Here is a 57,671-nt window from a genome sequence, read left to right as displayed (position 1 = left end):
CCTCTATTCGCCCATCACGCAGTTTCACTGCAAATGCCGGGTCCACCAATAAAGCCCGTCCAACCGCAACCAAATCAAATTCTTCTCGCTCTACTAGCTCTACAAGCTGTTCCAGTCTGGCCTGTACGTTACTGGATCTATCGTTCTGAGGGTGATTATGTTCCCTTTCACTCAGAAAAGCCTTCTCTAAGCCAACGGAGCCTACCGTAATAACCGGTTTGCCTGTCAGTTTTTTGGTCCAGGCCGCCAAATTCAGATCAGACTCCGCAAATTCCGGTTCCCAAAAGCGCCGGCTAGAGCAGTGAAATACATCAACCCCGGCCTTGACTAACGGAGCCAGAAACTGTTCAAGCTCCTCCGGTGTATGTGCCAATTTTTCATCATAGTGATACATTTTCCACTGGGAAAACCGCAGTACAATTGGGAAATCAGGCCCTACTGCACGACGGCAAGCCTCGATAACCTCCACCGCAAACCGGGTACGCTGGACCAAATCGCCCCCGTATTGGTCTGTACGTTGGTTCGTTTTGGCCCAGAAAAACTGATCAATTAAATAGCCATGTGCTCCATGAAGCTCAATGCCGTCAAAACCTACCCGCTTGGCATCAGCGGCGGCCTGTGCAAAGGCTGCGATAATATCAGCAATCTCGGGCTCGCTCAACGGCTCAACGACTTTTTCACCGGCTGGAGAGATCCCGGACGGACCAACAGGCAGCGCCTCAGGATTCGGCTGGTTCGCCGCGCCTATTTTGCGGGCAGTACCCACATGCCAGAGCTGGGGTATAATTTTACCGCCAGCCGCATGGACCTCTTCCACTACCTTGGCCCACCCTTTCAATCCATCACCGTAAAAGTTGGGAATACCTGTGGACTCCACAGCCGCAGGGTGATTAATTGCAGTTCCCTCCGTAATAATCAAGCCAACCGAGTTTTCCGCACGGCGACGATAATACTCGGCAACGTCAGGTCCCGGGATGCCCTGTGGTGAAAAATTCCGTGTCATGGGAGCCATTACGATCCGATTGGGCAGAGCCAGATTACCTGCTTGAAAAGAACTAAACAATAATTGGGTATTCATTGCTTTTATCCTCCAGTCTCAGTAGTATTATCGTTTTTACTCTTCTGTTATACAATTCCATTTTACACATATGCAAACTTGAGTTCAAGAAGCCACAGTTTTGTTTTCGAAATAGTTGCACAAAAAAAGGAATCGGCATTCAGCCGATTCCTCTCTTGCTACGGTGTTGCTCACACCATTTATTAATGTACTACCATGTTGTATTCCATAATCCATACAGAACCACCCACGACGGTCAGCAGGATGACGACACCGAAAATCAAAGTCATGACATTCCAGCGTGGACCATTGTTCTCACGGATGTGCATGAAGAAGAAAAGCTGAACCAGAAATTGCAGCACTGCCGTGGCCAAAATAACGACCAAGGTTGAAGTGCGGCTCAACATATGATTCATGACCACACCGAGCGGAATGATGGTCAGTACGATGGACAGAATAAACCCAATAACATAGGATTTCACTGAACCGTGAGAATCATCATGACCATGCGAACCTGTTCCTGACTGATGCTGTGCCATCTACATCACCCCCATCAAATAAACAACGGACAGCAAGAAAATCCAGACAGCATCCAAAAAGTGCCAGTACAAGCTCAAAGCGGCGATTTTACCCTTTGTTTCAGGAATAAGCCCACGCTTTTTCACCTGGAACATGAGTCCAATCATCCACACCAGACCCAAGGAAACGTGAAGTCCGTGTGTACCGACCAGTGTGAAGAATGCCGACAGGAACGCACTTGTTCCGTAATTGGCTCCTTCGTGTACCATTTCAACAAACTCGTAAACTTCAAAACCGATAAAACCAAGACCCAGGATCGCTGTCACGACTAACCAGCTGATTAATCCCTTCAGGCTTCCTTTGTTCATGGCCAACACGGCCAGACCACTTGTAAAGCTGCTTGTGAGCAGGAGGAATGTTTCAATAATAACGCCTGTCATGTTAAACAGCTCTGCGCCCCCCGGTCCTCCGGCCGTGTTATTCCGAAGGACAACGAAGGTAGCAAACAAGGTACTGAACAGGATCACGTCCGTTACAAGGAAGATCCAAAAACCAAGCATCTTCAATTCTTGCGGATCGTGATGCCCGTGGTCATGATCATGGCTGTGATGTGCTGCAGCTTGTGCCATTATACAGACCCCCTTATTGCGGCTTCCGTGCGTTTCACTTCATCTGCAGGAATATAGTAATCGGCATCATAGGAGAAGAACGAACGGCAAATCATACAAATTGCCACACCGATCAGCCCTGGAATATAGAAGAACGACCAACCGAATACGAACCCGAAACCTGCGATGAAAAAGAACACTGACATAATGAATGGAATCGCCGAATTTTTAGGCATATGAATTGCTTCAATTGGCGGTTGCTTTCTGAAAATACCTTTTGCGCGTTTATCTTTCTCTGCCCACCAGTCGTCACGTTCTTCTACTTGCGGGATAGTAGCAAAATTGTATTCCGGTGCAGGTGAAGGAATCGACCATTCAAGCGTATGCCCATTCCAAGGATCGCCTGTTGTATCCTTCAGCTTGCGGAAATTTTTGATACCGAGCAGAATTTGCAGAACCTGGAACAAGAAACCAATTCCCATCAGGAAGGCTCCAATGGTTGAAACAAAGTTAAGCGGCTGCCAGCCAGTATCCCAGCCATAAGTGCTCAGACGACGCGTCATCCCCATCAGACCGAGAGAATATTGCGGAATGAAACATACATAGAAACCGATGTTCCAGAACCAGAAAGCCCATTTGCCAGGCGTTTCTGGCAGCGTGAAACCGAACATTTTAGGCCACCAGTAGTACAGACCTGCCAGGTAACCGAACACTACACCGCCAATCAGAGCGGAGTGAAAGTGAGCGATCAGGAAGTAGCTGTTATGGAACTGGAAGTCTGCAGGCGCTACAGACAACATGACGCCCGTCAAACCTGCAATCAGGAAGTTCGGAATAAAAGCAATAGACCACATCATCGGGGTTTTAAATTCGATTTTACCCCGATACATCGTGAACAACCAGTTAAATACCTTAACCCCTGTCGGTATTGCGATAACCATCGTCGAAATGGCAAAGAATGCATTCACATCTGCGCCTGATCCCATCGTGAAGAAGTGATGCGCCCAGGTGAAGAAGGACAAAATTGCAATAATGAACATGGCGTAAACCATGGATTTGTAGCCAAACAATTTCTTTTTGGAGAATACGCTGATGACCTCGGAATAAATACCGAAGGCAGGCAATACTACGATGTATACCTCAGGGTGACCCCACATCCAGATCAGGTTGATATACATCATCGGGTTGCCGCCTAAGTCAAGGGTAAAGAAGTGCCCTCCTCCGAAGCGGTCAAGGAACAGCAGGGCCAATGTGATCGTCAGAATCGGGAACGCGAAAATGATAATAACACATGATGAAAATACGGACCACGTAAAGACAGGCATTTTCATCCAGGTCATACCAGGTGCGCGCATTTTAATAATGGTAACAATAAAGTTGATCCCTGTAGCCAATGAACCTATACCGGAAATCTGAATACCCCAGATATAGAAGTTCTCGCCAACGCCGGGACTAAATTGCAATTCGGAAAGCGGCGGGTAGCTCAACCAACCTGCATCCGGCGAACCGCCAATAACGAAGGACAGGTTGAACAGCATCGCTCCCATAAAGAAAAGCCAGAAGCTCAGTGCGTTCAGGAAAGGGAACGCTACGTCGCGCGCACCAATTTGAAGCGGTACCGCGATATTAAACAAACCAAACATCAAAGGCATCGCCATAAACAAGATCATGATCGTGCCATGTGTTGTAAAGATCTGGTTGTAATGCTCAGGATGCAGCAGTGTAACATTCGGTGAAGCAAGTTGAATACGCATCAATAATGCATCTACGCCTCCACGGAATAGCATCAAAATGGACGCGAGGATATACATGATACCGACTTTTTTATGGTCAACGGTCGTCAACCAGTTTTTCCAAAGCCAGCCCCATTTTTTGAAATAAGTGAGCACAAACACGATTCCGATCGTCGCAAGAGCGATGGAAACGTCCGCTCCATAAATCATCGGATCTCCAGTGACGAAGAAAGTGGATGCAAACTCTTTTATTTTGTCAAGCATTGGGGGCCTCCTTCCCTATATTCATTTAGTTGTGTCCACTCATATTCATATGGCTCATGTCCATTGCACCTTTATCTTCTGTGCCGGACTTGGAAGAACCTCTAGTCGGCGCTCCTTCACCATGTTCTGTATGCGGCTTGGAAACACCGTCTACTACGTACTTGGTTACGATTTCCTGAAATAATCCGTCCGGAAAAGAAGAATACTCATCAGGATGGGACAAACCTGGTTTTGCAAGCGCCAGATAGCCGTCCTTTGTCAGCGGTTTAGACTGCTTCTTGATGTCAGCGACCCAGTTTTTATACTCTTTATCCGATTGGACTTCTACATCAAATCGCATCTTGCCGAAATGCTCACCGCTAAAGTTGGCACCCGAGCCGAAGTAAGTTCCTTCTTGATCAGCCTGCAAGTACAATTTCATAGCCATGCCGGACATGTTGTAGATTTGCCCGCCCAGTTGCGGAATCCAGAACGAGTTCATCGGAGCATCGGCAGTCAGTTCAAAACGGACCGGAACCCCTTTAGGAATGTGAACTTGATTGACTGTCGCAATGCCTTCCTCCGGATACATAAAGAGCCATTTCCAATCGAGTGAAGTAACTTGAATGGTTACTGGCTTCTGCGTGCTTGCGATCGGCTTGGAAGGCTCCAGCAAATACGTATATCTTGCAGTAATCACCGCAATGATGCAAATAACGATGATTGGAATCGCCCACCATACGGTCTCCAGCTTTTTGCTGTCATCCCAATGGGGTTGATACTTCACTTTGTTAGTTGCTGTGTCACGATAGCGCCAAATGATGAAGAAAGTCAAAACCATGACCGGTACAATTATAAGCGCAGACAAAGCTGTCGTAATAATGATCAGCTCTTTTTGGGATTGCCCAATGGGTCCTTTCGGATCGAAAACAACGTATTTTCCGCCAGCATAAAAACACGTCCAAATGAGCAATGCTACCGTGAGCACGGTCAAAACCATCGCAATAATCGCTTTTGGTTTTTTGTTCATGTTGTTCCCCTCTCCTTAAATAGTAAATTACTCAATACTAACGAACTCCTGTAATGTTTCCCCTATATAAGATAGCAGAAAAGCAGCCATATTTTTTATTGTTAACAGAATTGTCGATTATTTGTCCGTTTTTTGTGAAAAACCTCTCTAAAAACAAATTTTCTCTTGCAAAATCAAAAACTCTTTATTACTACAAAGATGACATAAAAACAATAATTTTATATCGCAAAAAAGCCATATTAACGCAAAAAGAGGGGCTCCGTACAGTTATTTTGTTTCAACTGATCGAAGACCCACGATGTTGTTTTCATTGGAGAGTTTCTTTCATTTTTTTTTATTAACTGCGGCCGTTTTCCTGGTCTTCCTTCTTACGGGCAATGACAAATGCTTTTCCAGTGAGAAAAATAAAAATCCCGGCAACGACGCAGCCAATACCTGTCATTAAATATATATTGCGATCACTTAAATTTCCTATATCAAATAAAATAAGAATAATACCTGCAAGGCAGGCGATCCATGCAATTACAGATACCACGCGACTCATCTGGTTATCAGTTGATCCTGTTTTCCTAAAATCCGCAGCCATATCCTTCACTCCCCCCGGCCTAAAAAATGGTTTCAAACGCCTCATCAGGTTTTTGTCAGTATGCACATATCCTGTTTTAATTATTCAAACAAAAGGGAGTGAAGGCATGCCCGGCTCCACCATTTGCAAAGCCGTTTTTCTTAGCGTCTGGTCTCTAGCCAATTATTATTTACTACATTTTGATACCAATAGTAGCTCTCCTTGGGCGTACGGACCTGTGTGCGGAAATCGACATGAATCATGCCAAATCTCATATTGTACCCTTCTGCCCATTCAAAATTGTCCATCAGGGACCATGCCATATATCCTTTGACATGCAGCCCGTCATGAATAGCCCGATGGACCTGTACCAAGTGCTGCCGCATATACGAAATACGACGGTCATCCTGAACCTTGCCGTTTACGAGGTCATCGTTGATACATGCCCCATTCTCTGTAATGTAAATGTCGATGTTGCCGTATTTTTGCAAATAATGCAGCACCTCATATAGCCCTCGAGATTCCACCGGCCAGCCGATATCCGTGACAGGCAATCCCATATTTATTTCTTCCGATTGAAGGAATCCGGCTTCCGGATTGAAGCGATTCACGGACATACTGTAGTAATTGATGCCGATCATATCAATCGGTTCACGAATGATGTCCATATCTCCATCTTGAATCGGTACGCTGGCTCCCTGCTTCTCAAACCAGTCTACCAAAAACTGTGGATACGAGCCTTGATATATAGGCTGGAGAAACCAGTCGCTGTGCAGGGAAATAGTGCGCGCACAAGCCGCTTTGTCCTCCGCGGAGGTGCTGTAGGGCACAGCCCATGAAACATTGGGCGCGATGCCGATTTGGCCGCTGGTGCCCAATTCGCGGAAACGACGTACAGAAAGACCATGCGCAACCAGCAGATGGTGCCCCACATCGATAGCTGTCTGGAGATTCGTCAACCCAGGAGCGTGAATACCCAGCAAATTGGATAAAAAGGCGATGCACCACGGTTCATTAAATGTGAGCCAATAGTGTATTTTTCCGTCAAACTCACGGAACATCGTTTCTGCAAACTGGACAAATGCCTGAATCGTGCGGCGATTCTCCCAGCCTCCCGCATCCTGGAGCGCTTGCGGCAGATCCCAGTGATACAGTGTGCAAAACGGTTCAATCCCGTTTTCGTTCAGCAAATCAACGACGCGGTGATAATAGTCCAAGCCTTCCCGATTAACTTCACCGTCACCATTCGGAAATATTCGCGGCCATGATACCGAAAAACGGTATGTACGCACACCCAGCTCTTTCATGAGCCGGATATCTTCCTCATAGCGATGGTAGCTGTCACAGGCTACATTCCCGTTATCTCCGTTGAATACCTTTCCCGGTGTATGGGCAAAGGTATCCCAAATGGACAATCCTCTTCCATCCTCCTGATAAGCCCCCTCGATTTGATAAGCTGCCGTAGCCGTTCCCCACATAAAGTCGTACGGAAATTGAAAAATGGTCATATTCGATCTTCCTCTCCATAAATCATAATCATGGGCCTGTCCGTTAATTCCTGCTCTTTAGTGAAGATCCATGACAGAATGAATCCACCGTGCTCCGGATCAGGCTGGGCCTGCCGGGCGTCTGCGCTAAATGGATGTGCGCTGCGAATGATGCAGCTCCCCGCCGGAACAGAAGCGACAAGCTCCGCACAAACGAGCCGGGAGCCGGACCATTCCATGCTGACTGTCACCCCGCCGCGGGCCCGCAATCTGCTGACCCGTCCCTGCGGCCAGGCCGAAGGCAGGGCAGGCAGCAGCGTCAGCTCACCCGGACGGCTTTGCAGCAGCATTTCCGCGATCCCTGCCGTCGCACCGAAATTACCATCAATCTGAAAAGGCGGGTGCGCGTTGAATAAATTGGGATAGGTCGAGCGCGACAATAATGTGCGAACATACCGGTGCGCGGCCTCGCCATCCTCCAGCCTGGCGTACAGGTTAATCAGCCAGGCACAGCTCCAGCCGGTGTGGCCTCCACCATGGTCAAGCCGCCTGTGCAGCGATATACGGGCTGCCTCTGCCAGTTCCGGGGTATCGCGGATATGGATTAACCGGCCCGGGTACAATCCGTACAGATGTGAAACATGCCGATGCCCCGGCTCAGCTTCCTCAACATCGGCTAACCACTCCTGTAACTGTCCGTGGCGGCCAATTTGAAAAGGCAACAACCGTTGCCTCGTCTCTTCGCAGCGGTCGCGGAACTCTTCGTCCAATTCCAGCAGATTCGCTGCCTGAATGCAGTTGCCGAGCAGTTCCCGGATCAACGTCATGTCCATGGTAGACCCCATGGATATACTGCACTCTTCGCCGGACGGCGTTATAAATTTGTTTTCAGGTGATGTGGAAGGGGAGGTTACGAGCCAGCCATTCGGACCTTCCACAAGCCAATCCATACAAAAGGCCGCCGCCCCTTTCATCAGCGGATAAGCTCGCTCCGCCAAATAGGCTGTATCCTGGGTAAACAGATACCGCTCCCACACATGGGCGGTCAGCCATACGCCCCCTAGCGGCCAAAAGGCCCAACTGGCTTGGCCTCCCGATGGCCCGGTGTACCTCCACATGTCGACATTGTGATGAGCCGCCCACCCTTGAATGCCGTAATTGACGGCTGCTACTCTGCGTCCCGTACAGCTGATTTCTCCAACCATGTCCAGCAAGGGCTCATGGCACTCGGCCAAATTGCATACTTCAGCCGGCCAGTAGTTCATCTGCGTATTAATATTGGTCGTATAATTGCTGTGCCACGGCGGCTGCACCCGGTCATTCCAGATGCCCTGGAGATTGGCGGGCTGGCTGCCCGGACGTGAACTACCCATGAGCAGGTAGCGCCCATACTGAAATAACAGCACTTCCAGCCCCAGATCCGCTTCCCCTTGCTGATAGCGCTCCAAGCGCAGATCGGTCGGCAGGATCGGCTCTTCAGTGCAAGTGCCATCCCCAAGCTCCAATGCCACGCGCTCGAACAGCGCATGATGATCCTGCTCATGCCGTTGCCGCACCTGCTCACTCCCCAGCGCTATCGCTTTATCCACAGTGACCTGGCAGGCTTCGGCCGATTCCGCCGGATCGCTGTCGGGCATCGTGTGGAATCCCCGAAATCCGGTAGCTGCCGCCAAATATATCGTGAGTTGATCGGCGCCCAAGACGATCAATGTTCCGTCAGTCCCCCTCGCCAGGGTCCCACCCTCGGGAACAACCCTCACCTGTACTGCAAAAGCCGTCCCCAGGTTACTCTCGTACACGACCGACTGCGGATGGTCACCATGATAATTCGATTCCACATGACTGGGTGCTCGTCCAGTCAGCGTCATCACGTTCCTCATCGGCTTATCCGTCCGATCCTCATCCTCATCGCTATCCCATTTGGATGAATCACCAGAATACACATCCTCGCCAGCCTCGTCTTCACAAGGATGAGGAGTCGTTAGGCGTACAGTTGTATTAATCTGCCCAGCCGCATCCGCAGACAGCGATACCATAATGACCCCATCCGGCGCGCTGGCGATCACTTCCCGCGTATAGCGAATGCCCTCGCTATGAAAAGCAATGGCTGCCGTTCCAGCCGGTAAATTCAGTTCCCGCTCATAATGCGTGATTTCCCCCAGGCCCTCCTGCGTAATCCACAGATCTCCCAAAGGCTGATACGCTTCCGTATCCCGGCCCAGCATATGCGTATCGATCAGACGCTCCGCATCCTTGTATTTCCCGGCTGCGATCAGCTCTCTGACCGGCTTCAAATATCGCAATGCATCATATTGAACACCATCTCTCGGAAATCCGGACCAGAGCGTATCCTCATTTAATTGCAGACGCTCTTCCCTGATTCCGCCGAATACCATCGCCCCCAGTTTTCCATTGCCGACCGGCAATGCTTCCTCCCATACCTCAGCAGGTTGGCGATACCATAACCGCAGGGACTGCGGCTTTGCGCTTTTCGTCACGGCAAACCCTCCCCATGAGCTTAAACAGAGCGCCGACCCTAGGACAAGCGCTCTGTAATTTCGGCAATTCAAAGCCAGGTTAAGCTGCCCCGTTATTTCGGAGCCTTGCCGCTCCATAACTCTACCCGGTCCTTCACCAATTGCGTGTATTGCTGTTCCATTTGTACAGCACCGGCCGCATCCAGCTCTTTGATCATGTTGTCATACACGGTGTCAAAAATGGAGACAGGTGCCAAGATAGCCTCAGGTATGCGCTTGCGGATAATATCCGTCGTTTTTTTGAGCGTAACATTATAGTTGGATTCATTATCCGTCGTCAGATTATAGGCGGCGCCCCATGGCTTCACTTCAAATTCTTTCTCGCCCGGGAACAGCTCCTTCCACGTTTTGACGCCATACGCCTTGAGTGACTCCTTTTCCGGCTCCGAATAGCTTGCGATAATTTGTTCAGGGAATTTGGTCGTGTAATAGTTGCCCGTAGGGTCCTTTACACCATCACCATAGTGTCCGCTGATTAATGTATACAGGTCTACCCCGCTCTCCTTACTGAAGCTGGTAGCATTATTTGTTTTTTGTTCCAATATATCCGCTGGGATGATGCGTTTTCCATCTTTGATCTCATAATGCTTGCCTTCGATTCCCCAGTTCACCAGCACCTGTCCTTCATCGGAGGCCAAATAATCAAGGAACTTGATGGCCCGCACTGGGTCCTTGCAGCTCTCGGTTATGCCGACACCGTAGCCGGACATAAAACCCACATCCTGAAAGGAATGATCCTTATATTGCTCCGAAAGCATTACTGGAAAATGGGCAAAGCTGGCATCGGCCTTGCCTGACGCTTTTAACGCATTTTCTGCATCCTGGTAACCCCATTCCTGGTCAATCAGACCAAGGACGCGACCGCTGGCAATTTTGGATTTGTACTGGTCGCTTTTTTGCACAAATGAGCTCTTATCCAGCAGCCCTTCATTGTACATGTGGTTCAACCAGCGGAAATATTCCTTTTCCTCCGGACGTTTATAATGAAGCTTCGCTTCAAACGTTTTGGGATCGATAAAATATTCACCATCGTCTGACGCTCCGGTCGTCTGGAAGGCAGGATTCGTGACCGTAATCATGATTCTCCAGTCGTCTGCATCCAGTGTGAGCGGAATTGTTTTTTGGCCATCAATGGTCGGATGCTTGGCTGCATAGGTCTTGAGTACGTTTTCAAAATCCTGTAGCGTTCTTACCTTCGGATACCCCAGCTCCTTAAGTACCCTATGCTGGATTTCGAATCCCCCCGTCGCATCAAAACTCTTCTGACCCACCCCTGCATACGTTGGGATGGCATAGATGCCCTGATCCTTGTTGCTGTATTTCAGCCGATCCATATAGGGACCGTACAGCTTTTTGAGATTCGGCGCATGCTCATTGATCAGATCGGTTAGATCAATCATGGCTCCGGCGTCCACCAGCTTGCTAATATTGGCTTTGGCAGACACCAGGTCCGGGTACTCTCCACTCGCTGCCATCAAAGCAATGCGATCATCACCGCCCCTGCCGCTGACATCAAATTCAGCATTCAGGGTTACTCCCGTTCGCTTTGTAATTTCCCTGCCTATTTCATCCTTCATACCGTTCCATTGCGGACTCGGATCGGCTCCAAAGAAAGTGAACGTAATCGGATCGGCTCCGCTGGATGAGCCTTCCTTTGCCGCGTTTTGGCTCCCGCCACAGCCTGCCAGCGCAGCAAGTGACACCGCAAGCAGGGGAATGAGTGCAAATCTGGACCAGTGTTTTTTCATGTTCCAGACCTCCTGTATTTTTAATGATCAACTAGCCTGCAAAATAGGTACTGCAATTACTGTTAGCGCCGGGAATCCGACTTTTATGATGGTCACTATTATGATTTCACAGCGCCCAGCGTCATGCCGCCTACAAAGTACTTTTGCAGGAACGGATATACGAACAGGATAGGAAGTGTAACTGTAATCGTGATTGCCATTTTGATGGATTCCGGCGAAATCTGTGCTATTTGCTTCGCCATATCATTGCTGTTTGTCATGCTCGAACCGCCTTGCTGTGTACTTTGCAGCACCTTCATCAGCTCGTATTGCAGTGTCGTCCATTGCGGGGCTGTTCCGTTGTATAAATACGTATCGAACCACGCGTTCCATTGATTCACCGCCAAAAAGAGAGCAATTGTCGCCAGCACAGGCTTGCACAGCGGCAAAATGATTCTCCAGTAAATTGTAAAATCACTCGCCCCGTCCAGCTTGGCAGACTCCTGCAGCGCATACGGCAAACCATCCATAAAAGAGCGAATGACGAACACGTTAAACGCGCTAATCAACGTCGGGAAAATATACACCCAGAACGTACCCAGCAAATGCAAATCACGCATCAAAATAAACACCGGTACCATCCCGCCGGAAAAATACATCGTTAAGGCCAGAAACGTGGAAATCAACTTGCGGGCGCGGAAATCGACCCGACTCAGTGTAAATGCAAGCATGGATGCACATATGAGTCCCAGCACCGTTCCGACCACTGTACGTAAAATCGATACCTGCATCCCTTGAAGGAGGCCATCGTATTGGAAAATCGTCTTGTAATTTTCGAGTGTAAATTGGCGGGGCCATATATAAATGCCGCCACGAACTGTGTCCGTCGAATTGTTCAAGGAAATCGCCAGTACGTTCAGAAAGGGATACAGCGTCACTACCACGATTAGAGCCATAAGGATATAGTTGAACAGATCAAATACCTTTTCTGACCGGGTTGCGTTAAAAGCCCTGGTTGTCATTTCGCCTCTCCCCCCTACATGATGCTTTCTTTGGTCAGTTTCTTGAATATGCCGTTTGCTGTAAATAGCAACAGAATGCTAACCAGCGAGTTGAAAATACCAATCGCCGTCCCGTAAGAGAAGCGGCCCAAATTAATCCCGTAATTCAGTGCATACAAATCCAGCACCTCGGAATAATCCGTTACCAGACTGTTGCCGAGCAAAAATTGCTTTTCAAAACCGTTGCTGACCAAATGTCCAATCGCCATAATAAATAGGACAGCAATCGTCGAGCGGATACCCGGCAATGTAATATGCCATATCTGTCTCCAGCGGCTCGCACCATCTACGCGCGAAGCTTCATACTGTTCCTGATCAATTCCGGTAATGGCGGCCAAATAAATAATGGTATTCCAGCCCGTCTCTTTCCATATGTCGGAAGCGGTTACAATGTACCAGAACCAGCTCCCTTTTGCCATGAATTGAATCGGCTCATCCACAATATGAAGCGCTATCAAAATATCGTTAACAATCCCCCCGTCAATGGACAGCAACTTGGTAACCAATCCGGCAACCACTACCCAGGATACAAAGTGCGGAAGGTAAGATACCGTCTGCACGAAGCGCTTGAACATCATTCCCCTCAGCTCATTTAACAAAATCGCAAAAAAAATCGGTACAACAAAGCCAAACACAATGCCCATCAGGCTCATCGCCAGCGTGTTGCGTAATACCAGATAAAATCGTTCATCCTGAAAAAGCTCAATAAAGTTGTCGAACCCTACCCATTTCTGTTCTAAAAGGGATTTGGCAGGCTTATAATTTTGAAAGGCCATCGTCCAGCCCCACAGCGGAAGATAACTGAAAATAAACACCCAGATGACGAAAGGGATGGACATAAAATAAAGATATTTTTGCTGCCTCACACTATCCCACAAGCCTTTTTGGCTGCGCCCGGGCTTTGTCCTGCGAGGCTTACGCGGTCTGCCCCGGATGGAACCGGGAATCGTAGCATTCGCATTATTGGAGGCGGTTTCAGGCGAAGATTCCATATCAAGCTCCTCCTTGTATGTAGTTACTATTATCATACTCTGCCGGATCAAAAGCCGATACCCGACGAATTAGGAGAAAAATCAGTTCAAAATTAGATATATTTGGGGGTGGATTAGAATTACATGGGTGCCGCTACGATGAGTCCCGCTACGCATGCGGATAGTACTTCCCACCACTGTTGCCCCCGGATTTCAGTTTTAAGCTAACGGTTTCCCGTTTTGCATGACTTTGCCATCCTCACTTGAAATCCGGCTTCCTTAAACCACTTGAGCGCTTCTTCGGCGCCGATCGTATGGCTTTCAACATAAAAAATAGCCTCCGGCACCAATGTGCTGGAAAGCTATTATTGATCTATTTTACCGTAATCGTGCCATAATACATATACATGCCGCAATTGTACTCATATGCCCCCGGTTTCAGGTCCTTGACGGTATAATAGTTGTTTTCGTGGTCCAAAAAAACGTCCATTCCTGTCTTCAACGACTGTACTTCATCTATGCAAGTAAAGGATGTCATTTTCTTAAAATTTATTTTTGTCGGGACGCCGGCCTTCACTTCAATATTTTTAGGATAAAAGCCGTCCCCTTGTACACCCACGGTAACAATCTCGTATTGATTTTTGTCAGGCTCTTCCTGAGCCCGCTGAGGTTGACTGGCCGGAAACGACGACACACTCCCCTGAAAATAAAACAAGACGCCCCCGCCAACGATCAGCGCGATAAAACCAATGAGCATCAAGTGCCAATATTTGGAGATCCATGTTTTCATTTCTTTCAGCTCCTTCCTGTTCATTGCCTGCATGTGACGTATCAACTCAAACAGTATATAAAAATGAATCCAAATTTAAAATAATCATGCAAGCTAAATTCTGAACATCGTGTAAAAAAATAAAAAGAATCAGGGCCATGCAAATCAGTGGTCTAGAGCGCTCCGAGTGTCCAGAAGCGGATGATCCAGCTCATACAGGTTACGGTATCGCGGCTGCTCCTGCCACAGCTGCTCATGACTGCCTCGCATGGAAATGACGCCTTTTTCCATAAAGATCACTTCGTCCATATGCTCCATTCCCGTCAGATGGTGGGTGATCCAGATCAGTGTTTTGCCCTTCAGCACATGAAATATAGTCTGCATGAGTTCATGCTCTGTCAGCGGGTCAAGCCCGACCGTGGGCTCATCCAATAAAATAATCGGGTGATTTTGAAGCAATATCCGTGCCAGTGCAATACGCTGCCTTTCTCCACCCGAAAAGCGAAGACCCGTTTCCTGCATTCGAGTATCGTAGCCCTCCGGCAAAGAATCAATCAGGGCTGCAAGCCCCACCTGCTCCGTTACCGCACGCACCTCCTCCAGCGAAGCATCCGGTCGTCCCAGCCGAATATTGTTAGCTACCGTCGTATCAAACAAGTACGGTTGCTGGTTCAACACCGCAAACAAGCTGGAATATGCTCCACCGGTATAGACGGGTGTACCTGCGACGGTGACGCTTCCTTCATTCGGCTGCAGCGCCCCCTGAATGAGATTCAACAGCGTGGATTTGCCTGCACCGCTGCGGCCAAGCAGCGCAACATTGCCTCCCTGCGGCACATGCAAGGAAATATGGCGCACACTCCAGGCCTGTTGATCCGTATAGCGATAGCTAACGTTGTCCAACAGCAGCTCGCCTGTGTGCCCCGATCGACACGCAGCAGTCTGGCTGCCTGCCGGGTCTGGTGTGCCGCTGATTGCTTGCTGGACTGTATCCACAAAAATCGCAGGCGGTGACACTGCCGGTGCAGCGGGTATATGCGTATTTTTTTCCGATTCCTTCAATCGCCGCAGTGAATCCTGATACTCCGGTGCATGAACCACCGCTTCTCCGGCCCGGACAAAGGCATCCAGCAGCGGAAAAGCCACCAGGGCAAAGGAGGCCAGCCATGTAGGTTCGAGGTGATTTTGTGCTACCCATCCTCCGGCCCATACCGTCATGATCACAATTCCGCCGCCTACAACGCATTGTGCCGTCCAGTGAGCGCGCCACTCTCTGCGCCGAAGCGAGCTTTCCACTGCGGTGGCCTTGCTTTGCTGCCCTGCAAAAGAAGCGAGAAAATGTTCAGTCCGCCCGCTTAGCACCAGATCACTCATGCCGAACAAAGCATCGGTCAGTTCCTGATAGGCTTTGCTTCGTTCCTGCTTGAACGTGCGCCGTTGGGCGAGCGAGGTCCACAGCGAGATGGCCGGGGCGATCACAAGCAAATAGCCGCAATACAGCCCCATCAGCAGCGCAAAAGTTCCGTCCATCCATCCAAGCGCCGAGATGCCTGCCGCATAGATCAGCAGCGCCGATAAGGCAGGCAGAACCAGCTTCAAATAAATATTTTGAAGCTGATCAATATCTTCCGCCAGCAATCCCAACAAATCTCCTGTACGAAATTTACTGCGGATCATTAGCGCCTGCGGTTCCACGGCCCGGTAGAGCCGTACCCGCATACGGGACACAAGGCGCAGCGCGGCGTCATGCCCAACCAGACGCTCCAGATATTGAATGACGGCTTTACTAAAACCGAATGTCCGCACAAGCACGATCGGTACATACACCATTAATATATTTTCCGGTTTTAAAGCCGAACGGGTGATCAGATGACCGGACGCAAAGAGCAGCGCACCTGCACAGCCGATCGCCAATGCACCCAAAAGCGCCGCCGCCAGAAAGGCCCAAAAATATTGTCTCAAATAAGACAAAAACCAGCTTTGGCCGCTATTGTCCACCACTCTCATATCGTTCGCCCCCTTCTTACGTTATTCCTGTCAGCAGTCTGTAATATCTTCCTTTACGGGAAACCAATTGCTGATGAGAGCCTACTTCCTCCAGACGGCCTTGATGCATCATCCAGACACAATCCATATCCGGCATCCAATGGAGCCGATGGGTTGCGAGAAACATTCTCTTATGCTGCAAAACAGACAAAATCGTCTGCTTCAGCTCCCATTCTGTCTCAATATCCAGTTGGGCGGTTGGCTCATCCAATAAAATGACCGGGCGATGGCTCAGCAATGCGCGTGCCAAGGCAATCCGCTGCGCCTGTCCTCCGCTCAGCGTCCGGCCTGCTTCACCAATAGGCTCATCCAGTCCGCCAGGAAGTCCAATCACCAGCTCGCGAAGTCCTACCGCATCAATCGCCCATTCTACCTGCTCGTTGGATGCCCCCGGTTCATAGTAGCGGATATTATCAGCCAAAGAAGCGCTGAACAGGTAGGGATGCTGCGGAATATAGGCAATGTGCCGCTGCCATTCGGCTTTGGCATCCCCGGCTAGCCGGCATCCATTCAGGCTCAGCTCGCCCGAAGCCGGATTGGCAAAGCCGCCAAGCAGACTGAGCAGCGTTGTTTTGCCTGCACCACTGGCTCCTACAATGCCGATCATGTTCACGTGCGGTTCGATACTGGCAGATACATGGTCAAGCCTCATGGAGCCGTCCTCATTCAGGAGGCACACATCCGACAGCCTCAAAATTCCCTGGCCTGTGATGGCCGAGCCGACAAACTTCGCCCCACCCCGGCCTTCCGGATTAGCATGGGGAGCAGCGACTTGTATGGGGGAACCGGCTGCTTCATCCTCTGCGCGGAGAACCGAGCGCATCGCTCCCCAAGCCTCCTTGCCATCCAGCGAGGCGTGATAATCCGATCCGAGCTGACGGATCGGCATAAAATAATCCGGGGCCAGGATGAGCACCATCAGTGCTGCCTCCAGGCCCACCGATCCGCTAATCAGGCGCAGCCCCAAGCCCACCGCCACAAAAGCGACGGACAGCATACTAAAAAAGTCGAGAGCAAACGAGGAAAGAAACGCAACCCGCAGCGTACGCATCGTGGCCGCCCGGTATTGGTCGCTGACCTTCCCGACGGTTTCCCCATGCTCTCGACTGCGGCCCAAAAACCGTAAAGTCTGCAGCCCGCGCAGCGAATCCGTAAAATGATGCGACAGCAGACGATAGGAACGCCACTGCTTGCCCGCCTGCTTTTGCGCCGCCAAGCCGAGTAAAATAAAGAAGCCCACCAGAATCGGCATCGTAGTCGTCAAGATGACGCCTGAAATGATATCCAATGTGAAAACATATACAAGCACAAGTAAAGTTACGGCCAGCATGTCTATCATCCGAGGGATGGACAGCTCCAAATACGTGCGAAAACGGTCCACGCCGTCCAGCGCCAGCGTTACGAGCTTGCCGCTGCCTTCCTTCGCAGCAAAGCCCGGACCATGCTCGAACAAACGCGCAAGCAGACGCTCCCGCAAGGAAGCGCCTGATGCTTCGGCAAAACGGCCTGCTGTCCGGCGTTGCAGCCAAATCACCGTATGCCTCGCTGCAAAAGCCGCAAAAAACAACGCCAGTGATGGCCAGGCCATCACCAGCGGATTTTTTTCAAATAAAATCGTCACTGCTTTTGCCAAAAAGGTCGCTTGTGCAGTCACCGCAACCCCCTGCAAAAGGGAAAGGGCGGCCAGCAGCAACATGACTGGCCGAATGCCCTTTAATTCAAACCATGCTTTATCCATTAGTATTCCAGATGATCCTTTTCACTGAGACGTTTATGGAAAACAAAGTAGCTCCATGCCTGGTAAGCCAATACAAAGGGTAAAAGCGTTGCTGCAACAATCGTCATGGCTTTCAGTGTGTAATGGCTGGAGCTTGCGTTATAAATCGTCAGATCAAATGCACTATTGACCGAGCTGACCATAAATCTAGGGAACAAGCCGACGAATAATGAAACGAAGGTCAGCACAATCATGGCGCCTGTCATTCCGAAGGCCCATCCTTCACGGCGCTGTTTCAGGAAATACCATGCCAGCACATAGGCAATCATTCCGATGACGACCGCCGCATACATAAAGGGGCCACGGCGCACGAAAAAATCCGTGGCAAAATAAGTCCACACCACCATACCGGCGAGTAAAATACCCAATACCGGCAGGAACTTGGATGCGATCACGCGGGCACGATCTCTCACCTCTCCAATCGTCCGCAAAGAAACAAACGTCAGTCCATGCATCAGGCACATCCCGACCACCGTCAGTCCGATCCATATCGTATATCCGTTGAGCACATCGGAAAATCCGGCTTTTAAATCCATGTTTTGCTGAATGGGTACACCTTTCACCAAAGCGGCAAAAGCCATACCGAACAGCATCGGCGGCAAAAAGCTGCCAATCAGGATCGACGCATCCCACGTTCCTGTCCACCATTTTCCTTTCGCCTTGCCGCGGAATTCAAAGGAAACTCCACGTAAAATCAAGCCTAGCAGAATCAACACAAATACCAGATAATATCCGCTGAACATGGTCGCATAAAAATGCGGGAAAGCAGCAAACATGGCACCTGCCGCTGTGATCAGCCATACTTCATTGGCATCCCAAAACGGACCGATCGTGTTAATCATCAAACGTTTTTGCTGTTCATTCCGGGGCACCAAGCCCAAAGCCATGCCCACGCCAAAATCAAAGCCTTCCAGGAAGAAAAAGCCGGTGAATAGCACAGCAATCAATAAAAACCACAGATCATTTAACGACAATGTTGTCACCCCCTTGAGCAAATGGATCATGAATGACCGTATGCTGATGCGGTTCAAAATCCGGACCTTTGCGCGCTGTACGAGCAAACAGGAATGCCAGTACGCCCGTTAAAGCGACATACAGCGTCGTAAACGCAATGAGTGAGAACAGCACTTCTCCTGCAACAACAGTAGGCGAAACGGAATCTTTGGTTTGAAGCAAGCCAAACACCGTCCACGGCTGGCGGCCCATTTCAGTCATAATCCAGCCCGCAGTATTCCCAATGAACGGGAGTGAAATCCCCCACAGCATGAAACGGTAGAACCAGCGATGCGAGCCCTCCAATTTACGTCTAAAACTCAGATAGGCTCCGTATAAACCAAGTACAATCATGGCACATCCCGACGCAATCATAATGCGGAAGCTCCAGAATGTAGTACGTACTGGCGGAATATAGTCACCCGGACCGTAGGTTTTCTCATACTGTGCCTGAAGCTCCTTCATACCAGGTACGGAGCCGGAAAATTTGCTGTACGACAGAAAGCTGAGTGCAAACGGAACTTTAATCTCAAAGGTATTTTCCTGCTTATCAGGATCAATGCGCGCCACAACCGTCCAAGGCGCCGGGTCGCCGCTGTTTTCCCACAGGCCTTCACTGGCGGCCATCTTCATCGGCTGTGTTTTTACCAGATATTGAGCCTGTCCATGACCAAACAAAGGGATAGCAATGGCGCTAATTAAGGCAACTACAATACTCAATTTAAAAGAAGGTTTAAAAAAGTCCATATTCTTTTTATGCATCAGCTTCCATGCGCTAATCCCCGCTACGAGGAACGCTCCGGTTGCAATAGCAGCAAATATGGTGTGGGGATACTCCCACAAAAGCTGCTCGTTCGTTAACAAGGCTGCGAAATCCTGCATTTCAGCGCGTCCGTTTTGAATCCCGTACCCTACGGGACGCTGCATGAACGAATTGGCGGCCAAAATCCACAAAGCGGATAGCATCGTACCCATGGATACCAGCCACATACAGATTAAATGCACCCTTTTGGACAGCCTTTCCCAGCCAAACACCCATAAGCCGATAAAGGTAGATTCCAGAAAAAATGCAAGCAGTGCTTCTATCGCCAGCGGTGTACCAAATACATCGCCGACAAAACGGGAAAAGTCCGACCAGTTCATTCCGAACTGAAATTCCTGTAAAATCCCGGTGACCACGCCCACGGCAAAATTGATCAATAGGAACGTTCCCCAAAATTGAGCCATTTTTTTGTACAAATCATTTTTTTTGACCACATACAAAGTCTCCATAATCGCCACCAGCAGCGATAATCCAATGGAGATCGGCACGTAAACAAAGTGAAGAATCGTGGTTGTCGCAAACTGCAACCGTGCCAATTCTAATACGTCCATGATGTCTTTCCTCCTCTGTGCTTTCTTAAAAATTGCATGTTAAATCAGGTTCTGAAGCAATGAACCAACTTTGTGATAATATTCACTTTATTGCGTATGTACCGTCCATTTTTCCAAGAATGGACCCCAGTCGCTTTCACCGTTGATAACATGATCCGACTTCAGAATAACAACATTATATAGAATAGATTTAGAATGAAATAGAATCGAAAGTGTGAACATCATGCCAAAGCTGTGTCATAATGATGGCGAATTTATGAAATCAGCTCAAATCCTCTAATAAGTGTGACATTTGCGATTGATTTGCCTGATTTTTTCCATATAAAAAAGCCTCCCTGCATACGGATAACACTCCTCCGAGATCTGCAAGAGAGACTCATAAATGAAGCGGCAGGAATCTTTCAACTGCCATCCATTTCTTCGTTCTTCTGAGCCTGATTACGGTAGAAGGAAGGCGACATTCCTGCATATTTTTTGAATTTGCTATGAAAATAATCAGCATTCGCATACCCCACACGGTCTGCTACCTGATGTACCTTAATTCCCTGTGCAAGCAATTCCCTTGCCCGCTCAATCCTTACTTTATCCAGGTAGGCATTAAAAGCCTCGCCGGTATGACCTTTGAACAGTTTGCCCAAATAGCCGCTATTGTAGTTGAACATGTCTGCCAGTAGCTCCAACCGTAAATTTTCATCATAATGACTATGTATGAAGTCCAGCATTTGCTTCATAATGATCTCCTTGCCGCCCAAGTCAGTCTGACCGATCCATTGCAATATATACTCTGCCGAATGATCAACCAGTTCGCCCAATGTAGAATAGGCATATACTTCGGTAATCAAGCTGGAATGCTCCTCCAACACCACTCGGCTCTGATCCTGTCCAGCCGCGTACTTGTTCAGCGCCAGTGTAAACGTTTGGGCAAATGCCGCCTTAATGGCGGATTCTGTACGATAAGTCTGGGGATACCGGACTTTCATTTCCTTTAATACGCGCAGTGCCGCTTCCCGGCTGGCCATGTCGAGCGCATAGTACAGCTTTTCTGCGTAACGCACGGGGGCTGCTTTTTTATTGGATGCTTCGTCCGCTTCGGCGGTGATCGCCTCCAATTTGTACAGATCACTGGAGAGCATGACCCTGTCCATGCCAAACAAAAACGTATGTTCCAATAAACGCAACGCCTGTTCAAAAGAAGCGGGGATATCTGTTAATTTCGGCACCGGATCACCGGCTGCCACGTAAATCTCTGTTGCCCACGGCTTCAGCTCATGCCGCCAGGATGCCAGCATCCGGGCAGCATTTTCCTCCGTCCTGACCGTAGCGGGAAGCAGCAAGCCCGTATATATTCCGGCCTCAAACACTATGCCCCGGCCCTGCTCCCGGCACATCTGCGCCAGATGCTGTTTTGCTGCCGATTGCCGGGCTTGCCGATCCCAGTCGGGTATCCGCAAATCCAGCAAAACAATCTGATAGCTGGGCCAATCCAAAGCTGGCAGCACCAGATGCTGTCCGTGCTGCTCGGCTTGCCGCATCCCTTCATCAGGAGAAGTGCCGGGCTCTGCTGCATGATCTGCAGGCTGTTGAACCGGAAACAGCAGCGCTTCGATCCAGCCACGCTCAAGGTGAGGAGCACCTCCCCACTTGCCGTTTTCTTTTTCAACCTCAATGCTTCGGCATACCCGTTTCAGCTCTGTCGTCATTTCCTCCTCATCGACAGGCTTCAATAAATAACCATCCACCCCAAAGCCCATGGCTTGCCGGGCATAGTCAAAGTCAGCATATCCGCTTAATATGAGAAAATGAAACGGCTCGCCGCTCATTTCACGTATGCTCTGTATGACCTCAAGTCCACTCATGCCCGGCATACGAATATCGACAATAATCAGCTCTGGCCGATGCTCACCGAACTTCTCCAAAGCTTCGCGACCACTTCCTGCCGTATCTACAATTTGAAAACCACAATCCCCCCAGTCAATCATGGAGGACAGCCCTTGACGAATCGCAGGCTCATCATCCACAATCATCGCTTTATACATTCGAATCCTCCTCTCCAGGTATAGAAAAACATACGATGGTTCCTGCGTTCAACACGCTTTCAATACGCAAACCATAACGCTCACCATACATCAACGCCAGACGCTGGTGGACATTGCGCAGACCAATACTGCTTCCTTCCGGCTCATCCGTTCCCCTGATACGGGCCAGCAGACAGGCAAGCTGCTCTTTTTCCATTCCTATCCCATCATCCGCTACTTTAATGTGCAGTTCTCGCAGCTCCATCGTGATATCCACTTTCACGGTAACCGGTTCTTCCTTATTTTCCAGGCCGTGAATGACTGCATTTTCCACCAGCGGCTGTATGATCAATGGAGGTATGGACATTTTCTCAGTGTCTCCTGTCAGATTTACTTCATAAATCAGACGCTTTCCAAACCTGAACTGCTGAATTTGCAAATAGGATCGCACCATATCCAGTTCCTGACGTACCGTCGTTTTACCGCTGCCAATCTCCAGATTCCTCCGCATCAGCTTGCCAAGCAAACGTACCGTCGTTGCAATCTCGGCTTCCCCGTTCAGATGCGCCTTCATTCGGATAGACTCCAGCGCATTAAACAGGAAGTGCGGATTAATTTGACTGGCCATCATTTTTAGCTTGATATCCTTTTGCGCCAGCTCGAGCCTGTTGTTCTGCTCACTTGCTTCATAGATCTGTGCCATGAGCTGGCGGATACTGGTCACCATATCGTTGAAGCAGCGGGATAAATCTCCGATTTCGTCCCTTCCCTCCACACTCGACACCACATGGAAATCGCCCGAGGCTACTTTTCCCAGTTCATAGCTCAACCGCTGCAGACGTTTGGTAATCAACCAGGAAATAATGGTAATCAAAATCAGCGCTATGATCAGCACTGCAAGCACACACAAGGCACCGATCAAACTAATCCGGTTCGCCCCCTGTACAATATGTTCCGTCGAAAACTCCGAAATAATGGTGAATCCGCTCACACTTGAGGCGGGCAGCAGCTCATCCACAATAATGTTTGAAGGCTTTCCGTTTATTTTCGCTTCATATATGCCCTTCCCCGTACGCTGGACATCAAAGCCCAAATGCAATTCCGCCAATGTCTGACCCACCGACTGCGGATGAGTAGCAGCCACCACAATCCCGTTGCGATCTGCAATCAATGTTTCAAACGGCTCCTGGCTCAGCATTTGGTTCAGCTCAGTCTGACTTAGCGCTATCATCAATACTCCCTTGCTATGATATTCGGGAAATGGAATTTGCCGTACCAGACTCAAGTGATTGACTGGATTATCCTCCTTGTCGTGGATGTAAAACCAGTTAATTGCTGTCCCCTTCATCGCTGTCTGAAACCATTTCTGCTGCTCAATGCCGGTATCGACAGGAATAAACTCCAGATTATTGACCAGTGTCGGATTGTCTGAATAAAACCGAATGGCAGCAACCTCTCTATACTGCTGCACATACTCATTGAAGTCCTTGTATTGATGGTACGCATTTATCAGCTCTACCATGCCCGAATAACGGCGGTTCGCCATCTCCTTGAGCCTTTTGTCGAACATCAGGCCATTGGAAATATCCGTCGGCACACGCAGCAAGTTTGCCGTCTGACTCTTGATTTTTTCCACATTGTTTACCGTCTGGGCAATCGCACTGTTCAGTGCTTGCTCACGCAAATAAAAAGTAACACAGCCGCCTACCACCAGCACCGGGATCATGACAATCAGCACATAGGAGAAGAGCAGCTTATTGCGCATGCGCATATTATTCATCAAATGCCGTACTCCGCGATTCATGCCACCCCTCCACCAAGATAAGCGCTTACATTTTTAAATAAATATTCAAACCCTCATGACAACATATATGATTCCAGTTTAAAGCCTCGCAACATGTATATCCATATTTTCTAGTAAAGTAAAAATGTGGCGAACGAAGTCACCACATTTTACGGATCATGAACTATTCACACACAAAAGGTTCGATATGCACTCCCTGCGGCAGCTTATGCGGATCTTCCGGATTGATGCGGTCATAGAACATAATGCCGTCCAAGTGGTCCATTTCATGCTGTACCACAATCGCTGCATAACCCTTGAAGGTCAATAGCTCCTGCGTTCCGTTCGGCAAATGGGCCTTGATGCGAATTTTTTCATAACGCGGAACATATCCGGGAATGTAACGATCCACTGACAAACATCCCTCACCCTGCTCCAAATAAATCATGGAAGTGGAGTGGCTGACCAGCTTCGGATTAAAAAGCGCGTACTCTACCGTCTTGTCTCCATCTTTATAATAGATAGCACACATTCTTTTGTTCAAACCTACCTGGTTGGCGGATAGCCCTACACCCGGGCGCAGCTCATAGCGGGTGGCCAGCTCTTCATTTTGGCTATTTTTCAGATAATCCAGCATCCACTGCATTTGTTGAAAATCCTCTTCAGACAAAGGCAGGCTTACCGGATCAACCTTCGTACGCAAGATCGGTTCCCCTTCACGCACAATATCCTTTGTGAGAAGCATATCCATCGATTGATTGCTCATTCGTCAGCCTCGATTCATTTTTTAAATAAATATATGATCATGTGATGTTATGCAAAAATCGGGGAAACCCCCGGTATTCTGCAGGTTTTATCCCATAAATTATATCTATTTATGAAATGAATTGTCAAAATAAAGCGACGTTTGGCGTGGAATTTTTGGGCAATAGAGGACGCTACGCGGGGCGGATCATTCTTTCGATCGCTGTTGCCCCAGATTTCCCGATTATCATCTTCAAAGGCAGAAATTCAGGGGCAAAGGCATATCACATTTAAGACGGCTGTCCTAATTCCTCAGGGGTAACGCTATACAGCCTCGCCTTCGGATTCGGCTCAGTCCAGGTATTATAATATTGAGAGTTTTTGCCGTACGAGTTGTCAATGACCACATGCGGCATATCGAGCAGACAGGCCAGAATGTGACCGTGCAGCCTTGAGGTGCGAACCTCCCGGTAAGAGCTGAACAGCGTGACCGCTTTGTTCATCAGATGGTCGGTGTATTTATACCAGAATGTACGCGTTGGCAACGGTCCACCGATCTTTTTATTCAGACGGTAAAACTTCTGGAAGTAGACAATTCCCTTTACCTCCAGCGGAGTGAACAAAGTGTCCCAGTCCAGACGATGAGCTGCATGGGCCTCGTCGTCGAATTTCTGTTGTCCTCCTACCGTTTCAATATCGGTACGCAGGAAGTACAGTATGTCCTTCACGGTTTCCGTAGTCGGCTTTAACGGCCAAAGCTGGTGCGCCATATCCGGACATAGCGTGATGTTGCATTGATTCAGCTTGTCCTTGGCCCACTGGTACGAGCGTGTGTCCCGCACAAACATATGCAGATCGGGGTGGCTATTGAACAGGGCAGCGGCCTCATTAGCTTTATGCTCAGACTGAAAGTGAATCGTCTGCGGCATGATGACAATTCGGTGATTTGGGAAATCGTGTACGATGCGTTCCCGCAAACGTTGATGATTCAAATACAGATCGCCGAAATTGCCGCCACCGTGGCACACGATAATCCAGTCGCCCGGAATGTGTAGCTGATCCGGAATATCCATAGCGCTATATCGGGCACGAACATGGATACCGTTATCCTTGAAGAATGCCTCTGTGCCTTTCATGATGAGTACGTCCCCACCGTTGTTGTAGACAGGATAGTCGACATAAATGATGTTCGAGCCTTGAGGGACTACGTCGAGAATGACGCTCAGCTTATTTTTCAGTTTAGCCATGGGATGCGAATTCGGCATCTTTCAGTTCTCCCTTCCTGCTCTTCTTTTGTATGGTCTGAATGACAAACGTGATATCGCTTTTATCAAAAATGATCCGTGATAGCGAAACATTGAAAAACATGGGAAATGAAAACAATGAGAATGCCAGCCGTACACAAGCACCTGCGAGCAAGGCGATGGCGATGCCGTCCAGACCAAAAATCGGTGTACAGATAAAAAACAAACCGACGGTGATTGCATAGGCTGCAACTTGCCGGAACAATACAAGTCCTGGACGACCCAGCGCGTTAAAGGCTGAAGCCAGAATCCACGAGCCGCCACCGATAATACATTCCAGAGACAGCAGATAGAACGTTAGCGATGCTTCCAGAAAAGCGGGCCCGTACAGCAACCCCAGCATATATCGCCCAATGAAAAGAGCGGGCACAATGACGATCAGCATGGCAGCCATCGAGATGCGGAAGGCACGGCCGACCGTTTCGACTATCTTGCTGTGCTCCATTCCGGTCACCTTGGGAAAGGTAACGTTCGTGACGGCATTTTGTACTACATTGAACACACGTGACAGGGCGTAGACAACAGAGTACAGCCCGAACGCTTTGGGAGACAGCAAAGCCACAATGACGATTTTGTCTGTTTGCGTGGACAGGGTCCCCATCAGCTCCATCCCGTACACCCGCGCTCCATAGCTATAAAAAGGGCGAAGCACCTGGCGGCTGGTAAAGGGACGAAAAGCACGCAAATTCATATGCTTGCGCAGACGGAGGAACGCCCATATCAATGCAAGGAAACTCGCAGCAAAATTCACGGCTCCAGCCTGCTGTACATTGAGCAAGCCCATGAGCCACAATGTCACCAAGCCGATGAAGTTCAGCAGCGGGTAGTAAAACAGCAGGCCATTGTAGACGCTAAAGCGATCCAGCCCTTGCGACAAAGCTGTCGTCAGTGCTGTAAGCACCGCGAGCGGTATCGCTGCCGCACAATATATTCGGGACAGTTGAATAATATCTACCCCATAGCCATTAAGCCACATGGGCATGCATATCCAGGCCACAGCCCCCGCCAGCACGCTGGCTGGCAGTTGAATCCACAGCGACAGCGAGAGCAATTGTTCCGTCGTGCCTGTTCTCTTCTTGATGTTATAAATCAGTGACGTTGGCAAGCCGAAGCTCAATACACTGCCAATTAGCGTTGGCCAAAACAAAACCGCCGCCAGTTCCCCTTTTCCCTGCACTCCGAGCATACGTGCGGTCAGGATGGAGGTCAGGGTGGTAACGATCAGTATAAAAAAATTGTTAAAGCTCGTACGCATAATCGTTTTGGCAAGGCTGTCGCCCGTGAATACTTTCCTTGCTGCTGTCCATGTGCTCATGTCACGTCCAACTCCTGTTCCTTATTAAGCCCTCTTGTCTACCCTCATTGCGTCGTCCGCTGCACCTCCATCATCCTGCCGTCTTTTTAGAATTGCGCTCGGATGCCTGCCCTCCGCCTATAGCTTCCTTCTGACTTGAAAAAATCGCCTTCAGCGCTCTTTTGTAGCCTTGAATAGCAGCATGATTTTGCCGGGGCTTCTCTCTCAAAATCTGGTACAGTGTCGTCCAGTATAACGCCGCATAGCCAATTGGCCCCGAACGCTCGTCCCGCAGCAGATGAATATGGTTCATTACCCGCATATAAGTGACCTGCTCCACATTGTCGCGCGAGGACGGCGATTCGTGATGAAGCAATGTAAGCGCCGGATTGATGTACAACGGACCGCTTTTCATCGCGGTACGCGACAGTAGCAGATCCTCTCCTACGCTATAGCTTTGCAGCCATGGCACCGGCTCCAGACCTCGGATGGCTTCCCTGCGAAATGACATATTACACCCATGGAAAAACTGGGTTCGGAACGTCTTTTTCGCCTTGTGCCAGTTGTACATCGATCCAGACTGACCGCTAAGGGACAGCCTGCCCTTGGACAAAGACTGCTGAAATGACAGCAGGCAGCGAATTGTTCCCATGAAGCTGTTGCTCATGCCCTGCGCTATGCCGCCAATACCAGCGGCCTTGGGATAAGTCTCATAGGTACGCATTAACTCGCCCAAATAGTTGCCCGGCAGCTCCACATCATCGTCAAGGAACAAAATGATGTCACCCTGTGCAAGCTCAACCGTCTTTACACGCGATAACCATAAGCCCGGCTGCTCCTTGCGATGATAGCGGTAGGTAATCCCCGCTCTGCCCAGTTGGCGCTCATAACGCTCCAGCACATGCTCGGGCAGCTCTCCGTCGTCGATAATCCACAGCTCGGTTTCACATGCTTCCGGTGCCCCGCCAATGGCAATTGAATTGATGCATCGGGTCAGATCGTCTACCCGGTTGCGGGTGCACAGAGCAATGGACAAGCTTAGCATCATACTCCCCCTTTATCCCGTCAAGTAAGAACCTATTGCTGAACCGGCTGGCCTAAATACTCGTTGTATTTTTGCTTGCGCGGGTTCAGAATGAATAACACCCCCTGCTTGTATCCATCTGCGGCACTGAAATTGCGGCGCAGCGTTTCTTTTAGCATCAAATAGGATAAGGTCCATAATAAAGCCCCGTACTGGATGGCTCCTGCCTTTTTCAATGCGAGGAAATAATAGTGGTTGATCGCTGTAGCCTTGGCTACTTTGCCTGCCTTATCGCGCGAGCTTGGAGATTCGTGGTGGATGATGGTCAAACCGGGATTGATAACAAGCTTGCCGTAACGGCTCGCCAACTGGCACATGTACAGATCGTCAGCCACGGCATAGCTGGTCATCCACGGATATGGCTTCATATCCCGCAGCGCTTCCTTGCGGAATGACATATTGCAGCCATGAAAAAATTCGGTGTCAAAAATCTCCGCCGCTTCGCTCCAGCGCAGAAGCGAGCCTGCCAAACTGCTGAGCGAAAGCTTGCCGAGGGATGGGGACATTTGAAATGTCAAAATGCCCAGCAGCTTCCCTGCCCGGCTTGAATGTAGTCCCTTTGCAATTCCTCCAACACCCACAATCGTATCATCCTGATCATAGGTATCGAGCAAGCGCCGGATAAAAAGTTTATCGTCTAATTCGGCATCATCATCAAAATACAGCACGATATCATACTGCACGAGCGACAAGGCTTCATAACGGGACAGCCAAACACCGGGACGAGTTTTTTTATGATATTTGAGAACACCTTGGGGCAAGCCGGATACCATATAACGATATTGCTCGACCTGCCTGCCGGAAATATCGCCGTCATCAACAATCAGCAGTTCTACAGCCGTATGCTCCAGCTGCTGCTGTGCTGCAATAGACTGTATACAGCGTGTCAGGTCTTCGATCCGGTTGCGGGTACATATGATGATGGAGACATCGGACATGCCATTACCTCCTGTGTGTATCCAGATGCTTTGGAAGGGCTATTTAAGGTTTTTCCAATTGCTGGATGATATATGTTTATTGTATCTTTGACAGCGTTTGAGTGTATATACCTCTTTTGTATACTTTTTCAGTCTCCAAAAGGGTAGACGCACCTTGAAAAAGGGCAAAAAAAGAGGATCAGCCTCTAGCGCCAATCCCGATCTAGCTTTGAAAATCCAAGAACAACGTCGCATTCACATATCGGCGTGCCATGGACAAAAAATAGCTGTTTTGCACCGATACCGCTGCTACCAGCAAGGTATTGCGCACCGCTTCGCGCTGGTTGGAGGTCAAATGCTGTAAACGGCGGGTATATCGATCAGCCGTTTGAACCAGCAGCTCCTCTGTCGCACCTTCCTGTCGCTGCTGGGCAGCCGTGAAATTACCGGTTTCTTTTGCATGTCCGACTCCTGCCACATCCAGCAGCTGGTCTCCATTCGCATCCAGTTCCTCAAACAAAGTTGAATACGCGGCGTACAAATCCACCGGCTGGATCAGATCATCTGCATCATCTTCAGGTTGTTGGAACAGGATATGAAATAACTGCCGGATGGATTCAAAATCAAGGCATGATTTTAAATCCTCTACAATGAGTAAAATGGCTGCCTGGTTGATCGAATATTTTTTGCCGATCTTCGGAGCGCCGAGAAATTCCTTGAAATCGCGTTTGACCCAATTTTGCATGGAGGCCAGTGAAACATGGCTATATTCAACCAGTTGGCCAAGAGAAACGATCTCCTGCAGTGAAAAGGCTGCGCTGTGCTTGCCCTTGATGATTTTGTCCAGTACGGGCGTCACGTCCGTGTATAAAGCTGTCGGCATCGTGTTGCTAGAACGGCCGGGATGACTATGAGTGCGTCTCCAGGCATCCTGAAGAACGGTTAAAGGCTGTAATTCGCGGCGGCCTTCCATGGCCAGCAGCAAATGGGCCATATCACGGCGAGTGAGGGTAAAAGACTCCATCTTCTTTCCTCCCTTTATAACATTACAAGTTCATTTGAACTTATCATACGCCCTCAAACTAGGCTTGTAAAGCGAAGCAATGGGCCATGCGGGTTCTGTTATGCCCTATTTTCTGTTCAAATTGGAGACAGGTGACCCGCCATGGCTCCATATGAACCTTGTATATTTTCTTTTAAGTTCTTAAAATAAGTTCAAGTGAACTCAAAATCGAGTTTCTAAAAAATTTGAACGAAAAAGGGATGAGTGAAAATTATATGGGTATAGGTGTCAGTCTATTTTTGTTTGCGGTGTTGATATTTTTTAGTGCTTTCTTCGTAGCTACCGAGTTTGCGATCATTAAAATCCGTTCCAGCCGGGTCGATCAGCTGGTAGCGGAGAACCGTAAAAATGCACTGGCGTTACAAAAAGTTGTCAATAATCTGGACGGCTACCTGTCCGCCTGTCAGCTTGGTATTACGATTACAGCCTTGGGACTCGGCTGGCTCGGTGAACCGACCGTCGTCAAATTGCTGGAGCCTCTCTTTCAACAGCTCAACATCAATGGGGATTTTTCACATATCCTGGCCTTTATTATTTCATTTATCATTGTAACTTACCTGCACGTGGTGATCGGTGAACTGGCCCCCAAAACATTGGCCATCCGCAAGGCGGAAGCAATCAGCCTCTTGACCTCCCCCATTATCGTGTGGTTTAACCGGGTTATGTATCCGTTTATCTGGCTCCTTAATGGCTCGGCCAACCGTCTGGTTCGCGTGTTTGGTCTTCAACCGGCAAGCGAACACGAAGAAGCACATTCTCAAGAAGAAATTCAAATTATTTTGTCCGAAAGCGTGGAAAGTGGTAAGATCAATAACACCGAATACGGCTACGTGAATCGCATCTTTGCTTTTGACGAGACCGTTGCCAAAGAAATTATGGTGCCACGTACAGATATGGTATGCTTGTTTACGAATCGCTCGCTGAAAGAAAACATGCTGACTATCCATGAAGAGCAGTATACCCGTTTTCCGGTAGCGGCAGACAGCAAGGATCAGATCATCGGTATGATTAATACCAAGCAGCTGTTCCTTGAGTATGATCGTAATCCTGAGCTTGTTTTCGATAGCCTGATTCAGCCGATCTTGACCGTTCCAGAAGTGATCCCCGTTAACACGTTGCTGAAACGCATGCAGAAGGAGCAGGTTCATATTGCTCTTCTCGTTGACGAATACGGCGGAACCTCCGGCCTCATAACCATTGAGGATATTTTGGAGGAAATTGTTGGCGAAATTCGGGACGAATTTGACAAGGATGAACGGAAGGAAATTGAGAAACTGACGGAGAACAGTTATTTGATGGATGGTAAAGTATTGCTTTCCGAACTGAGTGATCTGACGGGCTTGTCATTGGACAATGAAGACGTGGATACTGTCGGAGGGTGGGTGTATAGCCGGGTTCCGGAACCGAGACAGGGCAAGGAATTCATAGAAGATGATGTAAAATTTATCATTCGTGAAATGGGTAAAAATCGTATTCGCCGGGTGGAAATTATTTTACACCAGAAATCCCCAATATCGGAATTGGAAACGGAATCGGACACTTTTTCCCGGGAGTGAACCGTTGTGACCTGAGCAGCCTGCATTTTGCACTCGACACTTGCGTTCACTCCTACTGAAATGACATTTTTTAGGGCAAACGACCGAAGTCGTTTGCCCTGTACGCGTGTAAGGAGGAACTAGTAAAGTGGATATTCTATCATCTATTATTATGGGTATTATTGAAGGACTGACAGAGTTTTTGCCGGTCTCTTCAACGGGTCACATGATCCTGACGGCTGATCTTCTCGGGTTAAATACAGAGAATGATACGGTCAAAACGTTTGAGGTTATCGTGCAGTTGGGTGCTGTAATGGCGGTTGTCGTATTGTATTGGCGCAGATTCCTGAGTTTGTTTGATTTCAGACGCAGAACCTCATCCCAGCCACGCCTTAATTTGCTGCATATTATTTTGGCCATGATCCCTGCGGGGCTGATTGGCGTACTGTTCCGTGATGTAATCAAACAATACCTGTTTGGTCCTGAAACCGTATTGTATAGTTTAGTTATCGGCGGCCTGTTGATGATCGCCGCTGAGAAGTTCCACCCGCCCATTAAATCACAAACCATCGATGACATTACGTACAAACAAGCGTTTACGATTGGTTTGTTTCAGGTTCTGGCTCTATGGCCAGGCTTCTCCCGTTCAGGTTCAACCATGTCCGGGGGTCTATTCGCACGTGTGAGTCATACGGCGGCCGCAGAATTTACATTCCTGGTATCTGTTCCAGTTATGCTGGGCGCATCAGGCATTGATATGATCAAAAGTATGGATCATCTGTCCATGAGCGATTTTCCAGTGTTCGCAGCTGGCTTTATTACCGCCTTTATCGTCGGAATGCTGGCAATCAAAACATTCCTCGGTCTGCTCAAACGCTTGAGCCTGACCTCGTTCGCCATCTACCGCTTCGTACTGGCGGCTGTGTTCTTCTTCATTATCTTGTAAGCTATTATTTGTTGCTTCATATCCAAAAAGGGATATCCGCATGGCATGAATCGCTGCCCCGGATATCCCTTTTTGGATTACACTGAAACTATATCTACTAAAATGATCAATCCACACTCATTCCATCGTTGCATCCTGCATTCGGATTATTGTTTGGATTCCAGCGTAGTCAGGTATTCAGAAACTTGAGCTGGCGTTTTGGCGTATTTGCTGTGCAAATGAGCAATTTTTTCGCCGTTGCGGAAAACGAGCAGGCTCGGAATGCCGCGCACCTGATTTTCTTCGGCAATCGGCTGGAACTTCTCGGCATCAAGCGCAAAGAAACGCTTGTCTGCGTTTTCCTTGATAATGCCGTCCATGAATTTATCCAGTGTCTTGCAATCCGGACACCAGGTTGTATCAAATTTTACGACGGTCAAGCCGTCACTGTTAATCAAATCCTGATATTGCTCCTGTGATTCGATGCGTTCCATGGGTATGTCCCTCCTAGAGTATATTATATTGATGAACGTCTCCAGCTCAAATGTGGTCGATAAACCTGAGCTCATTCTTATATTGTAATGATTCTTTCATATATTGCAACTGAAGTGAGTACACGTTTAATGTATCAGCGATACTGCGCATCATAACGATTGACCCGGCTGATTTGCTGTAGAGTCTGCCGCTCCGGTCCGGTTAGCGGTGGAACACTCGCTGCTGCGATATTTTGCTCCAAATGTCCCAATGAGCTTGCACCCGGGATGACAGCGGCGACAGCCTGATGAGACAGGCTGTAACGAATCGCGGTCTGCTCCATACTGCGCTCCACTCCTGCGAATGCCTTTAATTGCTTTCGCACACCCAAGAGCTCCGCTTCTTCATAGTCCAGGTAGCCCTTCGCCGTCTTCCCTTCCCCTTCGTCGGCCAATATGCCGCCCGCAACAGGCCCGCGTGCAATCACACTGATTCCCCGCTCCTGCAACAAAGGCAGCACTTCTTCCTCTGCACGCCGATCCAGCAAACTATATTGATTCATAACACTGACGATGTTCGAGCGTTTGACATATTCGCGAATGACGTGGGGGCGAATCGAAGAAATCCCATAATAGCGGATGACGCCCTCTCTTTTAAGCTGTTCAAAAGCCTCAATTGTTTCGTCCATCGGATCGTCTATCGTTCCTCCGTGAAGCTGATACAGGTCGATATAATCCGTTCCAAGGCGGCGCAGGCTCTCTTTGACCGCAGACAGGATGTATGGCTTGGACGGGTCCCATTCCCAGCCCTCCTGTCCCGGTATACGCCGATTGCCAACCTTGGTCGCTAGAATAACATCCTGCCGCCGCCCGCGAATCGCTGCCCCGACAATTTCCTCATTGCGCCCGTGATGGTACAGATCAGCTGTATCCAGCAGATTTACGCCTCTGTCTAGCGCTTCATGTATCAGGTAAATCCCCTGCTGTTCCTCCGTGCCGATCGACATACATCCCAAGCCAATTTCGCCTACCAGCAAATCCGAAGTTCCCAGACGGTTTTTTTTCATGTATACTCCCCCTTTCGTCCTGCTAAGAAATGCTTAAGTTTAGAAAGGATGTATTTCTCCACTCGACCATTCCTCCTCTATAGCATTACATCCTTATCTCTACATATATAATATTTATGTACTAAACGTCCATACAGATAGTGCTCGATCGCCTAAAGGAATATTGAGCGCAAAAAAGGAGCAGCTTCGACTTAACTGTTCATAATAGGTCCAATAAGTAAATACGTGTTACAAATTGCCCAATTGGTTAAGATAAATGATATGTGTTGACAAACAATAAAAAATCATTTATCTTAATATCAAGATAATAAATATAAAGAAAAATTTACGACTGTTTATTTTGCTTTGAAAAAACGAATCATATAAATCATGGAGGACAATAACATGAAATTGTTAGGATTGCATCACGTATCGGCGATTACAGCAGCAGCGGCTAAAAATGTAGATTTTTATACTCAGGTTATGGGACTGCGACTGGTCAAGAAAACGGTGAATCAGGATGATGTTAGCGTTTATCACCTCTTTTACGGGGATGAACGCGGAACTGCGGGGACGGAAGTTACGTTTTTTGAAATCCCGAATGCCGGACAAACTCGCACCGGGAATAACAGCATTTCGGCGCTCTCCCTGCGGGTACCGAATGACAAGGCACTGGATTACTGGAAAAACCGCTTCGAGGAAATGAATGTAAAGCATGGTGACATTACGGATCAAGCAGGACGCTTGGCACTTTCGTTCGAAGATTTTGAAGGACAACGCTTCTTCCTCGTGTCGGATGAGCATGATAACGGAGTGCGCGGCGGTACGCCTTGGAAAAAAAGTCCTGTCCCTGCCGAATATGGCATTGTCGGGCTAGGCCCGGTTCATTTGACCATTCCAAAAGCCGAAAATACCATTCTCATTCTTGAGCAGGTCATGGGTTTTCGCAAAAAGGGTTCCTATCCTTCCCTGATTGCCGGACAACCGGATGTGGTCATCTATGAAACAGGCGAAGGCGGTACCGGAGCTGAGGTGCATCTGGAAGAACGCAACGATCTTCCACAAGAGCGGCCGGGACGAGGCAGCGTACATCACGTGGCCTTCCGTGTTGAAACCGAGGAAGAGCTCAAACAATGGGTAGAGCGTATTGGTCAGCTGAAAATCCCCAATTCCGGCTTTGTCGATCGTTTTTATTTCCGTTCCTTATACTTCCGCGAGCCAAACGGCATTCTGTTTGAGCTGGCAACCGATGGACCTGGCTTTGATACTGACGAGGAATTGGAGTTTTTGGGAGAATCCCTGTCGCTGCCGCCATTTTTGGAGCCGCGCCGCGCAGCCATTGAGGCCAATCTCAAACCGCTTAACACCAAACATTAATTGAAGTTGCATTTAGACAACAGGGCATTCCGCCATCTAAGCCTTTCGGCTATAGCAGGTAAGCGAAATGCCCTTTTAGTCATCGCAGATTACATGTAAAACGGAGTATGTTATACAAACAGGACAGATTTATACGAAGGAATTACAGCTTTCGATCATCCACGCTGTTCAGCCATGCTTCGATTTCTCCGATCACTGAAGCGATGCTGCCGTCCTGGAACGGTGAGATCAGTCCAGCTAATTCAACCAATCCGATAAAGGAACGACTCCCTCCGGCACGGCATAGCTTCAAATAATCTGCCCACGCAGCTGTTCGATCGATTCTCATGCGTTTCCAGAACTGGAATGCACACAATTGTGCGAGTGTATAGTCAATATAGTAGAACGGGGATTGAAAAATATGTCCCTGCTTGTGCCAGAACCCACCCTGCTCCAGATATTCATTGCCTTCATAATCCAGATGCGGTTTATACTTGCGTTCGATAGAGCGCCATGCGCTTTTACGCTCGGCCGGAGTCCAGTCCGGATGCTCATACACGGCATGCTGGAATTCGTCAACAGCTACGCCGTAAGGCACAAACAGCAACGAAGAGGACAGATGCTCAAAGTGATATTTGTCCGCATCTTCTTCAAAGAACAACTTCATCCAAGGCCATGCAAAAAATTCCATGGTCATTGAATGAATTTCAGCCGCCTCCATCGTCGGCCAGTGGTACTCGGGAATTTCAAAATGCCGGCTTTCATACACCTGGAAGGCGTGGCCTGCTTCGTGCGTCAGTACGTCGATATCGCCGGATGTCCCATTGAAATTAGAGAAAATAAAGGGGGTGCCATATTCGCTCAAAAAGGTGCAATAGCCTCCGCTTTGCTTGCCTTTTTTGCTGATCAGATCCATCAATTCCCGCTCGATCATAAAGCTGAAAAATTCATGTGTTTCCGGTGAAAGCTCCTCATACATCCGTGCTCCATTACGGAGAATCCAGTCCGGATCACCCTTGGGGGTAGGGTTGCCAGACAGGAAGTTGAAGCCTTCATCATAATAGCGCAGCCGATCCACACCGATGCGCTCGCGCTGACGCTCCTTCAGCTTGGTTGCCAGGGGTACGATGTGCTTCAGCACCTGCTCACGGAAATTGGCAACCATTCCGGCATTGTAATCGGTACGTCCCAGGCGGGCATAGCCCAGTTCTACGAAGCTGTCATAGCCCAGCTTATGCGCCATGCGTGTGCGTACCTTGACCAATTCATCATAAATCCGATCCAGCTCGTCCCCATGCTCGCTCATAAATTGATATTTGGCCTCGGATGCCCGTTTGCGCGTTTCCCGGTTCGTATCCAACTCGAAAGGCAAAAGCTGCGCCAGCGTCCGTTCTTGTCCTTCAAACGGGATTTTGGCGGAAGCAATGAGCTGAGCATATTCGGAGGTCAGCTTGTTTTCCTGCTGCAAATCCTCGATGATGTCCGGGTGGAACGACTTTAGTGCCACCTCGGCAATACTGAAAAGCTGGCTGCCCCATTGGCTCTCCAGCTCGGCTCTGAAGGGAGAGTCCACCAATGCCCGGTAGTAGTCGGTTATATATTCCTGAATGACCGGCATGAAATCATCAGCGTACTCTTGCTCCCCTTTGTAAAAGGCGTCCTCCGTATTAATGGAATGCCGGACTTCCACCAATTGCAATTGGGTTTCTACATGACTGCGCAGCTTGTTAATCGCATGAATGACTTCATTTTGACATTCTATGCTGTCCGCCGCGCGAAATTGCTGCAACAGTGTTTTAAACCGTTGTTCAATTTCTGACTGCTCAGGCCGGCTGTAAGCCATTTGGCTGAATATTGTCATTGCTCTGGTTCCCCCCTAAGTGTAATAAACCCGATGCCTATTATACAGTACGATAAGACCAAACTGAAAGCTGATATTCCAAAAAAATACAATCTTAAGAGAGGCTGTCCCAAAAGTCATTTTATGATTTTTTAGCCCCCACTTTAGATAGGATTTCAAGCCATAGAGAAGCCTTCAAACCCACTTTATCGGTGGTTTTGAAGGCTTTTTCATTCAACATTTGGGACTGGATTATCCGTCGGTACCCTTTGGGGACAGCCCCCCGCTTCGGCCCAAGCAGACTCTGTATTCCGTTAATGTCTATGCATAAAGCGATCATAATATATATGCAGTCTAGCGAGAATTTATAAGTCATCCTCTGTTTCACGTGTTCATGCTTATTGATTTTGCAAACGATGTGCGGCATGCAGGGTTGGGCCGACGAATGCATTCAGCTTGAAGCCACCCTCAATCGCCTGTGAAATGAATCGTTTGGCCTGGTCGACTGCTTCGCGTACAGTCAGTCCTTGCGCCAGGCCAGCCGTTACTGCTGCCGAAGTGGTGCAGCCTGCACCATGGGTAAAGCTCGTTTTTACGACATCCGCCTCGAACCAGTCGAAGGTGATTCCGTCGTACAGCAAGTCCATCGCTTTACCCTCGCGGATTTTACCACGATCCTTGATCAGCACATGCTGGGCTCCGCGCTCATGAATAATAGCTGCTGCTTCCTGCATCTGCTCCAGCGTCGTGATCGGCCCGGTCTTCGCCAATTGCGAAGCCTCGAACAAATTCGGCGTTACCAGGTCAGCGCCGGGAATTAACAACTCCAGCATCGCCTCTGTATTTTCCGGCTGAAGCACTTCATCTGTACCTTTGCAGACCATCACCGGGTCAATTACGATCCGTTTCAGATCATGCTTTTTCAGATGGCTGGCAACCAGCTCAATAATATCTACAGAACCAAGCATACCAGTCTTCATCGCATCAAAACCGATACCCTCCAAAACGGTACGCAACTGAGCTTCTACTACATCTAAAGCAACAGGATATACAAGATGGTCCCAGGTTCCAGGTCCCATGGCAACTACGGTTGTTAATACAGTCATGCCATATACGCCAAGCTCCTGAAAGGTCTTCAGGTCTGCCTGAATACCCGCTCCACCGCTTGTGTCAGAGCCCGCTATCGTTAATGTTTTGGGAATCGTCATTTGTGCATGCTCTCCTTCAGTTTCTGTGCTGCATTTATCCTAATCCTGCATGTAAAACTTGTCAACGCACACAGGCTCCCTTCCCATGCTAAAAGTCACAACAACCGGCTACAGTAAGAAAAACGGGAATATCCCCATTTGAAATGGGGACATCCACGTAAGAAGAGTTATATAAAGAGTCCGAATAAACGTTAGGGTTACAAATATCCGCCGGGACTGTGATCATAGGCATGATTCTTTCCATTTTCCCGCACACCCAGACAAAGGGCTTGATATAGCCGCTGCTGTTCCGGAATAGCAAAATTACGGTGCTGCTCAAATAATGCCATACAACCGATGATATGCTCGGTAAAGCTATGATCTACAGACAATTGTAAGCAATGCAGTGTTTGCTCCAGTCCCTCAACGTAGTCGCCCTTTCGGAAATGATATTCCGCATACACCTTGCAGAAGGATGCAAAGCGAAACGCATTAAAATGCTTGCGATAATGAGTGTCCCATTGTTCCGGTGCCAGCACCCAGAAGCTTTTGAGTTGCTGACTGAATAGCCCCAGCTCGGCATCGACAAAATAACCGAAACGATTCGCTGATTCGAGTAATGTGTTTAAGCCTTCCAGTGTCTCATCCGGATGTTCGCGCAAGTAAGTAATATACTCATAGATTGCAGAAGTATTACCCATTTTAATTTCAATACAAAGCCGATTGCCTTGGGCATACACCTGATGCATTTCGACTACCTTCCGGCCTTCTTCGTCCAAGCCCTCAAACCAGCTTAAATCTGCATAACCTTCAATCCACTGCTTGGATTCCTCATAACGACCCTGAAACTCATAGCAGCTGGCCTTGAGCAGATGCCCCTGGGCATAGTAATATACGAGCGGCTTAAGCAGCTCCAGATGCTCATCCCCGAATCGATTTCGATTGCGATATAACGCCTGCGCCAGCTCTCTTAGCTCGTCCGCATACATTTCCATCTCGGACCATTGCATTTTTGACGCAAACACTTGAGATAACATATGTAAGCCTTCCAATGCATAATTTTCCGGTAGACGGCTGCGATATAAATGAAATTGCACAGCAGCCTTCAGGTTCCGTTTGCTATCCTTAATCTGAATCTGAAACATACGGAAATAACTGATTGCCAAGCGTTCGGAATGGGTGTACTTCTCACTTTCGATGACACAATCATACAAAAGTATGGAAGCTTCATGTCTGTCATTTGCAAACATCTCTTCAGCAGTCTCAAAAATAGCCGAAATATTCGATAAATCATCCATCAGATAGCCAAGCACGCTACGTATACAGTCAAGCTTGTTCAATTCCGAGCAACGGAGAAGAAACGGTCGCAGCCTCCGCCAGTGCGGTAAGGAATGAATAAAGCATTCATCCACATACATCTCGAATAAAGCCCCTTCTTCCAAGCCCATGGCCTCGGTAATCAGATCAAGCTGATTGACTGAAATCGGCCGTGGAGGGTTCCGGTTAAGAATACCGCTAAGTGTACCTGGATTTACTTTGGAAGCATCTGCGAAACACTGCATTGAAATACCTTCACTTTGAATATACTTTTCAATTTCTGCGCGGATCGTGGTGTTTTTTTCCAAAGGGACACCCCCTCAAACGAATGTTGGTGATTTTTTCATTACCTTTTAAACCAAAATTTGTTTAAACAAAGTATATGTCTAATTATATGGCAGGTCAATAACTAAAACGCGACTCCGGACATATAAAATCACGAATTTCGTACGGTTTTAAATAGCTTTTATGAAAAAAGGACGCCCCCGAAGGGTTGGTATGTCCTTGTTTTATGATGCTGTAGACTTATGTGGACAAAAAAAGCTTACTGTTTAGAGTGTTCCAAAATCAATAGCAAACTTGGCACATCCTTCCACGGTTAATCCTTCATAAAGCAACTCTGAATGAGCCTTGGCAGCCTTCGTGGCCTGCGGCGAGGTCAGAAACGTCACATGTGGCCGCCCCTTCCATGGGACAAAAAGACCAGTGCCCATCTGCCTTTGGCATCAACGTCTTCATATGCCGCACATATTCGGTCAGCACATGCCGATTTTCATCCGGTGAAGCAAGTACAATCCGTTCTTCGCCCGGATTGACAGCGTGGAGGAGAATGCACGATAGTTGTTCGTAGCCACCAGATAACTCCGTTGCATATCCATCGGCTCTCCTTCGAAGGACATATGAAGGATTCTGTGGGCATCCGGCTCCTTTAATTTCCCGGAAGGGGTGAAATAGTTTTGTTCGTTTTCTCCCGCTACATAAATGTTGGCATTTATATAAGGAAATTGCGCTCCCCGAAGGCAAGTCTGTAAATATTCCAGTCCATAGTTGAATTCATGATTCCCGACATTCCCTGCCTCGTACCCTAAAAGATTCATGGCTTTGTAGTCTTATTCGCTCTATCGTTCTGAAAATAACATCCGCTCCGCCACCACGCTCGGTCTGGTTGGTGCAGGCGGTATTGGTACTCCGCTGCTGTTTGCGCTCCAAATGCGCAACTGGAACCGTGTAGGCGTTATATTGCTGGGGATTGTGGTCCTGATCATTTTGACAGATCTCATTTCCGGCTGGCTGCGCAAGCGCATCGTATAATTTTAAATGCCGAAAAAGCCTCCTTTATAGTAAAATGGCAGTCTTACGCGTCCACTTTACCAAAGAGAGGCTTCTTCATGTCGATCTACAAACGTACGAACGGTGATTCAGAACCATTTCCGTGCTTTCTAATCTAACCTTCTACGTCAGCGTGGAGGACGAAGCAAAGAGAGAGCGGATCGTATCGGACACCTGCTTCGTTTCGCTCTGCAGATACATATGGCCTCCAGGGAAGCGGTGAAACGCAACCCTTTGTCCCCATCGCGCCCACCCGTCGGCATCAAGCACACAAGCCTCGTCTTCATTGCCGTTAAAAATATGCATCTCCGACTGAACCCGCGTCATATCGCTCGGCCGGAAGGTTTCTAGCGCTTTGAAATCCGATCGGAACGGTGGCAGGAAAAATCCCAGCATTTCCCGGTTCTTCGCCAACTCGGGTGGAATCCCGTTCAAACCGATCACATAATCGGCAAAAGCGCCATCCTCCATTTGAGAACGGACGGGACGCTTGATATCCGGCGGCTGAACGGCCGAAATGATGACCGCTTCCGGAAAAAGCCCTTTCGACTCCAGAATCTGTGCCAATCGAAAAGCCACGATCCCTCCCATACTGTGTCCAAACAGGATGAACGGTTTGCGAAGCTGAGGCAGCAGTGCCGCCTCATACATGCTGACCAGCCGTTCGAGATCGTCCACCAGCGGCGACCGATTGCTTCCATGACCAGGCGGCTCGGCGGCAAGCACTTCAAACCTGTCCTGCAAGCTATCGTGCAACGGACGAAAAGCAGCGGAGTATCCTCCCGCAAACGGAAAACAAATAAAATGGGTATGGTCTGATGGATAACCAAACCTTTTGATCAAATCGTTCATGCTCCTGCTCCCTTCAAATCATTACTTTATCGTGAAAATGGACCGCTTCCAAGTACCAGATGTGCTATCGATCAAATGTACTGCTTTTAGGCGCCGCTTTGCACAATGCCAGCAATTTGCCTGCCGTTGATTTCGGCCATTGCACCATGCAGCATTTCGGCGTGCTTCCCGCGGCCTTGATGCTCCACAACCGTCCTTTCGCTCCATCCCGCCAGGAAGACAGTCACTCTGGAAGAGGCTGCACATGCTCTGACCCGATAAAATGAATATCGGCCATAATCTTCTCGGTATTAAGCAATTCGGCGTGATACGCGTAATATGCCGTCATTTTGCGCTGTATGCCTTTACGTACCGCTTCGATTTGCAAATACGGATTGGGATTGAAAATGGTTGTCCGTGCAGCGGGAGGCAGGTTCTTCCTGCTCGGTGAACACCCCAGCCCCACCTTTGGGCGGAGGTACTCGGTGTTCCGCAAATCGGCATTCACGACAACTTCTTTGCGGCGGGCGGGCATTTGCTGAAGGCGATGACGCTGTGCGGCAGAATGCTCAAAGAAATGGACCTGGACGTTCCAGTCGGGCTGCTTTTCTCCAAGCCGACGATTGCCGATTTGGCCCCCTGCCTGGCGAGCGCTCCATCAGCAGGACAATGGGCATATCTGGATCTACCTGTTTGGCACAAATTGGGCATCCTTTGCTTGTGCTCTTCCGGCAGCCATGCCAGTTCAGTGATATTTTTATTTCACTAAAATTGGAGATTTAGTTTTGGAAGACAGCAGCAGATCATAAAAAAAGCCTATCTTCTGTCTGATTTTGTCCGTTAAGGATAACCAGATTAGAAGAAAGGCCTATTTTTCGGGTCAGAAGACCCAACGAGCATTATATTTAAAGTTGCTTGATAACTGTAAACTTCAATTCCTGTTCGTCATGGCAATCACGCCTGTCAATGAACCCGCATGCGCCCAAACCAGCTTTTAAGCACCAAAGTAGCGAGAGCCAGCAGCAGCAACAGTGAAGCCACCGCAAAGGATGCCGAGAACTGATATTCGTTATACAATATTTCCACATGCAACGGCAGTGTGTTCGTCCCTCCCCGGATATGCCCGGAGACGACGGACACCGCGCCGAACTCCCCCATAGCTCTCGCATTACATAAAATGATGCCATACAACAGACCCCATTTGATATTCGGCAGCGTCACCTGCCAAAAAATACGCCAGCCGTGCGCGCCCAGCATAACAGCTGCCTCTTCCTCCTGCTGTCCCTGATCCTCCATCATTGGAATGAGTTCGCGCGCCACAAAAGGGAAAGTGATGAACATCGTCGCCAAAATAATACCCGGCAAGGCAAATATTATTTTGATATCATGCTCATCCAGCCACGGCCCAAGCCAGCCCTGTGCGCCGAATACCAATACATACATCAATCCGCCGACGACAGGAGAGATGGCGAAGGGTAAATCAATCAGGGTGACCAGCAAGCCTTTGCCGCGAAATTGAAACTTCGTGATCAGCCAGGCAGCCGCTACGCCAAATACCGTATTTAGCGGTACCGTTATCACCGCCACCAACAGCGTCAGCTGCAATGCGGACATGGCGTCCGGGTCCTGCAGCGCTTCGATGTATACACTCCAGCCCTGCTTGAGTGCTTCGGTAAGCACGAGGATCAGCGGCAGGATCAGCACCCATAGCAAAGCCAGAAAAGCAGCACCAATCAGCGTCCACTTCACCCAGGGTGCTTCGCTTGTGACCCTGTTGGCCGGTGCAGAAGGTACTGGTGCATGAGCAATCACCCGTCCGGTTATCGCTTGTGACATGATGTGTCCCTCCTTAGAATGCGGCTGTACCGCCCTTGCCGCTGCCTGGCATCATAAAGCCAGACAGTGGTAATAGACAGCTATATGGATAGTCGCATTAGATAGCACGGCGCCGCGACCAGCGTTGAATGCTGTTAATTACGAACAACAGCACAAATGAAATGACCAACAGTATAATTGCTACCGCCGTAGCTCCTGCATAGTCATTTTGCTCCAGCTTGGACATAATGAGCAGCGGAGCAATCTCGGTCTTCATTGGCATATTACCAGAGATGAAGACGACAGAGCCGTACTCGCCAATGCCACGGGCAAAGGCAAGAGCAAAGCCCGTCAGTAGCGGCGGGATCAACTCCGGCAAAATCACGCTGCGGAAGGTACGCCATCGGCCTGCTCCCAGCGTAGCAGCGACCTCTTCCTCGCCCTTGTCCATCTCCTCCAGCACCGGCTGCACCGTCCGCACGACGAACGGGATGCCGATGAACATCAACGCAAGCGTAATCCCCGTCTGTGAATACGCCATTTTCCAGCCCAGCGGTTCGAACAGCGAACCGATCCAGCCGTTTGGCGCATATAGAGCGGTCAAAGCCACACCCGCAACCGCGGTAGGCAAAGCAAAGGGCAGATCAATGACCGCATCGAAAATCCGTTTTCCCGGAAACTCATAGCGCACCAGCACCCAGGCTATCAGTAATCCGAGAAACAGGTCGATCAGTGCCGCAGCCGCAGCACACAAGAAGCTCACCTTGTAGGAAGTCAACACCCTCACATCGGTTGCTACGTCCCAAAACTTCTCCCACGTCAATCCGGTTGAGTTCAGGAGCAGTGCTGACAAAGGCACCAGCACCACCAGACTGAGGTACAGCACGCTATAACCCATCGTTAACCCGAATCCGGGAAGTACGCGTTTTCGGGCGGCTTGCATTTGACTCATGTTCTGTCCATCCCTCTCTACTATCTCACTCGAATGCTTGCGATTACTGATCCTGTGCGAATTTACAATCTACTCATTCATGAACTGCCGGGTACGTAAATCTGGTCGAAAATCCCCTTGTCGCTGAAATGCTTTTGCTGTGTTTCCTTCCACGTTCCGAATACATCCTTCAAGGTTACGAGCTCCAAATCCGGAAATTGATTCTTGAATTTCGCCTTTACGCTCTCCAGTGTTGGACGATAATAGTTTTCGGCGGCAATGGTTTGTCCTTCTTCACTGTACAAATATTTCAAATACGCGTCCGCCACCTCGCGTGTGCCCTTTTTGTCTACAACCTTATCGACGATCGCTACTGGAGGCTCAGCCAAAATACTGATCGACGGATACACGATATCAAATTTATCCGCACCCAGCTCCTTCATAGAGAGCAAGGCTTCATTTTCCCAAGCAATCAACACATCGCCAATTCCACGCTCCACAAAGGTTGTGGTCGCTCCACGCGCTCCGCTATCCAGTACCGGCACATGCTTGTATAGCTGCTGTACAAACTGCTGAGCTTTGGCTTCATCGTTATTGTTTTTCTTGAGCCCATAGGCCCAGGCCGCAAGGTAGTTCCAGCGGGCTCCGCCCGAAGTTTTGGGATTCGGTGTAATGACTTGAACATCGTCACGGATTAAATCATCCCAGTCCTTGATCCCCTTCGGATTTCCTTTCCGTACCAGCAGTACGATGGTTGAAGTGTACGGGGAACTGTTATGCTCATATTTATTTTGCCATCCTTCTTTAATGAGCCCTTTATCCTGCAATGCATCAATGTCATAACCCAGAGCCAGAGTGACCACATCCGCATCCAGTCCGTCCTGGACAGAGCGGCTTTGTTTGCCAGACCCGCCATGCGATTGCTTGATTGTCACCTTCTGCCCTTTCTCCTTCTCCCAATGGGAGGCAAACGCCTTATTATACGCCTCATACAGCTCACGGGTAGGGTCATAAGAAACGTTAAGCAGCTCGACGTCCTTGGAACCGGCAGCCGAATTGCCCCCTTCCTTGCTTGCTCCGCAAGCACTTAACATGACCGTTAAAACCAAAGATAGTCCGAGAATAAGTCCACTTTTCCATTTCCTCTTCATCAAGACACCTCTAATTCTATGTAATTTATGAAAAAACATTCATTTCAACCTGTTATTGACATGTCTATTCAGAAAAAAGGGCGGAGAATTCCCTGATGCAGCCCTGATAGGTCAAATCTGTCACATGGACAGTATCTGCCTGCTGTTCCTAGAGGTTCTCCGCCACAAGGGCGAAATCATACTTCGATGCTTTAATTCTCTAATTCCTACCTGTTTAATGAGTTATACGATTATAATACGAATGTTTATGTACAATGTCAAACTTTTTTTTGGCATGGGTTAACTGTTTGTGCTTTCTTCACAGGAGGAAGTTACAGTCAGAAACATAGGAATGCTTCCGACTGCTTGGAGGCTATGATCACATGAGGAATATTGCTTAGTTGGTTACGGTTTCAAGGTTAATCGAAAAAACTCCAAAAACCTTCGGATTGTCTGCAGCTCTTCTCAGCCACAGCTCACCCGAGCCAACCATGACTCCTTGGTAATTGACAAACAAATCATCCGTTTTTTGATTCACCAGCGCCTCACGAATCGCATCCGTAAAAATCTGATCATACTTGGCCATGAAATCTTTCTTATTCGGAATCGTTAGCGATTTTTCGCTATCATTGACACGCAGAGGGTACAAAATATAATTGGCTACCTTCTCCTTGTCATTGTCGGCAACAGCTTTCTGCAACGCTTTGAACGTGTTCAAAAAAGATTTTGGATCCTGAATGCCTGCAACCTCAAAAGGATTTTGAGATGAATTGGAGGCTGCCGGTGAAGAAGGTGCATTCGACGAAGCGACCGGGGCCGAAGGGCTTGGCTTTTGCGCGTCGTCAAGCTCACTGTTTTCTGTAGGAGCACTCTCTTTCGCTGCTTTGTCACTTTGAGCTGAACTGCTACGATCTGCATTTGTTCCGTTCTCGACTACACTTGCAGGGCTTCCGGTAGCGCCGGTTTCAGCTTTCTGCTCCTGACCACAACCGGCGAGAGCTACAAATGTAAATGTAAGTAAAATGGCTGTGAGCGACAGCCTCCATGGCAGCTTTTGATTACTGAAATCATGCATTTTGGGCACAACCGGGTCATCCTTTCTGCTTCTGCTTTCTGCTCTGACCTATTCTGTTCATTAAGTCTTTAACCCGTTCTATTGTAACATAAGTATGCTTATGACCACATGTCACCCGTTTGGAAAGAGATTACAGTGTAATATAGGCGAAGGTTTTTACGATTCCTTGAGAACCATCTTCCGTGCTTACGCTCAAAATCAGCTCATCCGAGGAGACACTTGCAGCTTCAGTTTCAGTTTCAGCCTTCGGCTTTACAAACAGCAGATCATGACGTTCTCCCGGCTGCAGCGTTCCTTTGGCAAATCCGCTCGCTGTTCCTTGCAGAACTGCTCCTTGCAAGTCTGAGCCATACGAACGGTTGAGCTTATACTGGATGGGCTGCTTTCCAGTATTCTTGATACTGATGTACAGCTTGCGCCCCTCTTCAAATGCAAAACTCGTTTCACCTTTCCCTTCGAAATACATTCTTTGATCATGTACGATTCGCTTCGCTACACCTTCCTGCTTACTCTGCACGTCAAGCGGTACGGCTGGGTGCGTCACGCCCGATGTTGATGTTGAATGTGCGTTTAACGGATAGCTTGCAAAAGTAACATAGCCTACAATCATCCCCGCAGCGCCCATCCAAACCCATTTTTCCACCATTTGATGTCCTCCTTCAAAAAACATGTTGAAGCTATACTGGATTGCATTCAGTCGTTACCAGGATTGAACAAATGAACGGCTTAACTTCTTAGCAGAAGCCCAGCAAAAAAGCCGGACTCATATCTATTATGAATCCGGATTCCATATTTTCCAAACCTATTCAAAAGTATCCTCTCTATCTGTCCGTGCCAGTAACATCTCAGGAGCTTTCCAGACGCGGATCAAAATTGGCGGTTCCGTTATACACAAGCTTTACTGAAAAAAATGAAAAAGCCGGAGCCCCCCTGAATATGGAGCCCCGACTCTATCCGCTATTCCATGAAATCTTGAATGGATTTGGCCTACCTTGTGCTTATTCTGTTACCGTTCCGTAGATCAGGACTGGCGCTTCCGCGTGATCCGCAATCCGGATGTTCGCATAGATTTTCTCCAGCACCTGGGCTACGTCTTCACGGTTAGCATGGATGGTAACCAGCGAATCGCCTTTTTTAACCGCATCGCCGACCTTTTTGTTCAGCATCAAGCCGACAGCCAGATCAATCTCGGATTCTTTGGTCGCACGTCCTGCTCCAAGCAACATCGCAGCCGTACCGATCTCGTCAGCCACGATTTCGGCCACCACACCGTCCTGCTTCGCTGGCACTTCAATGCGATACTGTGCCTGCGGCAAACGTTCAGGATGGTCTACAACCGAAGCGTCTCCGCCCTGATTGGTAATAAACGCTTTGAATTTTTCCAGTGCTTTGCCGTTGCGAATAACTTCTTGGAGCTTCGCTTCGGCGTCTTCGAGGGAATCTGCTTTCCCGGCCAAAAAGACCATTTGACTGCCCAAGGCCATACACAGCTCTTCCAGATCTTTAGGCCCTTCACCGCGCAGTGTATCAATCGCTTCCTTGACTTCCAGCGAGTTGCCGATAGCCAAGCCGAGTGGCTGACTCATATCGGAAATAACCGCCATCGTCTTGCGACCGACATTGTTGCCGATGCTTACCATCGCATGTGCCAGTTTTTTGGCATCGTCGACTGTTTTCATGAACGCGCCTGCGCCTGTTTTTACATCCAGTACGATGGCATCGGAACCGGCCGCGATTTTTTTACTCATAATCGAGCTGGCAATCAGCGGTATCGAGTTGACCGTCGCTGTAACGTCGCGCAAAGCATACAGCTTTTTGTCCGCAGGCGTCAGATTGCCGCTTTGTCCGACGACCGCAATTTTGCTGCGGTTCACCAGCTCCACGAATTCACCCTTGCTGATTTCTACGTGGAACCCGGCAATCGCCTCCAGCTTGTCAATCGTCCCCCCGGTATGTCCGAGACCGCGGCCCGACATTTTCGCTACCGGAATATCCAAAGCCGCTACAAGCGGAGCCAGTACCAGCGTTGTCGTATCGCCCACACCGCCAGTGGAGTGCTTGTCGACCTTTACACCTTCAATTGCAGACAGATCAATCGTATCCCCTGAATGAACCATCGCCATGGTCAGATCAGCACGTTCCCGTTCGGTCATATCCTGGAAGAAAATAGACATCGCCAATGCACTGACCTGATAGTCAGGAATTTCACCCTGAGTGTAGCCTTGGATAATAAAATTAATTTCCTCAGTGCTCAGTTCTTTTCCGTCACGTTTTTTTGCAATCAAGTCTACCATTCTCATATGTCATTTCTCCTCACTGTGCGTGTGATCCTTACAGGGATACTGCTGTATCGAGTGCAACTTCCATCATATCTTTAAAGGTCGTTTGCCGTTCTTCCGCCGTCGTTTCTTCACCCGTCAGCAAATGATCGCTTACGGTCAGAATCGTCAGCGCGTTTACGCCAAATTTGGCTGCCAGCGTATACAAGGCTGAAGTTTCCATCTCCACACCCATCACGCCGTATTCCATCAGCTTTTGCACCACCGATTTGTCGTCACGGTAAAAGCTGTCCGAGCTAAACACATTGCCGACATGCATCTTCAGTCCCTTGGCAACACCGCGATCATAAGCGCCCTTCAAAAGCTGGAAGCTGGCAATCGGCGAATAGTCATAGCCGCCAAAGATATGACGGTTCATCCCGGAGTCCGTGCAGGATGCCTGTGCCAAAATTACATCACGAACATGCACATGCTCCTTCATCCCGCCGCATGTACCTACACGAAACAGGTTTTTCACACCGTACTCGCTAATCAGCTCATTGACATAAATACTGATGGACGGCAGTCCCATGCCAGTCCCTTGTACGGACAGTCGTTTGCCCTTATACGTACCTGTAAAACCGAGCATACCGCGCACTTCGTTGTAGCAGGTCACGTCTTCCAGATACGTTTCAGCGATAAATTTCGCCCGCAGCGGGTCTCCTGGCAGCAAAATCGTTTCTGCAATCTCTCCTGGTTTAGCTCCAATGTGTACACTCATTGTTCCATTCCCCCGTCCCATTTGTCTGTACTTATATGTTTACTGAAGCTCTGCCAAAAAACTCGTTCCGTGTTCCGGCAGTTTTACACCGAAGTTTTCCGCTACCGTCGCTCCAATATCCGCAAACGTTGTACGGAGTCCAAGCTCCCTGCCTCCGGCTGTAAAACGCGGGGAATACACGAGCAATGGCACATATTCGCGGGTATGATCCGTTCCCCGGTATGTCGGGTCATTCCCATGATCCGCGGTGATGATCAACAGATCGTCATCCGTCAATTTGGCGAACACCTCTGGCAGACGGGCATCGTAATCGTCCAAGGCTTGGCCGTATCCCTGCGGATCGCGGCGATGGCCGTAGAGCGCATCAAAATCCACCAAATTCAAGAAGCTTAATCCGGTAAATTCCTCATCCAGCGTCGTGACCAGCTTATCCATACCGTCCATATTGGATACGGTGCGTATCGCTTTTGTCACACCCTCGCCGTCATAAATGTCGGAGATTTTCCCCAAAGCGATTACATCCAGACCTGCATCTTTCAACTCGTTCATCGTCGTACGGCCAAACGGCTTGAGCGCATAATCATGGCGATTGGAGGTGCGGGAGAAGTTCCCAGGCTCGCCTACGAACGGACGCGCAATAATGCGGCCCAGCATGTACGGATCTTCCAGCGTGATTTTACGGCAGAACTCGCAAATCTCATAAAGCTCTTTCAACGGTACAACTTCCTCATGCGCCGCAATTTGCAGCACTGAATCCGCTGATGTATAGATGATTAGCGCTCCAGTCTTCACATGTTCTTCGCCCAGCTCATCAATGATTTCCGTTCCGCTGGCAGGCTTGTTGCCAATGACTTTGCGGCCTGTATGCTCCTCAATGCGCTGAATCAGCTCATCCGGGAAACCATTTGGGAATACGCGAAAAGGAACCGCAATATTCAGCCCCATGATCTCCCAATGACCGGTCATTGTATCCTTGCCGTTGGACGCTTCCTGCATTTTGGTGTAATACGCGAGCGGCTTCTCAGCTGCTTGTACCCCTTCTATGGGACGAATGTTGGACAGGCCCAGCTTTGCCATATTCGGCATCTTCAGACCGCCGCGCTCGCGGGCAATATGACCAAGTGTATCTACATCGTAATCATCAAACTTGGCTGCATCCGGCGCTTCGCCGATCCCAACCGAGTCCAGCACGACCAAGTGAATGCGTTTAAATTTAGGCATCTTAAAAATCCTTTCCTGACTTGCTGTTTTTTTACAAAAACAACCCTGCAATCGTTGCCGACAGCACGCTAACCAGCGTCGCCCCGTACAACAGCTTCAAACCAAAGCGGGCCACCACATTTCCCTGCTTTTCATGCAGACCCTTCACAGCCCCGGAAATGATACCGATGGATGAGAAGTTGGCAAAGGATACAAGGAATACGGATACGATCCCAATCGTGCGCTCAGACAAGCCTGTTTGCTTGGTCAGGTCCAGCATGGCCACAAATTCGTTGGATACAAGCTTGGTAGCCATAATGCTGCCCGCCTGAACCGCTTCGCTCCATGGAATCCCCATGACAAAAGCGAACGGTGCAAAGACATAACCAAGCAGCGCCTGAAAGCTGATTCCAAACACCCAGGTGAAAATACCATTAACCATGGCAATCAGCGCCACAAATCCAATCAGCATCGCTGCTACAGTTATGGCGACTTTGAAGCCGTCCATAATGTACTCGCCGAGCATTTCGAAAAAGGACTGCTTTTCTTCCTCTTGAACCTCCAGCAAATCGTCTTCCTTTTCAATCTTGTACGGATTAATAATGGAAGCGATAATAAAGCCGCCGAACAGGTTCAGCACCAATGCGGTAACGACATATTTGGGGTTTAGCATCTGCATGTAAGCCCCCACGATCGACATGGAAACAGTGGACATCGCAGATGCGCACAACGTATACAGCCGATGTTTTGGCAGAAGGCCAATTTGCTTCTTGACGGAAATAAACACCTCGGATTGACCAAGGATAGCTGAAGCTACAGCGTTGTAGGATTCCAGTTTACCCATTCCGTTTACTTTGCTCAAGATAATACCGATATATTTGATGATGAACGGCAGGACTTTAATATATTGTAGAATCCCAATCAGCGCGGAAATGAACACGATTGGCAGCAATACATTGATAAAGAAAGGTGCCGCCCCCTCATTTGCAATCCCGCCAAACACAAAATTGATCCCTTCACCCGCATATTTCAGCAGGCTGCCGAACGCTTCTGCGAACCCCCTGACCAGAAACTCGCCAATCTCTGTATGCAGCAATATAAAAGCAAGTACCGCCTGCAATACAACCATAACCACCAGCGGGCGATACCTGATTTTACGCTTGTCGCTGCTGGCAATGTAAGTTAGTGCAAATACAACGAGCAGCCCGACCAAAGCGATGATATATTTCATTTTATTATCCCCCTCATTACATTGAGCGCTTACATCAGCTATAAAAAGAACGCGCCATTAAAGAGGCATTCTTTTTTTATTTCCCCAAATCCGCGGGGCGAAAAGCACCCGGCAGCAGTTTTTCCATCGTCCACTCTTCCGTGTTGCCATGAAGGTTTGTCAGATATATTTTGGTATCTGAATGAGCAAATTCGGATATGACCTGACGACAGGCTCCGCATGGAGATACAGGCCCTTCTGTGTCTGCTACAACCGCAATCGCATCAATTTTACGGCAGCCTTCGGATACCATTTTGAAAATCGCTGTCCGTTCTGCACAATTGCACAAACCGTAGGAGGCATTTTCTACATTGCATCCGCGGTAAATCGTGCCGTCGCTTCCAAGAACCGCAGCACCGACTTGAAAATTCGAATACGGACTATATGCCTGCTTGCGCGCCTCAAGCGCTTCCTGAATCAATTGATCCTTCATGCGAATCCCTCCATGACCTCAAAAATGAACTTAGTAGGAAGATGTAGACTGCCCGCCCTCGATGATTTTTACACCAGAGCTTGCGCCAATCCGGCTTGCGCCTGCTGTGACTAATTTTTGTACGTCTTCCAGACTGCGAACGCCGCCAGAAGCTTTAACCCCGATTTCAGGTCCTACCGTTTTGCGCATCAAAGCCACGTCTTCCACAGTCGCACCGCCAGTAGAGAAGCCTGTCGAGGTTTTAACAAAATTCGCTCCGGCTTTGACGGACAGCTCACATGCCAGCACCTTCTCTTCGTCAGTCAGCAGACTGGTTTCAATAATCACTTTTACCAGTTTACCGGCTGCAGCTTCGACAACCGCACGGATATCCTGCTCAGCGAGCTGTACATCACGTGTCTTCAGGGCGCCGATGTTAATCACCATGTCCACCTCAGTCGCACCGTTAGCAATAGCATCCTTTGTTTCAAAGGCTTTCGTTGCCGTCGTGCTTGCTCCCAGCGGGAAACCGATAACCGTGCAAACGGCTACGCCCGTACCAGCGAGCTGCTCTGCGGCATAAGCTACCCATGCAGGATTCACACATACAGAAGCAAACTGGTATTTCTTGGCTTCAGCGGCCAATTTCGTAATTTCGTCCTTTGTCGCTTCTGCACGCAACAATGTGTGGTCGATTAATGCTGCAATGTTCATATCTAAAAGCTCCTTCATTTAAAAAATAAGATGAAGACAAATGTCCTTGATTCCTTGTAACGAGATCATCATAGCACGACTTTGAACATATGTAAAACACATTCTGAAATTATGTTCAAAGATATGCGTAACACGGTCACCTGGTGCGCCACTGCACGGTCGGATGGTGCCTCCCATCGCCACAACCATACGCTGGACCCGATGTTTATTACTGTAAAAGTGCTTGTGCCGTAAATTGATCCGTTACCAGAATATTGGCGTACTTGCCGCGCAATGATGCCCGGATCGCCTCCACTTTGCGCTGTCCGCCTGCCACGAGAATAGCCTTTTCCTTCTTGCGCAAATCCGGCAGATCAATCCCGACGGTACGGCTGTTGATTTCCTCGCTGCATATGTTGCCCTCATCATCAAAAAAGCGTGAGCATATGTCGCCCTTACCGATTTTTTGCAGCAGCTTCTGTTCCTCCTGGTTAAAATATCCCAGTCTGAACAACAGCGCATCCTCCTTGACGGTCCCCACCGTAAATACCGCAATGTTCGCCTGCTTGCCGAGCTCAATGATCCGCTGGATGTGCCGATCCTGTTCAACCATTTTCTTAACGGCCTGACTATCAAAAATCACAGGAAGCGGCAAATATCGTGCAATGGTGTGAAAAGCTTCCGCGAACAGATTCACCGTCTCGACGGCATATGTGTTGACATGCGAATGGCTCACGCCACCTTTGAGCTGAACCACCTCAACGCCTTTAACCTGCTTTTGCTGAAGATGAAGTGCGACTGCATGCATTGTCGTTCCCCATGTCACACCAATAATATCCGCATCTTGCACCGTTTCATACAAATAATCGGCTGCCTTCTTGCTGATATGCTTCTTGATCTCCTGGTATTCATTTAACGGCGAGTAGCTAACCAGCACGGTATCCAGCCCGTATTTCTTCTTGACCTGCTCTCCGAGCGCATCCATATCCTCCATTGGATCGACAATGCTGATCCGCACGTATCCCTGCTCCTTGGCAGCCTGAAGCAACCGGGATACTGTAGGACGCGAAACTCCGAGTCTGACCGCGATATCCTGCTGGCTGTAGTCGTTCAGATAATATAATCTGGCTGCCTCGATACATAACCGCTGCTTTTCATAATCCATTCCACCTCAACCCACTTATCTTAAAATGTAGTGCCACCCGGACACAGCCTAGCCCTTAGTATCTGACATAAAGGGACAATAAACGCAGTCTTTTGACCATGTGAATTGGTCTTTTGCAAGATTTAACTGCTAGTTTGTGATATTCTGTGATTAACTGAAGCCATTTTACCGCATCATCAACTTTATAGTTCCATGTGTCAAAACGCAATAGCTAACCCGTTGTACCCGTCTCTTCACAACAACATGTCGTGGATTATCTAAATATGTAAGGAGAATGACTATGTCTGAATTTATTGTGTGCAGTCTGGCGGACAAAAAGTTCGCTTTAAACTTTCTGGAAGTGGAAGAAATCATGAATGCCAAAAAAGGAACACCGCTCCCCTTTTCCGAGGCGTGGCATGAAGGGGTGGTTACCATCCGTGGCAGCGTATTTACGATCCTTAATTTACGAAAAAAACTGCAGTTGCCCGCGTCCAGCGATTCTTCCGAGGACAAAATGATTTTGCTTAGCCGGGCGAAGATCGCCCTGCTCGTCGACCAGGTGGAGGATACGGCTTCAGCCCCGGACAATCAGCTGCAAAGCAATGAGGAAGAGTGGCAGCGCGAGCTGTTCCCTACCGTGCTGGAGCATCGTGGTGCTCTCATTCCGGTGATCGATATGGACGCTTTCCTCGCCTCCACCAGGACCGGCTAAAAGTTTGCATATACGAAAACTCCCGAGTTTGGTATCCCTACAGTAGTAGCAGCTGTTCTTACAGCTTTGTATGGTGTAAACGAGCTTTGTAACTGGAACAATAATGGTTATACTATTTACTATACAACTTTAATAGTTCCACCAACAGGATTCTGTGTTCCTAATTAACCATTCAATAAAAAGATTGAATATAACCCAAACAAAGAAGAAAATGACACAGGAGAAGCCATGTACTTCCCTTGTGTCATTCTTTATATTAGGGGTCACGTCACCAAAAGTGAAAAACTGTACGTTTAGACACAATTTAGACACATTTTAGCCGATTCCCTGTACGTTAAGGTTAAGGAACCGGCTTTTGTTCATTCTCTTACTTTTTGACCCGTAGTGGTCTTAATTGATTAACAGTTCCATCCTGTTTTAGGTTCCACACATAATCTCCCGTTAGCGTAATATGCTCCCAGCCCAACGGGGATATGTGCTGCAAGTATGCCTCTGGAATCTCCATACCTTTTGAACGTAACATTTCGATTGCTCGTTCAATGTATACCGTGTTCCAAGATACAATAGCTGAAACAATAAGTTGAAGGCCACTTGCTCGATGTAACTGATCTTCATACGAGCGGTCTCGTACCTCGCCTAACTGATTAAAGAATACAGCACGGGCCAACGCATGTTTCGCTTCTCCTTTGTTTAGTCCTATTTGTACTCGTCTCCGGTGTTCAGGACTTTGGATCCATTTCAGTGTGTATAGGCTCCTTTCAATACGTCCCATTTCACGTAAAGCCACTGATAGTCCATTTTGACGAGGGTAAGAAGCAAGCTTCTTTAATATAAGAGAAGCTGTGACAGTTCCGATCCGGACAGAACTTGTTAATCGTAATAAATCGTCCCAATGTTCCTTGATCTTTTTGACTTGGATGGTTCCACCAATCATAAAATTTAACGGTGTTTGTAAGGATCGATTAAATGTATAAAGATTGTTATTCTTCACTGTTTTAATTCGAGGGGAAAACCGAAATCCTAGCATATGACACATGGCAAAAACATGATCTACAAAGCCCGCTGCATCTGTATAATGCTCCTCAATCTGTAAATCTGTTTCATGATAAAGCAAACCGTCAATAATATGTGGTGCTTCTTCAGAGGAACTGATAACTTGGACATAAAAAGGATCATATTGATCGGAGATATGACTATAAAAACTCACACCTGAATCTCGACCGTACTTTGCATTCACCTGTGCTAGCCGTCCTTTTCCCTGCTTCCGGAATTACTAGCAGCCAGGCGCACACCAGGAGCGCCACCGGCGCGGCCATGAGCTGAAGCCTGGCACCTGGCACGCGGCTGCTCCCTCCGATCCGTATGCGACAAATCAAGTTTCGTAAATGGGATTTTGAAAGCAAGGAAATGATTGACGGTGATTCTCTGGCGTTTGAAGAGTATCTGCCGATTTGTCAGCATCTTACACAAGATGGGATCATGCAGTACACCGGACTCCAAGATAAGAACGGCAAGGAGATTTACGAGGGGGATATACTAAAGCAAACCTATCATGCGGTTACTGGTAGTTACGATGATCAAATATCATTTGACGGCTATCACATAGGTGCAGTAGTCATTACAGCCAGCCAAGGGGTGTGCATGAAAAAGCCTCTTTGTTACTCAGAAGAAACAGATGAAACAACAGTAAGCAACCAGTATAAAAAG

Annotated in this window: 50 protein-coding genes and 3 pseudogenes (2 of these 53 running past the window's edge); 7 read left to right on the top strand and 46 right to left on the bottom strand. The window is 48.6% G+C overall.

What is annotated here, in order from left to right:
• The 24 genes from JO375_RS13190 to JO375_RS13075 form a co-directional block, all read right to left on the bottom strand.
• On the bottom strand, window positions 1–1,078 hold the 5' portion of the coding sequence (locus JO375_RS13190; protein WP_229524903.1) for an NADH:flavin oxidoreductase. The gene continues 44 nt to the left of window position 1, outside the view; the window shows 1,078 of its 1,122 coding nt (coding positions 1–1,078); it begins with the start codon at window positions 1,076–1,078; its stop codon lies beyond the left edge, outside the window.
• A 182-nt stretch (window positions 1,079–1,260) separates the two neighbouring features.
• Window positions 1,261–1,596, bottom strand: a complete 336-nt coding sequence (cyoD, locus tag JO375_RS13185; RefSeq protein ID WP_229524902.1) for a cytochrome o ubiquinol oxidase subunit IV — start codon at window positions 1,594–1,596, stop codon at window positions 1,261–1,263.
• Window positions 1,597–2,205: a cytochrome o ubiquinol oxidase subunit III gene (gene cyoC, locus JO375_RS13180; protein ID WP_229524901.1), complete on the bottom strand. Its 609-nt coding sequence runs from the start codon at window positions 2,203–2,205 to the stop codon at window positions 1,597–1,599. It lies immediately after the preceding gene.
• On the bottom strand, window positions 2,205–4,181 hold the full coding sequence (locus tag JO375_RS13175) for a cbb3-type cytochrome c oxidase subunit I (RefSeq protein WP_229524900.1): 1,977 nt from the start codon (window positions 4,179–4,181) through the stop codon (window positions 2,205–2,207). The genes cyoC and JO375_RS13175 overlap by 1 nt, the downstream gene beginning before the upstream one ends.
• A 25-nt stretch (window positions 4,182–4,206) precedes the next feature.
• Window positions 4,207–5,190, bottom strand: a complete 984-nt coding sequence (gene cyoA, locus JO375_RS13170) for a ubiquinol oxidase subunit II (RefSeq protein WP_229524899.1) — start codon at window positions 5,188–5,190, stop codon at window positions 4,207–4,209.
• Between the two features lie 337 nt (window positions 5,191–5,527).
• Window positions 5,528–5,776, bottom strand: coding sequence for a hypothetical protein (locus tag JO375_RS13165; protein ID WP_229524898.1), 249 nt, complete (start codon window positions 5,774–5,776; stop codon window positions 5,528–5,530).
• A 140-nt stretch (window positions 5,777–5,916) separates the two neighbouring features.
• Entirely contained in the window at window positions 5,917–7,263 is a 1,347-nt protein-coding gene (locus JO375_RS13160; RefSeq protein WP_229524897.1) for a GH1 family beta-glucosidase, read from the bottom strand.
• Window positions 7,260–9,740, bottom strand: coding sequence for a glycoside hydrolase family 95 protein (locus JO375_RS13155; protein ID WP_229524896.1), 2,481 nt, complete (start codon window positions 9,738–9,740; stop codon window positions 7,260–7,262). Before JO375_RS13155 ends, JO375_RS13160 begins: the two co-directional genes overlap by 4 nt.
• A 92-nt stretch (window positions 9,741–9,832) precedes the next feature.
• On the bottom strand, window positions 9,833–11,527 hold the full coding sequence (locus JO375_RS13150) for an ABC transporter substrate-binding protein (RefSeq protein ID WP_229524895.1): 1,695 nt from the start codon (window positions 11,525–11,527) through the stop codon (window positions 9,833–9,835).
• 98 nt (window positions 11,528–11,625) lie between these two features.
• Window positions 11,626–12,528, bottom strand: coding sequence for a carbohydrate ABC transporter permease (locus JO375_RS13145; RefSeq protein ID WP_229524894.1), 903 nt, complete (start codon window positions 12,526–12,528; stop codon window positions 11,626–11,628).
• Between the two features lie 14 nt (window positions 12,529–12,542).
• Window positions 12,543–13,559: an ABC transporter permease gene (locus tag JO375_RS13140; protein WP_229524893.1), complete on the bottom strand. Its 1,017-nt coding sequence runs from the start codon at window positions 13,557–13,559 to the stop codon at window positions 12,543–12,545.
• A 352-nt stretch (window positions 13,560–13,911) separates the two neighbouring features.
• The gene (locus JO375_RS13135) at window positions 13,912–14,328 is read right to left on the bottom strand and encodes a cupredoxin domain-containing protein (RefSeq protein ID WP_229524892.1); all 417 of its coding nucleotides are present in this window, start codon (window positions 14,326–14,328) and stop codon (window positions 13,912–13,914) included.
• 144 nt (window positions 14,329–14,472) lie between these two features.
• Window positions 14,473–16,314 (bottom strand): thiol reductant ABC exporter subunit CydC, encoded by a 1,842-nt coding sequence (cydC, locus tag JO375_RS13130; protein ID WP_229524891.1) that lies wholly within the window; start codon window positions 16,312–16,314, stop codon window positions 14,473–14,475.
• A gap of 16 nt (window positions 16,315–16,330) precedes the next feature.
• Window positions 16,331–18,091 carry a thiol reductant ABC exporter subunit CydD gene (gene cydD / locus JO375_RS13125; protein WP_229524890.1) on the bottom strand — a complete coding sequence of 587 codons (1,761 nt, stop codon included), beginning with the start codon at window positions 18,089–18,091 and terminating at the stop codon, window positions 16,331–16,333.
• Complete coding sequence (gene cydB / locus JO375_RS13120) at window positions 18,091–19,104, bottom strand: cytochrome d ubiquinol oxidase subunit II (protein WP_229524889.1); 1,014 nt, start codon at window positions 19,102–19,104, stop codon at window positions 18,091–18,093. The genes cydD and cydB overlap by 1 nt, the downstream gene beginning before the upstream one ends.
• Window positions 19,091–20,497: a cytochrome ubiquinol oxidase subunit I gene (locus JO375_RS13115; RefSeq protein ID WP_229524888.1), complete on the bottom strand. Its 1,407-nt coding sequence runs from the start codon at window positions 20,495–20,497 to the stop codon at window positions 19,091–19,093. The genes cydB and JO375_RS13115 overlap by 14 nt, the downstream gene beginning before the upstream one ends.
• A 401-nt stretch (window positions 20,498–20,898) precedes the next feature.
• Window positions 20,899–22,533, bottom strand: coding sequence for a response regulator transcription factor (locus JO375_RS13110; protein WP_229524887.1), 1,635 nt, complete (start codon window positions 22,531–22,533; stop codon window positions 20,899–20,901).
• Complete coding sequence (locus JO375_RS13105; RefSeq protein WP_229524886.1) at window positions 22,526–24,316, bottom strand: cache domain-containing sensor histidine kinase; 1,791 nt, start codon at window positions 24,314–24,316, stop codon at window positions 22,526–22,528. Before JO375_RS13105 ends, JO375_RS13110 begins: the two co-directional genes overlap by 8 nt.
• A gap of 163 nt (window positions 24,317–24,479) precedes the next feature.
• A complete protein-coding gene (gene def, locus JO375_RS13100) occupies window positions 24,480–25,061 on the bottom strand; it encodes a peptide deformylase (protein WP_229524885.1) in 582 nt (193 codons plus the stop codon).
• 268 nt (window positions 25,062–25,329) lie between these two features.
• The gene (locus tag JO375_RS13095; RefSeq protein ID WP_322098733.1) at window positions 25,330–26,304 is read right to left on the bottom strand and encodes a polysaccharide pyruvyl transferase family protein; all 975 of its coding nucleotides are present in this window, start codon (window positions 26,302–26,304) and stop codon (window positions 25,330–25,332) included.
• Window positions 26,279–27,658 (bottom strand): lipopolysaccharide biosynthesis protein, encoded by a 1,380-nt coding sequence (locus JO375_RS13090; protein WP_229524883.1) that lies wholly within the window; start codon window positions 27,656–27,658, stop codon window positions 26,279–26,281. Before JO375_RS13090 ends, JO375_RS13095 begins: the two co-directional genes overlap by 26 nt.
• A 70-nt stretch (window positions 27,659–27,728) precedes the next feature.
• Window positions 27,729–28,682 (bottom strand): glycosyltransferase family 2 protein, encoded by a 954-nt coding sequence (locus JO375_RS13085; RefSeq protein ID WP_229524882.1) that lies wholly within the window; start codon window positions 28,680–28,682, stop codon window positions 27,729–27,731.
• Window positions 28,683–28,714: 32 nt separating this feature from the next.
• Window positions 28,715–29,659, bottom strand: a complete 945-nt coding sequence (locus JO375_RS13080; protein WP_229524881.1) for a glycosyltransferase family A protein — start codon at window positions 29,657–29,659, stop codon at window positions 28,715–28,717.
• Window positions 29,660–29,861: 202 nt separating this feature from the next.
• On the bottom strand, window positions 29,862–30,662 hold the full coding sequence (locus JO375_RS13075; RefSeq protein ID WP_229524880.1) for a DUF1836 domain-containing protein: 801 nt from the start codon (window positions 30,660–30,662) through the stop codon (window positions 29,862–29,864).
• A gap of 254 nt (window positions 30,663–30,916) precedes the next feature.
• Between JO375_RS13075 and JO375_RS13070 the strand changes: the two genes are divergently transcribed.
• Window positions 30,917–32,257: a hemolysin family protein gene (locus JO375_RS13070; RefSeq protein ID WP_229524959.1), complete on the top strand. Its 1,341-nt coding sequence runs from the start codon at window positions 30,917–30,919 to the stop codon at window positions 32,255–32,257.
• 127 nt (window positions 32,258–32,384) lie between these two features.
• Complete coding sequence (gene bacA / locus JO375_RS13065) at window positions 32,385–33,182, top strand: undecaprenyl-diphosphate phosphatase (protein ID WP_010344607.1); 798 nt, start codon at window positions 32,385–32,387, stop codon at window positions 33,180–33,182.
• A 146-nt stretch (window positions 33,183–33,328) separates the two neighbouring features.
• Here the strand turns inward: bacA and JO375_RS13060 are convergent, their stop codons facing one another.
• Window positions 33,329–33,655 (bottom strand): thioredoxin family protein, encoded by a 327-nt coding sequence (locus JO375_RS13060; protein WP_229524879.1) that lies wholly within the window; start codon window positions 33,653–33,655, stop codon window positions 33,329–33,331.
• A 134-nt stretch (window positions 33,656–33,789) separates the two neighbouring features.
• Window positions 33,790–34,701: an aldo/keto reductase gene (locus JO375_RS13055; RefSeq protein WP_229524878.1), complete on the bottom strand. Its 912-nt coding sequence runs from the start codon at window positions 34,699–34,701 to the stop codon at window positions 33,790–33,792.
• A gap of 384 nt (window positions 34,702–35,085) precedes the next feature.
• On the opposite strand from JO375_RS13055, the gene JO375_RS13050 reads away from it, so the two are divergent.
• Window positions 35,086–36,057, top strand: coding sequence for a ring-cleaving dioxygenase (locus tag JO375_RS13050; protein WP_229524877.1), 972 nt, complete (start codon window positions 35,086–35,088; stop codon window positions 36,055–36,057).
• A 142-nt stretch (window positions 36,058–36,199) separates the two neighbouring features.
• On the opposite strand, the gene JO375_RS13045 is transcribed toward JO375_RS13050, so the two are convergent.
• The 4 genes and pseudogenes from JO375_RS13045 to JO375_RS24790 all read right to left on the bottom strand — a co-directional run.
• Window positions 36,200–37,897, bottom strand: a complete 1,698-nt coding sequence (locus JO375_RS13045) for a M3 family oligoendopeptidase (RefSeq protein ID WP_229524876.1) — start codon at window positions 37,895–37,897, stop codon at window positions 36,200–36,202.
• Between the two features lie 377 nt (window positions 37,898–38,274).
• Window positions 38,275–39,084 carry a bifunctional hydroxymethylpyrimidine kinase/phosphomethylpyrimidine kinase gene (gene thiD, locus JO375_RS13040; RefSeq protein WP_229524875.1) on the bottom strand — a complete coding sequence of 270 codons (810 nt, stop codon included), beginning with the start codon at window positions 39,082–39,084 and terminating at the stop codon, window positions 38,275–38,277.
• Window positions 39,085–39,281: 197 nt separating this feature from the next.
• Entirely contained in the window at window positions 39,282–40,688 is a 1,407-nt protein-coding gene (locus tag JO375_RS13035) for a DNA-binding protein (RefSeq protein ID WP_229524874.1), read from the bottom strand.
• Window positions 40,689–40,931: 243 nt separating this feature from the next.
• Window positions 40,932–41,318: pseudogene (locus JO375_RS24790) on the bottom strand (2',3'-cyclic-nucleotide 2'-phosphodiesterase); the annotation flags it as partial.
• 169 nt (window positions 41,319–41,487) lie between these two features.
• Here JO375_RS24790 and JO375_RS13025 point away from each other — a divergent pair.
• Window positions 41,488–41,691: pseudogene (locus JO375_RS13025) on the top strand (PhnE/PtxC family ABC transporter permease); the annotation flags it as partial.
• Between the two features lie 141 nt (window positions 41,692–41,832).
• Here the strand turns inward: JO375_RS13025 and JO375_RS13020 are convergent.
• From JO375_RS13020 to JO375_RS13010, 3 genes are all read right to left on the bottom strand, one after another.
• Window positions 41,833–42,561, bottom strand: a complete 729-nt coding sequence (locus tag JO375_RS13020) for a thioesterase II family protein (RefSeq protein WP_229524872.1) — start codon at window positions 42,559–42,561, stop codon at window positions 41,833–41,835.
• Window positions 42,562–42,647: 86 nt separating this feature from the next.
• On the bottom strand, window positions 42,648–42,788 hold the full coding sequence (locus tag JO375_RS13015) for a hypothetical protein (protein WP_229524871.1): 141 nt from the start codon (window positions 42,786–42,788) through the stop codon (window positions 42,648–42,650).
• Window positions 42,785–43,075 (bottom strand): hypothetical protein, encoded by a 291-nt coding sequence (locus JO375_RS13010; protein WP_229524870.1) that lies wholly within the window; start codon window positions 43,073–43,075, stop codon window positions 42,785–42,787. Before JO375_RS13010 ends, JO375_RS13015 begins: the two co-directional genes overlap by 4 nt.
• Between JO375_RS13010 and JO375_RS25035 the strand changes: the two genes are divergently transcribed.
• Window positions 43,037–43,309 carry a phosphopantetheine-binding protein gene (locus JO375_RS25035; protein WP_377532066.1) on the top strand — a complete coding sequence of 91 codons (273 nt, stop codon included), beginning with the start codon at window positions 43,037–43,039 and terminating at the stop codon, window positions 43,307–43,309. The two genes, JO375_RS13010 and JO375_RS25035, sit on opposite strands and share 39 nt — an antisense overlap.
• A 194-nt stretch (window positions 43,310–43,503) precedes the next feature.
• On the opposite strand, the gene cysW is transcribed toward JO375_RS25035, so the two are convergent.
• The 12 genes from cysW to JO375_RS12945 all read right to left on the bottom strand — a co-directional run bounded on the left by cysW (window position 43,504) and on the right by JO375_RS12945 (window position 55,270).
• Entirely contained in the window at window positions 43,504–44,376 is an 873-nt protein-coding gene (cysW, locus tag JO375_RS13000) for a sulfate ABC transporter permease subunit CysW (RefSeq protein ID WP_229524869.1), read from the bottom strand.
• A 97-nt stretch (window positions 44,377–44,473) separates the two neighbouring features.
• The gene (gene cysT, locus JO375_RS12995; protein WP_229524868.1) at window positions 44,474–45,307 is read right to left on the bottom strand and encodes a sulfate ABC transporter permease subunit CysT; all 834 of its coding nucleotides are present in this window, start codon (window positions 45,305–45,307) and stop codon (window positions 44,474–44,476) included.
• Window positions 45,308–45,384: 77 nt separating this feature from the next.
• Complete coding sequence (locus JO375_RS12990; RefSeq protein ID WP_322098732.1) at window positions 45,385–46,437, bottom strand: sulfate ABC transporter substrate-binding protein; 1,053 nt, start codon at window positions 46,435–46,437, stop codon at window positions 45,385–45,387.
• Between the two features lie 376 nt (window positions 46,438–46,813).
• Window positions 46,814–47,491 (bottom strand): hypothetical protein, encoded by a 678-nt coding sequence (locus JO375_RS12985; RefSeq protein WP_229524867.1) that lies wholly within the window; start codon window positions 47,489–47,491, stop codon window positions 46,814–46,816.
• Between the two features lie 130 nt (window positions 47,492–47,621).
• A complete protein-coding gene (locus JO375_RS12980; protein WP_229524866.1) occupies window positions 47,622–48,137 on the bottom strand; it encodes a hypothetical protein in 516 nt (171 codons plus the stop codon).
• A gap of 352 nt (window positions 48,138–48,489) precedes the next feature.
• Window positions 48,490–49,791: a pyrimidine-nucleoside phosphorylase gene (locus JO375_RS12975; RefSeq protein WP_229524865.1), complete on the bottom strand. Its 1,302-nt coding sequence runs from the start codon at window positions 49,789–49,791 to the stop codon at window positions 48,490–48,492.
• Between the two features lie 31 nt (window positions 49,792–49,822).
• Complete coding sequence (gene deoD / locus JO375_RS12970) at window positions 49,823–50,530, bottom strand: purine-nucleoside phosphorylase (protein ID WP_229524864.1); 708 nt, start codon at window positions 50,528–50,530, stop codon at window positions 49,823–49,825.
• 39 nt (window positions 50,531–50,569) lie between these two features.
• Window positions 50,570–51,751 carry a phosphopentomutase gene (deoB, locus tag JO375_RS12965; protein ID WP_229524863.1) on the bottom strand — a complete coding sequence of 394 codons (1,182 nt, stop codon included), beginning with the start codon at window positions 51,749–51,751 and terminating at the stop codon, window positions 50,570–50,572.
• Window positions 51,752–51,782: 31 nt separating this feature from the next.
• The gene (locus JO375_RS12960; protein WP_229524862.1) at window positions 51,783–52,961 is read right to left on the bottom strand and encodes a NupC/NupG family nucleoside CNT transporter; all 1,179 of its coding nucleotides are present in this window, start codon (window positions 52,959–52,961) and stop codon (window positions 51,783–51,785) included.
• Between the two features lie 76 nt (window positions 52,962–53,037).
• Complete coding sequence (locus JO375_RS12955; protein ID WP_229524861.1) at window positions 53,038–53,433, bottom strand: cytidine deaminase; 396 nt, start codon at window positions 53,431–53,433, stop codon at window positions 53,038–53,040.
• A 30-nt stretch (window positions 53,434–53,463) separates the two neighbouring features.
• Window positions 53,464–54,126 carry a deoxyribose-phosphate aldolase gene (deoC, locus tag JO375_RS12950; protein WP_229524957.1) on the bottom strand — a complete coding sequence of 221 codons (663 nt, stop codon included), beginning with the start codon at window positions 54,124–54,126 and terminating at the stop codon, window positions 53,464–53,466.
• Between the two features lie 208 nt (window positions 54,127–54,334).
• Window positions 54,335–55,270, bottom strand: coding sequence for a sugar-binding transcriptional regulator (locus JO375_RS12945; protein ID WP_229524860.1), 936 nt, complete (start codon window positions 55,268–55,270; stop codon window positions 54,335–54,337).
• Window positions 55,271–55,550: 280 nt separating this feature from the next.
• On the opposite strand from JO375_RS12945, the gene JO375_RS12940 reads away from it, so the two are divergent.
• Window positions 55,551–55,964, top strand: a complete 414-nt coding sequence (locus tag JO375_RS12940; RefSeq protein ID WP_229524859.1) for a chemotaxis protein CheW — start codon at window positions 55,551–55,553, stop codon at window positions 55,962–55,964.
• Between the two features lie 367 nt (window positions 55,965–56,331).
• Here the strand turns inward: JO375_RS12940 and JO375_RS12935 are convergent.
• A pseudogene (locus JO375_RS12935) lies at window positions 56,332–57,213 on the bottom strand (Tn3 family transposase); the annotation flags it as partial.
• Between the two features lie 113 nt (window positions 57,214–57,326).
• Here JO375_RS12935 and JO375_RS12930 point away from each other — a divergent pair.
• Window positions 57,327–57,671, top strand: the 5' portion of a protein-coding gene (locus tag JO375_RS12930; RefSeq protein ID WP_229524858.1) for a YopX family protein. The gene runs 69 nt beyond the window's last position; 345 of the gene's 414 nt are visible here — the first part of the coding sequence; its start codon is at window positions 57,327–57,329; the stop codon falls past the right edge of the window.

This window comes from Paenibacillus farraposensis (assembly GCF_020736845.1).
Lineage (GTDB): Bacteria > Bacillota > Bacilli > Paenibacillales > Paenibacillaceae > Paenibacillus > Paenibacillus farraposensis.
The sequence above is the reverse complement of the archived record's forward strand: the minus strand, read 5'-3'. Positions and strand labels throughout refer to the sequence as shown.

Coding starts and splice junctions, on each gene's coding strand:
- cyoD (WP_229524902.1), bottom strand. CDS start 1,596: ATGGCACAGCATCAGTCAGGAACAGGTTCGCATGGTCATGATGATTCT.
- cyoC (WP_229524901.1), bottom strand. CDS start 2,205: ATGGCACAAGCTGCAGCACATCACAGCCATGATCATGACCACGGGCAT.
- JO375_RS13175 (WP_229524900.1), bottom strand. CDS start 4,181: ATGCTTGACAAAATAAAAGAGTTTGCATCCACTTTCTTCGTCACTGGA.
- cyoA (WP_229524899.1), bottom strand. CDS start 5,190: ATGAACAAAAAACCAAAAGCGATTATTGCGATGGTTTTGACCGTGCTC.
- JO375_RS13165 (WP_229524898.1), bottom strand. CDS start 5,776: ATGGCTGCGGATTTTAGGAAAACAGGATCAACTGATAACCAGATGAGT.
- JO375_RS13160 (WP_229524897.1), bottom strand. CDS start 7,263: ATGACCATTTTTCAATTTCCGTACGACTTTATGTGGGGAACGGCTACG.
- JO375_RS13150 (WP_229524895.1), bottom strand. CDS start 11,527: ATGAAAAAACACTGGTCCAGATTTGCACTCATTCCCCTGCTTGCGGTG.
- JO375_RS13145 (WP_229524894.1), bottom strand. CDS start 12,528: ATGACAACCAGGGCTTTTAACGCAACCCGGTCAGAAAAGGTATTTGAT.
- JO375_RS13140 (WP_229524893.1), bottom strand. CDS start 13,559: ATGGAATCTTCGCCTGAAACCGCCTCCAATAATGCGAATGCTACGATT.
- JO375_RS13135 (WP_229524892.1), bottom strand. CDS start 14,328: ATGAAAACATGGATCTCCAAATATTGGCACTTGATGCTCATTGGTTTT.
- cydC (WP_229524891.1), bottom strand. CDS start 16,314: ATGAGAGTGGTGGACAATAGCGGCCAAAGCTGGTTTTTGTCTTATTTG.
- cydD (WP_229524890.1), bottom strand. CDS start 18,091: ATGGATAAAGCATGGTTTGAATTAAAGGGCATTCGGCCAGTCATGTTG.
- JO375_RS13115 (WP_229524888.1), bottom strand. CDS start 20,497: ATGGACGTATTAGAATTGGCACGGTTGCAGTTTGCGACAACCACGATT.
- JO375_RS13110 (WP_229524887.1), bottom strand. CDS start 22,533: ATGTATAAAGCGATGATTGTGGATGATGAGCCTGCGATTCGTCAAGGG.
- JO375_RS13105 (WP_229524886.1), bottom strand. CDS start 24,316: ATGAATCGCGGAGTACGGCATTTGATGAATAATATGCGCATGCGCAAT.
- def (WP_229524885.1), bottom strand. CDS start 25,061: ATGAGCAATCAATCGATGGATATGCTTCTCACAAAGGATATTGTGCGT.
- JO375_RS13095 (WP_322098733.1), bottom strand. CDS start 26,304: ATGCCGAATTCGCATCCCATGGCTAAACTGAAAAATAAGCTGAGCGTC.
- JO375_RS13090 (WP_229524883.1), bottom strand. CDS start 27,658: ATGAGCACATGGACAGCAGCAAGGAAAGTATTCACGGGCGACAGCCTT.
- JO375_RS13085 (WP_229524882.1), bottom strand. CDS start 28,682: ATGCTAAGCTTGTCCATTGCTCTGTGCACCCGCAACCGGGTAGACGAT.
- JO375_RS13080 (WP_229524881.1), bottom strand. CDS start 29,659: ATGTCCGATGTCTCCATCATCATATGTACCCGCAACCGGATCGAAGAC.
- JO375_RS13075 (WP_229524880.1), bottom strand. CDS start 30,662: ATGGAGTCTTTTACCCTCACTCGCCGTGATATGGCCCATTTGCTGCTG.
- JO375_RS13070 (WP_229524959.1), top strand. CDS start 30,917: ATGGGTATAGGTGTCAGTCTATTTTTGTTTGCGGTGTTGATATTTTTT.
- JO375_RS13060 (WP_229524879.1), bottom strand. CDS start 33,655: ATGGAACGCATCGAATCACAGGAGCAATATCAGGATTTGATTAACAGT.
- JO375_RS13055 (WP_229524878.1), bottom strand. CDS start 34,701: ATGAAAAAAAACCGTCTGGGAACTTCGGATTTGCTGGTAGGCGAAATT.
- JO375_RS13050 (WP_229524877.1), top strand. CDS start 35,086: ATGAAATTGTTAGGATTGCATCACGTATCGGCGATTACAGCAGCAGCG.
- JO375_RS13045 (WP_229524876.1), bottom strand. CDS start 37,897: ATGACAATATTCAGCCAAATGGCTTACAGCCGGCCTGAGCAGTCAGAA.
- thiD (WP_229524875.1), bottom strand. CDS start 39,084: ATGACGATTCCCAAAACATTAACGATAGCGGGCTCTGACACAAGCGGT.
- JO375_RS13020 (WP_229524872.1), bottom strand. CDS start 42,561: ATGAACGATTTGATCAAAAGGTTTGGTTATCCATCAGACCATACCCAT.
- JO375_RS13010 (WP_229524870.1), bottom strand. CDS start 43,075: ATGCCCGCCCGCCGCAAAGAAGTTGTCGTGAATGCCGATTTGCGGAAC.
- cysW (WP_229524869.1), bottom strand. CDS start 44,376: ATGTCACAAGCGATAACCGGACGGGTGATTGCTCATGCACCAGTACCT.
- cysT (WP_229524868.1), bottom strand. CDS start 45,307: ATGAGTCAAATGCAAGCCGCCCGAAAACGCGTACTTCCCGGATTCGGG.
- JO375_RS12990 (WP_322098732.1), bottom strand. CDS start 46,437: ATGAAGAGGAAATGGAAAAGTGGACTTATTCTCGGACTATCTTTGGTT.
- JO375_RS12985 (WP_229524867.1), bottom strand. CDS start 47,491: ATGCATGATTTCAGTAATCAAAAGCTGCCATGGAGGCTGTCGCTCACA.
- JO375_RS12980 (WP_229524866.1), bottom strand. CDS start 48,137: ATGGTGGAAAAATGGGTTTGGATGGGCGCTGCGGGGATGATTGTAGGC.
- JO375_RS12975 (WP_229524865.1), bottom strand. CDS start 49,791: ATGAGAATGGTAGACTTGATTGCAAAAAAACGTGACGGAAAAGAACTG.
- deoD (WP_229524864.1), bottom strand. CDS start 50,530: ATGAGTGTACACATTGGAGCTAAACCAGGAGAGATTGCAGAAACGATT.
- deoB (WP_229524863.1), bottom strand. CDS start 51,751: ATGCCTAAATTTAAACGCATTCACTTGGTCGTGCTGGACTCGGTTGGG.
- JO375_RS12960 (WP_229524862.1), bottom strand. CDS start 52,961: ATGAAATATATCATCGCTTTGGTCGGGCTGCTCGTTGTATTTGCACTA.
- JO375_RS12955 (WP_229524861.1), bottom strand. CDS start 53,433: ATGAAGGATCAATTGATTCAGGAAGCGCTTGAGGCGCGCAAGCAGGCA.
- deoC (WP_229524957.1), bottom strand. CDS start 54,126: ATGAACATTGCAGCATTAATCGACCACACATTGTTGCGTGCAGAAGCG.
- JO375_RS12945 (WP_229524860.1), bottom strand. CDS start 55,270: ATGGATTATGAAAAGCAGCGGTTATGTATCGAGGCAGCCAGATTATAT.
- JO375_RS12940 (WP_229524859.1), top strand. CDS start 55,551: ATGTCTGAATTTATTGTGTGCAGTCTGGCGGACAAAAAGTTCGCTTTA.